Here is a 56,490-nt window from a genome sequence, read left to right as displayed (position 1 = left end):
AGGCCCAGCACACATTCCAGGGCCAGTGCCACCTGTTCGGCCCCACCCAGCTGGCGTTCCATCACGCGTGCATAACGCGTCTCGGCCCGCATACGCTCCTGCTCGGGCAGGCTGGGGTAATCGCACAAAGAAACAGTGTAGAAAGTTTCAACGGTGTCCATGGTGGTTCGATATGTGAAGTTGACTGTAAAAATGTACAGTAAATTTTGGTATTTAGCTGTTGTTTTTTACAGTCTTCTTCCGCGCCGTGCAGATTCAGGGCGTGGCCGGCGGCAGTTTGGTCGCCGGCAGCGGCCGCACCAGGCGCACCAGCAGCACATTGCCCCGGCCCATTTCGCCGCTGGCCTGGCCCGAGGCCCAATCCACGGCCCAGGCCTGCGGCGCGGGCAGGCTGTTGCGGGCCGGGGTGGTGGCTTCATAGCTGTAGCGGTTGATGGCGCGGGAATTGATGGCCGCCGTGCCTGTCCAGTGCCAATCGCCTGGCGTTTGCGCAAACAAGGCCGCGGCCTGTTCCGTCGGCGCCGCGGTCCGCTGCTGGAGGCGGCGCAGTTCGTTGGTGCGCGGCAGCCGCCAGCCCAGTCCGTCCTCCCGGTGCAGGGACTGGGCGAGCTTCTGGGCCTGGGAGTAGTTCAGCCGCTGGGGCGTGCCCTGGCAGCGCTCATTGCGCCAGACCATGCCATGCACGCAGCGCGGCCAGACCAGGCGGGCGCGCAGATCCTGCACTTCGCTGCCGTCGGCGGACAGTTGCAGCTCCGTGGAGGCCTCCTTGCTGGCATCGGACGTCTGGGCCAGCAGGACCGGACTGAAGGCCAGTGCCAGGGTCAGGAGAAAAGGACGAAAGGCGGGCAGGGCAGCAGGCAGCATGGCGTTGGGGTGGTAGCAGGTGCAGCCTGCATTGTGCCGCCGCGCACGCGGCCCGGCCTGGCGTGCACGCGTGGCGATGCCTTGGCTGCTCGATCAAGATGGCGGGGTCGCACGGCCGTGGCGGGGGTGAAAAAACCATGAAAAATGGGGAGTTTCAGAGGGCAGGCGACATGTATTTCGCCCCGGCAGCGGTGGCGCCAGAGCGTTCGCGCGAAGTGCATGCGGCATGCAAAGGCATTCGTTCCCCTTGAGAATAGGCCGCTGTCCCAGGCCGCCCGCGCGGCCGGGGCATATAAAAGCCAAGGAGTGCCATGCGAGAGTTTGCCGAAAAACCGGGTCAGATGATGGAGGGCGGCGTGTCCATGGGCGGGAGCGCTGTTGCGGACGGTCTGCCAGCCGGCAGGCGAGGGCGGGCCATGCTGGTGGTCCTGCTGGGTCTGCTGGTGGCGGTGCTCGACGGCAGCGTGCTCAATCTGGCCTTGCCGGCGATTGCGCGCAAGTTCGAGGCCGCGTCCTCGGATGCGATCTGGGTGGTCAATGCCTACCAGATCGCCACGCTGGTGATGCTTTTGCCGCTGGCGGCGGTGGGCGAGCGCATAGGTTACCGGCGTATCTACCTGGGGGGCATGGCCTTGTTTGCGCTGTCGTCGCTGGGCGCCATGCTGGCCTCGTCACTGGGCACGCTGATCGCGGCGCGCGCGCTCCAAGGCTTGGGCGCGGCGGGCATCATGAGCGTGAACGCGGCCATGGTGCGGCTGATTTTCCCCCGGGCCCTGCTGGGGCGGGGCCTGGCCATGAACTCCATGGTGGTGGCGATTGCTTCGGTGGCCGGGCCTACGCTGGCCGCGGGCATTCTGTCCGTGGCGAGCTGGCCCTGGCTGTTCGCCCTGAATGTGCCGCTGGGCCTGCTGACGCTGCTGCTGGGCAGCCGGGCCTTGCCGTACAACCCGCGGACTGCGGACGTCGCCGGGCCGGCGCAGTTCTCCGTATTGGACGTGGTTCTGAACATGGCGATGTTCGCGCTGGTGTTCCTGGGCGTCGATGCCCTGGGGGTGTCCCGCAACGGGCAAGGCGGGCATGCGGCTATGGGCTGGGTGCTGCTGGGCGCCGGCCTGCTGGTCGGTGCCTGGCATCTGCGGCGACAAAGCCGCAAGGCGCGGCCGCTGTTCCCCGTGGACTTGCTGCGCATTCCGGTGTTCGCACTGTCCATGGCGTCGTCGGTGACGGCTTTTTGCGCCCAGACCCTGGCGTTTCTGGCCCTGCCATTCCTGCTGCTGGAGACCCATGGCCGCTCGGCGCTCGAAGCCGGTCTGCTGATGACCGCCTGGCCGGCGGCTATCGTCACCGTGGCACCGCTCGCGGGCTGGCTGATAGGCCGCTACCCCGACGGGCTGCTGGGCGGCCTGGGCATGGCGGTCTTTGCCGCCGGCCTGTGGCTGCTGGCACTGCTGCCGGCCCAGCCTTCGGACCTCGACATCGTCTGGCGCATGGCTTTGTGCGGCGTGGGTTTTGCGCTGTTCCAGTCACCGAACAATCACACCATCGTCACGTCGACGCCGTTGGCACGCAGCGGGGCGGGCAGCGCCATGCTGGGCACGGCGCGCCTGACGGGGCAGACCCTGGGCGCCATTTTCCTGGCCACCCTGTTCGCGCTGTGGCCGGGCCATGGCGGGACGGCGGAAATGGTGGCCCTGATCGTGGCTGGGGGCTTTGCGGTGCTGGCTGGCACTTGCAGCAGCCTGCGCCTTAGACAGGCGCACGGCTGACATCCGCTGCGACACGCAGGTGACATGGCCCCGGCTGTGTGCACCGCACAATGCTGTGGAGCAGTGCCTCGGGGCCTGCATTTTTGACAAAAAATCCACAGGAGACAGCGAGATGACGCGTAACGTGCAACAACTGTTCGATCTCAGCGGCAAGACGGCCTTGGTGACCGGTGGCTCGCGCGGCCTGGGCCTGCAGATGGCGCATGCGCTGGGTGAAGCGGGGGCGAAGATCGTGCTGAGTTCGCGCAAGGCCGGCGATCTGGAGGAGGCCGTCGCCGAGTTGCAGGCTGTGGGCATCGACGCCCGCTGGATCGCCGCCGATTGCGCCGATGAAGCCGACATCCAGCGCCTGGCGGATGAAACCCTGCAGCGCGTGGGCGACGTGGATATTCTGGTCAACAACGCCGGCGCGAGCTGGGGTGCGCCGGCCGAGGACCACCCGACCGCCGCCTGGGACAAGGTGATGAACCTGAATGTGCGCGGCTACTTTCTCCTGAGCCGCGAGATCGCCAAGCGCAGCATGATCGCGCGTCGCAGCGGCCGCATCATCAATATCGCCTCGATTGCCGGCCTGGGCGGCAATCCGCTGGAGATGAAGACCATTGCCTACAACACCTCCAAAGGCGCGGTCATCAATTTCACGCGTGCCCTGGCCGCGGAATGGGGCGTGCACGGCATCAACGTGAACGCGATTTGCCCGGGCTTTTTCAAGACCAAGATGGCCACGGTGCTGATCGAGAGCATGGGCGAGGAAAAAATGGCGTCCCATGCGCCGCTGCGCCGCCTGGGTGACGACGAAGACCTCAAGGGCATCACGCTGTTGTATGCCTCCGACGCGGGCAAGCACATCACCGGCCAGTGGCTGGCTGTGGATGGCGGCGTCAGCGCGGTCACCGGCGGCTGAACACTGCGCGTGCGGGCCATGAATTGGCCCGACAATGGCGCTGCCGTGGCGTGGAGTGCGCCTGGCCCCTGGCGGGCGGGTGCAGCCCCCGAGACAAGAAAGGCCGATCCGGTGTTGAGTTTTGAAGCAGATATTCCTTTTGTGACGGAGTTGGGTTTTACGCTGCACAAGCGGTCCGGCGGCGAGTCCGAATTGCATTACACGCCCCGTCCCGAGCACATGAATTCGTTCGGCGTGACCCATGGTGGCGCCCTGATGGCCTTGCTGGACGTGACGCTGGCCCAGGCCGCCAGCAGCGTGGCACCGAACACCGGCGGCGTGACCATTGAAATGAAGACTTCCTTCATGCTGCCGGCGCGTGGCCCGCTGGTGGCCAAGGGACTGCTGCTGCACAAGACGCACGGCGGCATGGCCTATGTCGAAGGCGGGGTGTACGACGCCGAAGGTCTGTTGTGCTGCAAGGCATCGGGCACCTTCAAGCTCAAGCGCCGGGACCCGGCCCCTGTCGCCCAGGACAGCGCCGCAGCCTGATCGGGGCAGCTTCGCGGCGGCAGGTGAGAAGAGTTCCCAAGGCCTGCGGCGCAGGTCCTGGGGTGGTGGAATTGAAATCAATTGGAGACAGTTCATGACCCAGAATCAGCAAATCCTTCTCGACAACCGGCCGCTGGGCGAAGCCGTGGAAAGCAATTTCAAGCTGGTGCGCACCGAGGTGCCGGCGCTGCAGGACGGCCAGGTGCTGGTGCGCCACCATTACCTGAGCCTGGACCCCTACATGCGCGGCCGCATGAACGACAGCAAGAGCTACGCGGCCAGCCAGCCGCTGGGCGAAGTGATGCTGGGCGGCACGGTGGGTGAAGTCGTCGAAAGCCGGCACCCCCAATTTGCCAAGGGCGATCAGGTCGTGGGCATGGGCGGCTGGCAGGAATACAGCGTCGTCGACGGCAGCGCGCCCGGCATGCTGCGCAAGGTGGACACCACCCATGTGCCGCTGTCGTATTACCTGGGCGCCGTCGGCATGCCCGGCGTGACCGCCTGGTACGGGCTGGTGAAGATCATTGCGCCCAAGGCCGGCGAGACCGTGGTCGTCAGCGCGGCGACGGGCGCCGTGGGCAGTGCGTTCGCGGCCCTGGCCAAGGCGCGTGGCTGCCGCGTGGTGGGCATTGCCGGCGGACCGGACAAATGCCGCTACGCCACCGAGGAACTGGGCTTTGACGTCTGCATCGATTACCGCCTGCACACCGACGTCAAGGCCATGTCCCAGGCGCTCAAGCAGGCCTGTCCCGACGGCATCGACGGCTATTTCGAGAACGTCGGCGGCTACATCCTCGACGCCGTGCTGTTGCGCACGAATGCGTTTGCGCGCGTGGCCGTGTGCGGCATGATCGCCGGCTACGACGGCCAGCCGCTGCCGCTGCAGAACCCCGCGCTGATCCTGATCAACCGCATGAAGATCGAAGGCTTCATCGTCAGCGAACACATGGAAATCTGGCCCGAAGCGCTCAAGGAGCTGGGCACGCTGGTGGCCACGGGCAAGCTGCGCCCCCGCGAAACCGTGGCCCAGGGCCTGGCCGCGGCGCCGGCGGCTTTCCTGGGCTTGCTCAAGGGCAAGAATTTTGGCAAGCAGTTGGTGAAGCTGGTCACCCCCTGAGCCGCTTCGCGGCACCCCCCCTCTCATCCTTCGGTGGAGGGGGGCGACACCATCGCTGCGGGGCGGCCCTTGCTCGCTGCCCCCTTGCTGGGCCGCGCCAGTTGCGTGGGCTATTCCACAGTGTACAGAGGCCCTGCAAGGGCCCGCAGGAGACAAGCGAAATGATCCAAGATTTTCAAGGCAAGACAGCGGTACTGACCGGTGCGGGATCGGGCTTCGGCCTGGAGTGCGCACGCCTGGGTGCGCGGCTGGGCATGAACCTGGTGCTGGTGGATGTGCAAAAGGCGGCGCTCGATGCGGCGGCCGAGGAAATGCGCGCCGCCGGTGTCAAAGTGCTGGCCCAGCAGGTGGATGTGTCCAATCGGCAGCAGATGGAAGTACTGGCGCACAGCGTGCAAGAGCAATTCGGTGCGCCGCATCTGGTGTTCAACAACGCCGGCGTGGGTGCGGGCGGGTTGGTCTGGGAAAACTCGGTGGCCGACTGGGAATGGGTGCTGGGCGTGAACGTCTGGGGCGTGATCCACGGCCTGCGCCTGTTCATGCCCATGATGCTGGCGGCGGCCAAGGCCGACCCTTCCTACCGGGGCCATATGGTCAACACCGCCAGCATGGCCGGTCTGCTCACGCCTCCCAATATGGGCATCTACAACGTCAGCAAGCACGCCGTGGTGAGTCTGAGCGAAACCCTGTACCAGGATTTGTCGCTGGTGACCGACCAGATAGGCGCCAGCGTGCTGTGCCCTTATTTCGTGCCCACGGGCATCAACCAGAGCGAGCGCAACCGCCCCGACAACCTGGCTGGCGGCGAACTCACGGCCAGCCAGAAGATAGGCCAGGCCATGAGTGACAAGGCAGTGTCGTCGGGCAAGGTCACGGCCGTCGATGTCGCGCAAAAAGTGTTCGACGCCGTGAAGGCCAACCAGTTCTACATCTACAGCCATCCCCAGGCCCTGGGTGCGGTCCAGGTCCGCATGGAAGACATCGTGCAGGGGCGCAACCCCACCGATCCTTTCCTGCACAAACCCGAGCTCGGTGCCAGCCTGCGGGCAGCCTTGCGCGGAGGGAATTGAGCACCCCCTGAGCGACTTCGCGGCAGGGACGGCAGCCTTGCTGCGCGACGGCGCTTGATCGCTGCCCCTGCGCTGGGGTGCGCCAGTGTCATATGCCATTCAAGGGCTCGCTTCGGCGGGCCCTTTTTACTGTTGCCGGAAGGCCGGCAAAAAAAATGTCGCGCGATCGCCGCAATCTGTTTACTTCCTGTGTAACTAGACGCTACAAGATGGCATGATTCTGGTGCTTTTGCGCAGCCCTTGGCTTGGCGCGCAAAGGCCGGCAGCCGTGTTCGCGCGGCTGGCTTTACAGAAAAGAAATATTAGGCTTGCACAATGGTGCTCGCTTCTCCATCCCTTGAGTCCTCATCCCATGACGTCTGCCCTGTCCCGAACCCTGCGTGAGCGCCTGCAACCCCATTGGCCATCTCATCCTTTCGGGGGCAGTCTGCAGCAGGCCAAGGGCTGGCGCACGGCGGCACTGGCCGCTGCGGTGGTGGTGGTGATGGCCGGTTGCTCGCCCAAGGCAGCCGAAGTCGCCGCGCCCAAGGCACCGACCAAGGTGGGCGTGGTCACACTGCAGACCCAGAGCCAGCAGCTCGATGCCAGCCTGCCGGGGCGCACGCGCGCCTTTCTGACGGCCGAAGTGCGGCCCCAGGTGTCGGGCATCGTGCAAAAGCGCTTGTTCACCGAAGGCGCGGCCGTCAAGGCCGGCCAGTCGCTCTACCAGATCGATTCCTCCGCGCTGCGCGCGGCGCAGGACAGCGCCGAGGCAGCCCTGGCCAAGGCCCAGGCCAGCCAGCGCACGCAGCAGGCCACGGCGGCGCGCAATGCGGAACTGGTGAAGATCGACGCCATCAGCCAGCAGGCGAATGAAGAAAGCCAGGCCGCGGCTGCCCAGACCCGGGCCGACGTGGCTGCGGCCAAGGCGGCGCTGGAAACCGCGCGCATCAACCTGCGCTACAGCAGCATCCAGGCGCCGATCAGCGGTCGCACCAGCCTGTCCACGGTCACGCCCGGCGCGCTGGTCACGGCCAACCAGGTTGACGCCCTGACCACCATCGTCCAGCTGGACCCGATGTACGTGGACTTCACCCAGTCGAGCACCGAGCTGTTGCAACTCAAGCGCGATATCAAGGACGGGCGCTACGAGAAGCTCGACCACGAAGCGCTGTCCATTCAGCTCAAGCTGGAAGATGGGCGCCTGTATTCCCACACCGGCAAGCTGCAGTTCGCCGGCGTGATCGTCAATCCCAGCACGGGCGTGGTGACGCTGCGCGCCGTGGTACCCAACCCCGATGGCGTGCTGATGCCGGGCATGTATGTCCAGGCCCTGCTGCCCACGGGCGTGGCGCCTGACGCCTTGCTCGTGCCCCAGCAGGCCGTGACGCGCGACATCGCGGGCAAGGCCAGCGTGCTGGTGGTCGATGCCGCCAGCCAGAAGGTGCAGCGCCGTCCGATTGAAGTGGATCGCGCCGTGGGCAACCGCTGGATGGTCATCGGCGGTCTGACCGCGGGCGAGAAAATCGTCGTCGACGGCTTCCAGCGCATCAAGGTCGGCGATACCGTCGATCCGCTGGAAGTTGATCTGCGCGCCAAGCCAGCCGCCGCCAGCCCGGCTGCGGCCAGCCCGCCTGCCGCCGACAAGGCCCAGCCCGCTGCTTCCGGCCCTGCGGCCAAGTCCTGAGAAAGCCGCACGCCATGGCGCAGTTCTTCATCAACCGGCCCATCTTTGCCTGGGTCATTGCCATCGTCATCATGCTGGCGGGGGCCTTGTCGATCTTCACCCTGCCGCTGGAGCAGTATCCCGATATCGCGCCGCCGCGCGTGACCATCAGCGCGGTCTACACCGGCGCTTCGGCCGAGACCGTGGAAAACTCGGTCACCCAGCTCATCGAGCAGCAGCTCAAGGGCATCGACAACCTGCTGTACATGGGCTCGACCAGCGACCAGTCGGGCAGTTCGCGCACCACGCTGACCTTCAGCCCTGGCACCAACATCGACGTGGCCCAGGTGCAGGTGCAAAACAAGCTGCAGTCGGCGATGAACCGCATGCCCGAGGCCGTGAAAAGCCGCGGCGTGTTCGTCAACAAGGGCGGCAACGACTACCTGACTACCTATAGCTTCACTTCGCCCGACCCGAACGTGAGCCAGGTCGACATCGGCGACTACCTGACCAGCAACGTGGTGGATGTGATCGGTCGTGTGGACGGCGTGGGCGATGTGCAGGTCTTCGGCACGGGCTATGCCATGCGCATCTGGATGGATCCGGCCAAGCTGCAGCAGTACGCGCTGATGCCTTCGGACATCATCGCCGCGCTCAACAACCAGAATGCCCAGGTCTCGGCAGGCCAGCTCGGCGCGCTGCCGGCCGTCAAGGACCAGCAGCTCAACGCCACCATCACGGCGCGTACCAAGCTCAAGACCGTGCCCGAGTTCGAGGCCATCCTGCTCAAGACCACGCCCGACGGCGCGGCGGTGCTGCTCAAGGACGTGGCGCGCGTGGAGCTGGGCGCGGACAACCTGACCATCACTTCGCGGCTCAACGGCCGCCCCGGTGCCGGCCTGGGCATTGTGCTGGCCGACGGCGCCAACGCCACGGCGGTGTCCGATGCGGTCAACGCCAAGCTGGCGCAAATGCAGCCGTTTTTCCCCAACGACCTCAAGCCTTTCATCAGCTCGGACTCGACACCCTTTGTGCGCGCCTCCATCGAGGAAGTGGTCAAGGCCCTGTTCGAGGCCATGCTGCTGGTGGTGGTGGTGATGTTCCTGTTCCTGCAGAACCTGCGCGCCACGCTGATCCCGGCGATTGCCGTGCCGGTGGTGCTGCTGGGCACCTTCGGCGTGCTGTCGGTGGCGGGTTTTTCCATCAACACCCTGACCATGTTCGGCCTGGTGCTGGCCATCGGCCTGCTGGTCGACGATGCCATCGTGGTGGTCGAAAACGTCGAGCGCGTGATGACCGAAGAGGGCTTGTCGCCCAAGGAAGCCACGCGCAAGTCCATGGCCGAAATCACGCCGGCGCTGGTGGGCATCACGCTCACGCTGTCGGCCGTGTTCATTCCCATGGCCTTCTTCGGCGGCTCCACGGGCGTGATCTATCGCCAGTTCTCCATCACCATCGTCTCGGCCATGGTGTTGTCGGTGTTCGTGGCGCTGACGCTCACGCCCGCGCTGTGCGCCACCTTGCTCAAGCCCGTGGTCAAGGGCCAGGGCCACCATGGGGGTGCGCCACGCCGCGGCCTGATGGGGCTGGGCGACCGCTTCTTCAAGGGCTTCAACAACGGTTTCGATCGCAGTTCCCACATGGCGCAAACCACGGTCGGCCGCCTGCTGCAACGCAGCAAGCGCATGGCGCTGGTGTTCCTGCTGATCTGCGCCGCCACGGCTTTCCTGTTCACCAAGCTGCCCACGTCTTTCCTGCCGGTCGAAGACCAGGGCTATATGCAGGTGCAGATCACGCTGCCTTCGGGCGGCTCGAACGCGCGCCTGCAAGCGGTGATGGCCGAAGTCCAGCAGTATTTCGCCAAGCAGCCTGACGTGGTGAGTTTCAACTCCATCACCGGACTGAGCGGCGACCAGTCGTCGGCGCGCGGCTTTGTGCGGCTCAAGAGCTGGGCCGAGCGCCCGGGCCCGGACCAGACCGCCGATGCCATCGCCCGCAAGGCGACCAAGGACCTGAGCCGCCTGCGCGACGCACGCATCTTCGTGATGCTGCCGCCCGCCGTGCGCGGCCTGGGCTCGAACGCCGGCTTCAACTTCCAGCTCAAGGACTTGAACGGCCTGGGCCACAACGCCTTGATGGCGGCGCGCGACCAGTTGCTGGAACTGGCCAAGAAAGAGCCGTCCATCAACAACCTGCGCAGCAACAACCTGGACGACAGCTCGCAGCTGGGCGTGGCGATCGACGACCGCAAGGCCGCCGCTTTAGGCGTGAGCACGGCCAACATCAACAGCGTGCTGTCCACGGCCATGGGCGGCGTCTACGTCAACGACTTCCTGAGCAACGGCCGCGTCAAGCGCGTCTACGTGCAGGGCGACGCGCCGTTTCGCATGCTGCCCCAGGACATCAACCAGTGGACGGTGCGCAATGACAAGGGCGAGATGGTGCCGTTCTCGGCCTTCGCCCGGTCCGAATGGACTTACGGCTCGCCCCAGCTGCAGCGCTACAACGGCAGCCCCAGCTACGAGTTTGTCGGCGATGCCGCCTCGGGCGTGAGCTCGGGCACGGCCATGGACACCATAGAGCGCCTGATGAAGCAGATGCCCATGGGCATTGGCTACGAATGGACCGGGGCCTCGTTCCAGGAGCGGCTGTCGGGTGCGCAGGCGCCGCTGCTGTACGCCATCTCGGTGCTGTTCGTGTTCCTGTGCCTGGCCGCGCTCTACGAGAGCTGGACCGTGCCGCTGGCGGTGATTCTGGCCGTGCCGCTGGGCGTGGTGGGCGCGCTGCTGTTCACCGGCCTGCGCGGCATGCACAACGACGTCTACTTCCAGGTGGGGCTATTGACCACGGTGGGGCTGGCATCGAAGAACGCGATTCTGATCGTCGAGTTCGCGACCCAGCTGCAGGAGCAGGGGCGCAACTTGCGCGACGCCACGGTGGAAGCCGTGCGCCTGCGCCTGCGGCCCATCTTGATGACTTCGCTGGCCTTCGGCTTCGGCGTGTTGCCGCTGGCCATCGGCACGGGCGCGGGTGCCGGCGGACGCCAGGCGATCGGTACGGCCGTGCTCGGCGGTACGGTGTTTTCGACGGTGCTGGGGGTTTTCTTCGTGCCGGTGTTTTTCCTGCTGGTGCGCAGCTGGTTTGTGCAGCACTCCCGAGGTGAGGCGCCTGCCGCACCCGTGGCAAGCGATGCAAAGGGCGTGGCATGACAGCCTTGATGACTCAAACTTCCTCTCAGTGGCGGCTGCGTGCCGTGGCGTTGGCCGCCGTGAGCCTGTTGGCCGGCTGTGTGAATCTGGCTCCGGCCTGGCAGACGCCGGCGCCGGCGGTGCCGGCCGAAGTCGGCGCCAGCGTGGCGCCTGAGCAGACCCAGCCGGCGGTGCAGGCTTCGCAGGCCAGCCTGGACGCGGCCCAGGCCCTTTCCTGGGTGCAGTCTGACGGCCTGCGCCAGACGCTGGCCCTGGCCCTGTCCCACAACCGCGACCTGCGCGTGGCCGTGGCCAACATCGACAAGGCGCGGGCCCAGTACGGCATCGCCCAGGCCGACCTGCTGCCCGGCGTGAACGCCAACGGCCAGGGCAGCCGCAGCCGCACGCCGGCCGATCTGACCAGCAGCGGCCGCGCGACGGTGGGCAGCCAGTACACCGCGCAGCTGGGCATGACCAGCTACGAGCTCGACCTCTGGGGCCGGGTGCGTAATCTCAATGAAGCGGCGCTGCAGGCCTTTTTGCAGTCCGGCGAGAACCAGCGCAATGTGCAGCTCACCCTGGTGGCCGATGTGGCCAATGCCTGGCTGACCCTGGCCGCCGACCAGGCCCGGCTGCAGCTGGCGCAGCAGACGCTGGACGCGCGCCGCAAATCCTTTGCCTTGACCGAGCGCATGCATGAGTTGGGCGCGACTTCGGCCCTGGTGCTGGAGCAGAACCGCACCACGGTCGACGCGGCGCGCGCTGACGTGGCCGGCTTCACCAGCCAGGTGGTGCGCGATCGCAACCTGCTGCAACTGCTGGTCGGCGGCCCGCTGCCCGACGCCGCCTGGCCCCAGCCTTTGCAGCTGACAGCAGCGCAGCCGGCTGCCGCGCTGCAGGCCTTGCCCGTGCCCCTGCCGTCGAGCGTGCTGCTGGCGCGTCCCGACGTGCAGGCCGCCGAGCGCCAGTTGCGCGCCATGAATGCCAACATCGGAGCCGCGCGTGCGGCCCTGTTCCCGACCATCAGCCTCACGGCGTCGGTGGGTACGGGCAGCGATGAGCTGTCGGGGCTGTTCGGCAGCGGCAACAGCAGCTGGAGCTTCGTGCCCCTGGTGCGACTGCCGATCTTTGATGGCGGGCGCAACCGCGCCAATGTGGCCGTGGCGCAGGCCAATGAGCAGGTGGCGCTGGCGCAGTACGACAAGGCCGTGCAGACGGCGTTTCGCGAAACCGCCGATGCCCTGGCCGACCGCGCCCAGTGGACCGAGCGCCTGGCTGCCCAGGCATCGCTGGTGGCCTCGACGCAAAAGGCCTTCGATCTGTCGGATGCGCGCTTCAAGTCGGGCGTCGACAACTATCTGTCGGTGCTGGACGCGCAGCGCAGCCTGTACGCAGCGCAGCAGACGCTGATCACGCTGCAACTGCAGGAGCAGCTCAATCGCGTGACCCTGGTCAAGGTGCTGGGCGGCGCGCCAGCCGTAGCAGCGGGTTGATCAGGCGCTGCGCGCGGCCAGCACGGCTTCGGCCAGCAGGGCGATGGAGCGCGGCGCGCAGCCTTCGGCGTCGTTGCTCACCGTGACATAGGCCCGCTGGCCTGCGCCGGTGATGCCGGCGATGGTGCGCGCCAGCAAGGCGCGGGTGTGCGGGTCGGGCGAGCGGATCTCGCTGAACGGCGCATGGGCCTGCTGCGCGTCTTCATAGCCGTAGGGGCCGAAACTGCGGTTCAGGTTCCAGCGGCAGACCAGCGGGCCGGGCCACAGCGCGCGCAGCAGCGGCAGCTGCTCCTCCATGGGCGGCATCTTGCCGTGCAGCCCTAGGCAGAACGTGGCGCCCGCGGCACGCAGCAGGTCGGCGAAGGCCGGCACCAGCAGTTGCGGGTCGCGCACTTCCACGGCCACGATGACCTCGGGGTGTGACGCCAGTTGGGCGCGCACGGCCGTCAGCAGCGCCGCCAGCCGCGCGAACAGCGCCGCAGGACGGTTCAGCCAGTCCCAGGGCAGGGGGCTGAGCTGGAACACCAGCACGCCCAGTTTGTCGCCCAGGCCTTCGAGCGTGGGCTGCACAAACGCCGTCTGGGCCAGCAAGGGGTCCAGAAACGCGGGATTGGCTTCGCGCCCGCGACCGTCCTCGGCGCGCACCTGGGCGTCGGTCACCACGGACGGGCATTTGACGACGCAGCGGAAATCCGCGGGCAACTGGGCCGCATACAGCGCGTACTGGCTCACGGTGAGCGGACGCCAGAAACTGCGGTCGATGCAGACCGTGCGCAGCAGCGGGTGCTGGGCGTAGGCGCCGAGCCCATTCTTGGCCAGCACGCTGGCGTCATAGGCGCCATCCCAGACCAGATCTTCCCAGCCGGGGTAGGACCAGGTCGAGGCACCCATGCGCAGCAGCGGCGGCAGGGCCGCGGCCATCGCGGCCAGACGGGGTGGCACTGGGGCGGGCTGAACGCCGGTCTTGCGTGCTGCCTTGGGGCTTGCGCTGGCCGCGGGCTTGTCCGGCGGCGGCGTCGGGTCGTCAAAAAGCGTGTCTTGCACAGTGGTGTTGCAATCGTTTACCAGGAGTCGGGCGGTCGCCTGGCCCCCATTGTCGCTTCAGACCTGGAAGACCCACATGCCTATGGCACACTGACAGGCTTCCCTTGATCCATCGCCGTGGGGCGAGCACCGCATGCAAAAAATCATCGGGCAAATTGCCGCAGAAATCAAAGTCACCCAGCAGCAGGTCATCGCGGCCGTGGAGCTGCTGGACTCGGGCGCTACCGTGCCTTTCATTGCCCGCTACCGCAAGGAAGTCACGGGCGGCCTGGACGACGTGCAGTTGCGCGAACTCGAAGCCCGCCTGTCCTATCTGCGAGAACTCGAAGACCGGCGCGTGTCGGTGCTCAAGAACATCGACGAGCAGGGCAAGCTGACGGACGCGCTGCGCGCGCAGATCGCCGCCGCGCCGACCAAGCAGGAACTGGAAGACATCTATCTGCCGTTCAAGCAAAAGCGCCGCACCAAGGGCCAGATCGCCAAGGAGTTCGGCATCGAGCCGCTGGCCGACAAGTTGTTCGCCGACCCGACGCTGGATCCGCACACCGAGGCCCAGGCGTTCTGCCGCCCGGCCACCGTGCTCGACGACGGCAAGCCCGGCCCGGACTTCTCCCATACCCTGGCCGTGCTCGATGGCGTGCGCGACATCCTGTCCGAGCGCTGGGCCGAAGACGCGCCGCTGGTGCAGTCGCTGCGCGAATGGCTGTGGGAAGAAGGCCTGCTGCGCAGCAAGAAGGTCGAAGCCAAGAACGAGAACGACCCCGAAGTCGCGAAGTTCCGCGACTATTTCGAATACGACGAGCCCATAGGCCGCGTGCCTTCGCACCGTGCACTGGCGGTGTTCCGCGGCCGGGCGCTGGAAATCCTCGAAGCCAAGCTGGTACTGCCCGTGGAGCCCGAGCCGGGCCAGCCCAGCCTGGCCGAAGGCCGGATTGCGCTGCACCTGGGCTGGAGCCATGCCAAGCGTGCCAGCGACGACCTGCTGCGCAAATGCGTGGCCTGGACCTGGCGCGTCAAGCTGAGCCTGTCCACCGAGCGCGACCTGTTCTCGCGCCTGCGCGAAGACGCCGAGAAAGTCGCCATCAAGGTCTTCGGCGACAACCTGCGCGACCTGCTGCTGGCCGCGCCCGCGGGCCCGCGCACCGTCATGGGTCTGGATCCGGGCATTCGCACCGGCGTCAAGGTGGCCGTGGTCGATGCGAACGGCAAGCTGGTGGACACGGCCACGGTGTTCCCGCACGAGCCGCGCAAGGACTGGGACGGTGCCCTGCACACCCTGGCCAAGCTCAGCGAAAAGCATGGCGTGAACCTGATTGCCATCGGCAACGGCACGGCCAGCCGCGAAACCGACAAGCTCGCCGGCGAGCTGATCAAGCTGATGGGCAAAGCCGAGCGCGCCATCGACAAGGTGGTGGTCAGCGAAGCCGGCGCTTCGGTGTATTCGGCCAGCGAATTCGCTTCGCAGGAAATGCCCGATGTCGACGTGAGCCTGCGCGGCGCGGCCAGCATTGCGCGGCGCCTGCAGGACCCGCTGGCGGAGCTGGTGAAGATCGACCCCAAGAGCATTGGCGTGGGCCAGTACCAGCACGACGTGAACCAGAGCGAGCTGGCGCGCACGCTCGATACCGTGGTCGAGGATTGCGTGAACTCCGTGGGCGTGGACTTGAACACGGCCAGCGCTCCGCTGCTGTCGCGCGTCTCGGGCCTGTCGGGCAGCGTGGCCAAGTCGGTGGTGCGCTGGCGCGATGCCAACGGCAGCTTCAAGAGCCGCAAGCAGCTGATGGAAGTCAGCGGCCTGGGCGCCAAGACTTTCGAGCAGAGCGCGGGCTTTCTGCGCATTCGCGGCGGCGACAACCCGCTGGACATGACGGGCGTGCACCCCGAAACCTATCCCGTGGTCGAAAGCATCATCGCCACCACCGGCAAGCCCGTGGGCGAACTGATGGGCCGGGCCGACATGCTCAAGGCGCTCAAGCCCGAGCTGTTCGCCAATGCGCAGTTCGGCGTGATCACCGTGCGCGACATCCTGGGCGAGCTGGAAAAGCCCGGCCGCGATCCGCGTCCGGACTTCGTCGTCGCGCGTTTCAATGACGGCGTCGACGACATCAAGGACCTCAAGGAAGGCATGACGCTGGAGGGCACGGTGAGCAACGTGGCCCAGTTCGGCGCCTTTGTCGACCTGGGCGTGCACCAGGACGGCCTGGTCCATGTGAGCCAGATGAGCCACAAGTACATCACCGATGCGCGCGAAGTCGTCAAGACCGGCCAGATCGTCAAGGTCAAGGTGCTGGAAGTCGACGTGGCGCGCAAGCGCATCAGCCTGACGATGAAGCTCGACGCCGCGCCGGCGCGCCGCGACGGCCCGCGTGACAACCGCTTCGAAGGCGCGGGCCGGGGCTATACGGCCGCGCCGCGTCGCGCCAGCGAGCCCGCGCCGCAAAGCGCCATGGCTTCGGCGTTTGCCAAGCTGCAACCCGGGCGCAACAAGTAAGCGCCGCGGTTTTTCAGCCAGATGACAGGGCTGCAGCGCAAGTTGCAGCCCTTTTTGTTGGCGGGCCGTCGATAATGCCGCAACATTTGCTTGCAAGTACGCCTGCTTTCTGCCTCCCATGGATTTATCCGATCTGTTGGCCACGCCCGTGGCATTGCCCAGTCTGCCGCGCACGGTGGCTTTGCTGAGCACGGAGCTGTCTGCGTCCGAGCCGCTCCTGTCGCGGCTGGTTCCGCTGTTCGCGTCCGACCCGGTGCTGACGGCGCGCCTGCTGATGCTGGCCAATGCGCCGCTCTACCAGATGACAGGGCGCATAGGCGGCATCGCCGAAGCCCTGATGCTGCTGGCTCCCCAGCGTTTGCAGGCCCTGGTGCAGGCGGCGCAGCAGGGCGGGGCCGCGCGTTCCGTGCCGGGCGTGGACTTGCAGGCGTTCTGGCGCTACAGCCAGCAGACGGCCCGGCTGGCGCGGTCGCTGGCCAGCCTGGTTCGGTACAACCCCTCGCATGCCTATGCGGTGGGCTTGATCCACGGTCTGGGTGAGTGGGTGATCCACCTGCAGGCGCCGGACAGCGCGGCGACGCTGAACCTGCGCCTGGGGCCGCTGGACCCGCGTCGCGCAGGTCTGGAGCAGAAGATGTGGGGCTTTGCCTACTCCGAGGTGAGCGCCGGCCTGGCGCGTCGCTGGCAATTGCCGGCCCACTTGATCGCTGCTTTGCAGCACATGCAGGCGCCGCTGGCGCGTGAGGCCTGCGAGCCTTTGGCGGGCCTGCTGCACCTGGCTGCATGGCGGGTGCGTGCCCGGCATGCAGCACTCGGCGCGCCCGCGCTGGCCGTGTCCTTCCCCGGCGAAGTGGGAGAGGCCCTAGGCCTGGACATGGACATGGTCTTGCAGCAGGACCCTATCGACTGGTCCGTGCCAGAGCGCGACGCCTGAGAGGGCGGCGTCAGCGCCGACTACCGTTAAACATATGTTTAAAGGTAACTTGTGTAATTAATTTACAAAAACGAAAATGGATGTTGAGTTTCGTTTCATTATCTTTACATGGCGTGTGAATGCGGAAACTGAACACCCGATGTCAGCCGCAGTCGCGTGTTTCCGTAGAAGGAGTTCCCATCATGTCCATCGACAGCTCCATGGCACCGACGGCTGTAGGTGCGGTAGATGCTGCGGCGGCAGCGTCTTTACAGCCGTACTCTTTTCCCGCCGTGCCAGCGGTGCCAGCCGCACCTGCCTGTCATGGGCCCGGGCTCTGGCCGGACTTCCTGATCGGGCAGGCCGACAAACCGGTGCGCGTGCTGCTGATCGATGACGATCCGCACATCCGCAGAGTGATCTCCCAGGAGCTGATGAGCGACGAGCGCACGCTGCTGGTCGCGCAGGCCGACAGCCTCAAGGAAGGGCGCAAGGCGATCCGCCAGCACAGCTTCGATGTCATGCTGGTGGACATCCACCTGGGCGATGGCGAAGGGCTGGACCTGATCGACTTCATGAAAACCGTCCATCCGTCGGCCGAGGCCATCGTCGTGTCCATCATGGACAGCGATGATCTGGTGCTGCGCGCATTCGAGCTGGGTGCTACGGGTTATCTGGTCAAGAATTCCTGGTTTGGCAGTTACCCGCAGGCGGTGCTGCAGGTGGCCAACGGCGGAGCATCGATCACGCCCAATCTCGCGCGCCGCCTGCTGCAGCGCTTTGACAAACCCCTGGTCGCCGAAGAAGTGCCTCGACGCCAGCCGGACGCGACCGAACGGCTGTCGGTGCGCGAGCGCGAAGTGTTGCGCTTGGTAGCGAGCGGCCATACCAGTGTGGAGATCGGTCTGCGTCTGAGCATCAGCAGCATGACCGTGAACACCCACATCAAGAACATTTACCGCAAGCTCCAGGTCCGCACCCGTGCCCAGGCCGTGCGTTTTGCGTCGCTGCGGGGGATGTTCTGACAGCGGAACACTGGTCCCTGGCGCAAGTTCCCTGAACCGGCATTGCTCCCACCATGTCTGCCCACTTCATGCACCGAGCCGATCTGGCAGCCCTGCTGGCGTTGCTGGGCGTGTTGCTGTGGAGCCTGCCGTTTTGTATGCTGTGCTGGCTGTTGGGTAGCGGGCGGCTCGACGAGTTGCCGCAGCCGCCAGCGCATTGGCGGGAATGGGGCACCGCGGTTTTGGGGGCCGGGGCCGTGGTCGGGGCCTGGTTGGCCCTGCGCCTGCGGCGCTTCTGGCTCTGGCGGCGCCGCCGCAATCCCCGTCCTTCGCGCGAAATTCAGGTCGAGCGCCAGCGCATTGCGCGCACCTTGCACGATGCCGTGGGCTCGCAACTGGTCAACGCCTGCATGCTGCTGGACCCCCAGCAGCCGGAGCAAAAGCAGGTGCAGGAAGTGCTGGAGAGCTGCCTGCTGGACTTGCGGCTGCTGGTGGACAGCATGGACTGCGACCAGAGCGCGCTGACTGACCGCCTGGCGGGCTTGCGCCACCGTTTGCAGCCGGTGCTCGACCACCGGGGCATTGCCTTGCATTGGCAGGTTCCCGAGTGGGGTGCGGCGGGCCTTGAGGCCGGTGTGGCGGCGCAACAGATCGCCGCCATTGCACAGGAAGCGCTGAGCAATGCGCTGCAGCACGCCCATGCGCGGCAGATCGCGCTGACGCTCGAGCAGCAGCAGGATGAATGGCATTTGCGCATAGAGGACGATGGCCAGGGCATGAGCTCACCGTCGGCCGGACAGGGCCTGCGGAGCATGGCCCAGCGCGCCAGTGAGGTCGGCGCCAGCCTGCAATCGGGGCCGGGAATACAGGGTCGCGGGGTCTGCATCCATGTGCGCTGGCCGGTGTCGCCGTCGCCGCCTGGATGATTTGAACGCGCCGCGTCCCATGTTTCGCGGCGCTGGCTGACAGGCAGACGGCATGCTTTGGGATTCAATGGGCAGCCCGTCTGTCTTTCCTGCCCATGCCTCCTCCCATGCCCATCACCCCCAATGACTCAGACGCTGCCGTTGTCGATACGGCCGCCGTGGACACGGCCCGCAGGCCAGCGCCAGTGCCTTTCGCGGGAATACGGCAGCGCGACGCCTCGGACGGTGTGGGGGCGGCGGCTTCGGCCGCGGCGCAGCTGGCTTCCATGTTGCCGGCTCTGCGGCTGCTGGTAGGCCTGTTGATCGCGGCGCTGGTGATCGCGGCCCTGTACTTCGGGCGTGAGCTGCTGATTCCGCTGGCCTTGGCCTTGTTGCTGGGGTTCCTGCTCGATCCTGCCGTGAGCCGGCTCAAGCGTTGGGGCCTGCCGCGGCTCGCGGGTACGCTGGGGGTGGTGGCCATCACTTTGTGCGCGCTCGCGGGCATGGGCGCCTACCTGGGCAACCAGGTCAGCGATCTGAGCGCCGGCCTGCCCACCTACCAGAGCACCATCAGCGCCAAGCTGCGCAATCTGCGCCAGCTCACCACTGGCCCCAGCGTGTGGGACGGGGCGCGCAAGACCTATGACACGGTGGAAAAGGAAATTGACAGCCCGCCCGGCGCCAGAGCCGGCGCGCGGGTGCAAAAAGTCGAAGTCCAGCCGGTGGAACTCAAGCCCCTGGCCCAGTTCACGGCCTGGCTGGGCAAGATCAGCGAGCCGGTGATCATGGCGGGCATCGTGCTGCTGTTCCTGGTGCTGGTCCTGCTCGACCGTGACGATCTGCGTGACCGCCTGCTGCGGCTGATGGGGGGCAACCTGCACCTGGCCACGGATGCGCTCAATGAGGCGTCCGAGCGCATCGGCCGCTATCTGCGCATGCAGTTCATCGTCAACCTCAGCTATGGCGTGCCCATGGCGGCCGGGCTGTGGTTCATCGGCGTGCCCGGGGCCATTCTCTGGGGAGTGGTGGCGGCCATCATGCGCTTTGTGCCTTATGTGGGGCCCCTGGTCTCGGCGGTGTTTCCGCTGGCGCTGGCGTTCGCCGTCGATCCGGGTTGGAACATGTTTCTCGGCACCCTGGCGCTGATTCTGGTGCTGGAGTTGATCAGCAACAACGTCGTCGAGCCGTGGCTCTACGGTGCGAGCACCGGCCTGTCCACGCTGTCCATCATTCTGGCGGCCACGTTCTGGACCGCGCTGTGGGGGCCGGTGGGCCTGATTCTGTCGACGCCGCTGACCGTGTGCCTGCTGGTGCTGGGGCGTTATCTGCCGGCGCTGCGGTTCATGGAAGTGCTGCTGGGCAACTCGCCCGTGCTGGGTGCGCCGCAGCGGCTCTACCAGCGTCTGCTGGCCGGCGATGTGGAAGAGGCGATCGAGCTGTGCACGGATGGCGTGGACGCGGCGCTGCCGGCCAAGCCGACGCCGGGCCAGGTGGCCGAGGCCGTGGGCCGGCTGTACGACGAAATCCTGATACCAACGCTGCGCATGGCCAGCAGCCACCATACGGGCTCGGCCACGGCCGGCCACCGTCTGCGCCTGTCCCATGGCATGGGGGAACTGCTGGGTGAGATGGCGGAGCAGTACCCGCCGCCGTTGCCCGAGACCGCTGCGTCGCGGCGCGGGCGTGTGCACTGCATTGGCGCCCGCTGGGAGGTGGACGCGCTGGCCGCCCAGGCCATGGCCCATGCCCTGGGCCTGGACGGCCTGGCCGCGACGCATTCGCCGCACGCGCTGTCGGCGCGCATGGAGGCGCTCGAGGACAGCGATTGGGCCGGAGTCGACCTGCTGTGCCTGTCGGTCTTCACGCCCCAGCCCCAGACCCAGGTGCGCCAGATCTGCCGCCGCTTGCGCCGGCGCTGGCCGCAGCTGCGCATCGTGCTGGCGCTGTGGAATGCGCCGGCGGCGCTGCTGGCCGAAGACGGGTTTGCCCCGTTGGGCGTGCAGGCGGTCACCACCAGCATGCGTGAGTTACGGCTGCGCGTCGGTGCCTTGCTGGCACCCCAGCCCGCTGGCGGCCACCCGCTTGCGCCCATGGGCGAAGAGGATGAGGCGCGGGTGGCGGCGCTGCATGCCAGCGGCTGGCTGGACGCGACCCGCACGGATGCCTTGCACGATGCGGTCGTGCAGGCGGCGAATGCCTTCCATGTGCCTTTCGCCCAGGTGTCGCTGGTCGATGCCGACTGGGTTCACACGCCTGGCAGTCTGCTGGCGTCGGCCAGTGGCCCCAGCGTGGGCCGCCCAGGCCTGCCCAGGGAGTTGTCGGTCTGCGCCTATGTGGTGTCCGAGGCCGCGGACCTGCAGGTCGAAGACATCGCCCGCGATCCGCGCTTTGCCGACAACCCCTTGCTGCAGGCCGCGGCGCTGCGCTTTTATGCGGGTGTTCCGCTGCGCGACCGGCAGGGTCAGGTCCTGGGCAGCTTTTGCATCATGGACACGGCACCGCGCAGCCTGAGCGTGGAGGAGCTGGACCTGCTGCACGACATGGCGCGGCGTTTGCAGAACACCTTGTCCCACCGCACCGAGGTATCGCCCCCACCGGGTGCGGGACCGACGGCGCAGCCGCCAGCGCAAGAAACCGGCCCCTTGCTGGGCCCGGCCATGGCCTGAAGAGACGCTACAGGGATTCGCTCAGCAACTGCTCGTAATCCTCGGCCGTGGCCAGGCGCGGGTTGGTGGCGTGGCAATGGTCCTTGAGCGCGCCCGCGATCACCTGGGCGAACAGCGGCCGGTCCACGCCCAGCGCGGCCAGGCCGCTGGGCAGGCCCAGGCGGGCATTCATGTCGCGCAAGGCCAGGGGGATATCGCTGGCCGAAGCCAGGCCCATGGCATGGGCCATGCGCTCCAGGCGTTTCTCCGCGATTACGGCCGGCACCTGGCTGTTGAACTGCACCACGGCCGGCAGGAACATGGCATTGAGCGTGCCGTGGTGCAGGCGCGGGTTGACGCCGCCCAGACTGTGGCTGAGCGAATGCACGCAGCCCAGGCCTTTCTGGAACGCCATGGCGCCCTGCATGCTGGCGCTCATCAACTGGCGCCGGGCTTCGGCATCCCGGCCGTTGGCCGTGGCGCGTTCGATATGGCCCCAGCCGCGGGCCAGCCCGTCGAGCGCAATGCCGTCGGCGGGCGGATTGAAGGCGCTGGACATGAAGGTTTCCATGCAGTGGGCGATGGCATCCATGCCGGTGGCGGCCGTGAGCAGGGGCGGCAGGCCGAAGGTCAGTTCCGGGTCGCAGATCGCCGCGCGCGGCACCAGGTGCCAGGAATGAAAGCCCAGCTTGCGGTGGTCGTCGACGATGAGAATGGCGCCGCGTGCGACTTCGCTGCCCGTGCCGCTGGTGGTGGGCACGGCAATCAGCGGGGCCGTGCGCTCGCTGATGCGCGGTGACCCGCCTTCGATGGTGGCGTAGTGCGACAGCGGCCCGGGGTGGGTGGCGGCAATCGCCACGCCCTTGGCGCAGTCAATGGCCGAGCCGCCGCCGACCGCGATCAGGCCGTCGCAGCGCTGGTCCTGGTAGATCCGCGCGGCGGCGCGCACGGCCGCTTCGGTGGGGTTGGCGGGCGTCTGGTCGAACAGCGCGTAGGGCAGGTCGCCCAGGGCGTTCAGTGCCTTTTGCAGCACGCCCGCGGCGACGATGCCCGGGTCGGTCACGATCAGCGGCCGGGTGATGCCTGTGCGCTCGCATTCCTGGCGCAGCAGGGCGATGGCGCCGAAGTCGAATTGGATCTGGGTGATGTAGTGGATCAAGGCCATCGTGCGGTTCCGGGCTGAAGGTAAGAAGCTGCCCAAAACTTTAGCCCCGGACGGGTGCTGAGCCAACACGGCAAACCCTGGGCGCGCGCGTGAGGGCGGGCCTGCGAGTCGCGGATGGGACTCGGCGCCCGGCTGGACAAGCGTGCCCGGCGTGTTGCAAAAACAGGTCAGGGCGCTGGCGCCGGCTCCCGCGCTGGCGCGAACGGTTCTTGCATCCGGCGCCAGAGGGAGAGGAGGGCATTGCCGCTGCCCCAGGCGTGCTGACGGCCCTGGTGATGGCATCGTTGGCAATAGTTGTTCTTGCGGGTTCTATCCACCCCCTTGCCGATACTGAAAACGACGGTCCCCCCGGGAGCCGGAGGGCATCCGTCGCAGTCATGGACGCATTTTTTCTGCAAGGAGAGAACGGTATGAGCCAAAAAATCAGTTATCTGGCCGTGGCGTTGCTGGGGACTGTCACCACGCTGGTTTCCGTATCCAGCGCGGCCTGTTCACTTCAGCCCACGGACCCGGTCCGAATCAAGCAAATGATGGCCAAGGAGATCGCCTTCCGGCTCGGGACCAGCCCGCAGAGAATTCCGCTCGCTGCCATCTCCCAGCCCGAACTGCACACCCCGTACCCGTTGGGTGCGGATTGCAGCGGGCTGGCGACCTATCACCACAGTGCAGGCTTCCGCTTGGGCGAAGTCTCGCAGTCGGAGTCCCGCCCCAGGCCTTGGCCTCATCCCAGGCCCTGGCCGTATCCCTTCCCTTATCCGCCACCTTCCTCAGGGACGCAGTGCAGCTTCGAGGGGGTGGCCGTGGTGCTGGGCTATGGCTACTCCAGTCCGGTGGCCGTGCATTTCGAGCGTAAGTGCCGCGTGCCATGACCGGCCTTGCCATGAATCAGGTGGAGGCCCGGTTTCCTGGCCTGTGCCTGTTGTTCACAAGGAGCGTTGCATGTATTTCACCATTCGCCAATTCACCGCCATCCTGGTGGGCGCTGCCGCAGTCACGGTGTCGGTATCCGGCATGGCCTGCTCACTCGCGTCCACGGATCCAGGCCAGATCAAGCCCATCTCGGCCAGGGAGATCGTCCATCGGTTGGGAGTCCCACTCCAGCCGGTTCAGCGCCAGGCCGCTTTCCCGCCGGGCGCGCAACGCCGCGGACCCATGACCTTGCTTGCGGACATGCGCTGGAGCCAGGCAGGGCAATCGGTGGGCGGGCCTTGGCCTAGACCCGAACCTCAACCCAGGCCATGGCCAGTGCCTTCCCCCAGGCCCAAGCCCTGGCCCTGGCCTTGGCCCGACCCGGAAAAGCCTTGGCCCGGGCCTGGCCCGGTTCCCGAACCCATGGAGCCGCGGATGTGGGCCGCCAGACCCTGGCTCTGATGCAAGGCGGGGCCGCCGGTCCTGCCGGGCCATGGCGGCTCCTGTTCCGTGACCGAAGGAGGGCGTTTTCTCGTCCTTCCACGTTGCTTGCAAGGAGAGTTGCATGACTTTCAGAATTCGCCATTTCTCGGCCACGCTGGTGGGCGCTGCCGTCGTCACGCTGTCGGTCTCCAGCATGGCCTGCGTGTTGCCACCCACGGATCCGGTCCAGATCAAGCAAATCATGGCCAGGGAGATTGCCTACCGGCTGGGCATGCGGACCCATCAGGTTCCGCTGAATGCCATTTCCCAGCCCGAATTGCACAGCCCTCGGGGATTGGGTCGGGACTGCCGCGGCATCGAGGGTGTCCACCACAGTGCGGCCTTCAGGATAGGCAGCGCGCCGCTCACGGCCGAGCCCGCTGTCGAGCCCCTGCGCTGGCCGCAATATGCGCGCGAGCCCGTGGCGACTCCGTTGCGACGCAGACGGCAGTCGTTTCGACCGGGCCACGGTGTGTCCAACGGCGCGCAGGGCCGCTGGCCCGAGTACGCCACCTCCGCGCGCTGTGTCTATGAGGGCGTGGCGGTCTTGCTGGGCTATGCCTATTCCAGCCCCGTGGCCGTGAATTTTGAGCGCAGGTGCTGGTGAGGCTGTGCCTGGCAGGGCAGTTGGGGCCGTGATTTCCCCATGCAGAACACGGCTGCGTCTCCTGGGAGTCCTTGGCGGGGCAGCGCTTGCGGCATGATGGCGGGCGTACTGCCGGTCAGCGCCGGCAAATCCTCTGTTTTCAAGGTCTGCCGCGGCCGCCTGCACTGGGCTTGGCGGCAGACCGCTGCCGCCAAGCCGACCGTGAACCCTGTAGATCCCCAGACCCTGTTGACCGCGCAGATGCGCGATGTGATCCGCCGCATGGAGCGGGCTGCGCGCCCGCCGCTGCACAGTTTGAGCCCCGAGGCGGCACGCGCGGCCTACGCGGCCGGCGCGGGCGTGCTGGAGATCGCCAAGGCCCCGCTGGCGCGGGTCGAAGACCTGCAGATACCGGCGCGCGACGGCCATGCTCTGCCCGCGCGGCTGTATGCGCCAGCGCCCGCGGCGGCTGGCGCCTTGCCGGTGCTGCTCTACCTGCACGGTGGGGGCTTCACCATCGGCAGCGTGGAAACCCACGACGTGCTGTGCCGCGAACTCGCCCGGCAAGCGGGCTGCATGGTGGTCTCGCTCGACTACCGGCTCGCGCCCGAACAGCGCTTTCCCACGGCCAGCAATGACGCCTGGGATGCCTTGCAGTGGCTGGCGGCCCATAGCTTGACGCTGGGCGCGGATACCACGCGCCTGGCCGTGGGCGGCGACAGCGCCGGCGGCACGCTGGCCGCGGTGAACGCCATTTTCGCGCGCGATGCCGGCCTGGCGCTGGCCCTGCAATTGCTGATCTACCCGGGCACGACCGCCCACCAGGACACCGACTCGCACCGCCGCTTTGCGCATGGCATGGTGCTGGAAGAGGCCAGCATCACCTGGTTCTTCGACCAATACGTGCGCAGCCCCGCCGACCGCGACGACTGGCGCTTCGCGCCGCTGAACGCACACGATCTGGACGACGTGGCGCCGGCCTTTGTCTGCCTGGCCGAGTGCGATCCGCTGGTCGACGAAGGCCTGGCCTACGCGGACAAGCTGCGCGCCGCGGGCGTGGCGGTGGAGCTGGAAATCTACCGTGGGGTGACCCATGAATTCATCAAGATGGGCCGCGCCATTCCCGAAGCGCGCCAGGCCCATGCGGATTGCGCGCGCGCACTGCGCGTGGCTTTTGGACTGGAGAACTGAGCTATGCTGAACCGAGACATGTTTCATTGCTTCCACCGCCTGCGCGTGCGCTGGGCCGAAGTCGATGCCCAAAAAATTGTGTTCAATGCACATTACATGATGTATGCAGACACGGCCATCAGCGAGTACTGGCGTGCATTGGCCATGCCTTACGAGAGCGGCTTCGCGCGCCTGGGCGGCGAGCTGTATGTCAAGAAGGCGGGTCTGGAGTACCACGGCTCGGCGCGCTATGGCGATGTGCTGGACGTGGGCATGCGCTGTGCGGGCATAGGCAACTCGTCCATGCGCTTCGAGATGGGCATTTTCTGCGGCATGCAACTGCTCACCAGCGTGGAGCTGCTGTATGTGTTTGCCGATGCGACGACGCAAACCTCCAAGCCCGTGCCGGATGCACTGCGCACGCTGATCGACGATTTCGAGGCCGGCCGCAGCGTGACCGAGCTGCGCTCGGGCGACTGGAATCTGCTGGGCCGCGATGCCTTGCGCCTGCGCATGGAAGTGTTTGTGCGCGAGCAGCAGATCGACCCGGCCCTGGAAGTCGACGGCCGCGACGAAGCGGCGCGCCATGTGGTGGTCTACAACCGCCTGGACCAGGCCGTGGCCACGGGCCGCCTGATCACCGAGGCGCCGGGCGTGGGCCGCATCGGCCGCCTGGCCGTGGACCGGGACCTGCGCGGCAGTCGGCTGGGTCGCCAGGTGCTGGACGCGCTGGTCGAAGCTTCGCAGGCACGTGGCGACCACGAAGTGCAGCTGCATGCCCAGTGCGCGGCCGAAGGCTTTTACCGCCGTGCCGGCTTCACGCCGCAAGGCGAGCCATATGACGAAGCGGGGATTGCGCACATCACCATGGTGCGCAGTTTTTGAGATTTCACCGGGAGCATTCCATGCGCAATTCGCTGGCTTTGGGGGCTGCAGCCCTGGCGCTGGGCTTGCCGCAGGCACAGGGCGCAGCGCCGGCTGCCGCAGGGCCAGCGGCTGCTACTTCGGCGACGGCTGGGGCCGTTTCCACCCCGCTGCACCAGGCGGCCGAACGTGACGATGTGAGCGCCATCACGCAGCTGCTGGCCCAGGGCATGCCCATAGACGCGCGCGATGCACAGGGCCGCACGCCTTTGCTGGTGGCGACCCAGGGCAACCGTATCCGCGCCGCCCGCGCCCTGATCGGTGCCGGCGCCGACGTGAATGCCAAGGACGGCATCCAGGACAGCCCCTACCTTTTTGCGGGGGCGAGCGGCTATCTGGAGATACTGACCATGACGCTGGCCCAGGGTGCCAACTTGCGCAGCACCAACCGCTATGGCGGAACGGCCCTGATTCCGGCCTGCGAGCGTGGCCATGTGGAAACCGTGCGCCGCCTGATCGACGCTGGCGTGGCACTGGACCATGTCAATCGCCTGGGGTGGACGGCACTGCTCGAAGCCATCGTCTTGAGCGACGGCGGACCGCGCCACCAGCAGATTGTCCAGATGCTGGTGGATGCGGGGGCCGATGTGCAGTTGGCGGACGCCGACGGTGTGCGCCCCCTGCAGCACGCCATCCAGCGCGGCCAGACAGAGATCGAGCGCATCTTGCGGACCGCCGGCGCGCGCTGAAACGCGCAGTCGCTCAAATATCTTCGAGCAGGGCGTAGGGCAGTGGCTGCACGCTCAGCGCCGGACCGCTGGCGCTGCCTGCGTGCAGGGCTTCACCGGCCGAAGCAATCTGCATCGACACCAGTGCCAGCCAGCCGCCGTCCGGCGCCTGCGCGGCCTGCACGACGGTGCCCGTGGGTTGCTCGGCATCGTGGGCCGCAAACACTTCCATGCCGGGCGTGAGCGCGGCATCAGTGCGCACCAGATAGGCGCGGCGCTTGAGCGTGCCGCGGAACTGGCTGCGGGCGACGATTTCCTGGCCGGGGTAGCAGCCCTTCTTGAAGTTCACGCCACCGATCGATTCGTAGTTGAGCATCTGCGGTACGAACAGCTCGAACAGCGGCGCGCTCAGCGTGGCCACGCCGCTTTGCACTTCGCTCCACAGCCAGGCCTCGCTGGCCAGGGCGGGAGCCTGCGGTGCGGGCGTGCCCACGGGGGCGATCCACAGCGCGCGCGGCTGTCCGGCGGCGGGGTAGAGGTGGACCAACTGGGCCTCGCCCAGATCCTGCTTGTCCCAGGGCGCGGCCTGAGGCGGGCCGCCGGCGGTCGCGACGGCGTCGCCGATCAGGCCGTGCAGCGTGAATTCGGCCGTGGCGTCGCTGAGCTTGGCCTTGGAGCGCATCACGAACATCGACAGGCGCTTGAGCGTGGGCGCGAGCAGATCGTGGCTGCAGATCAGCAGAATTTCGCTGGCGCTGCGCTTGAAACCGATGAAACTGGCCTGCATTCTGCCCTTGGCCGACAGAAACGCGGCCAGGCGGGCATGCTGCATGTCGAGCAATGCAAAGTCCTGCGTGAGCTGGCCATGCAGGAAACTGGCGGCGTCTTCGCCTTGCACGCGGATCACGCCAAGATGGGAAATGGGGGCTATGCCATGGAGGGACTGGGTCATGGGTGAATTATGATGCCCGGTCATTTTCATAGGGTGGAAAAGGTTGTGTGTCGAATCATCAAATGGTTGCTGTGTCTGGGATTCATGGCTGTGCTGGCGGCAGGAGCTGCCGCATGGTGGCTGACCCAGCCGCTGGGCCAGAGCGCGCCGACGCTCGAACTCGAGATCGAGCCCGGCACCACGCCGCGCGGCGTGGCCCGCAATGTGGTGCAGGCCGGCGTGCACACCGATGCGCGCCTGCTGTACGCCTGGTTTCGCCTGTCGGGCAAGGACAGGCTGATCAAGGCCGGCAACTACGAGATTCCCGCAGGCACCTCGCCCTACCAATTGCTGCAAAAGCTCGCGCGCGGCGAGGAGTCGCTGCGCGCCCTGACCCTGGTCGAAGGCTGGAACTGGCGCCAGGTGCGCGCGGCGCTGGCCCGCGAGGAGTCCTTGCGCCAGGACAGCGCAGCGCTCAGCGATGAAGCGCTGATGGTCGCCCTGGGCAAGCCCGGCGTGGCCCCGGAAGGGCGCTTCTTCCCCGACACCTACACCTATGCCAAGGGCAGCAGCGACATGGCCGTGCTGCGCCGTGCGGTGCACGCCATGGACCGGCGCCTGGCGCAAATCTGGGCGATGCGGGCCTCCGACCTGCCGCTGCGCTCGCCCGAGGAAGCCCTGGTGCTGGCCAGCATCGTCGAAAAGGAAACCGGCCGCGGCAGCGACCGCGCGCAGATTTCCGGCGTCTTCATCAACCGCCTGCGCATAGGCATGCTGCTGCAAACCGACCCGACCGTGATCTACGGCCTGGGCGAAGCCTTCGACGGCAATCTGCGCCGCGGCCATCTGCGCGCCGACACGCCGTGGAACACTTACACCCGCCCGGGCCTGCCGCCCACACCGATTGCCATGCCCGGCAAGGCTTCCCTGATGGCGGCCGTGCAACCCGAAGCGACGAAAGCCCTGTACTTTGTTGCCAAGGGCGACGGCAGCAGCCATTTCAGCGCTTCGCTGGACGAGCACAATAGGGCGGTGAACCGTTACCAGCGCGGACGCTGAACCAGCGTCCGCCGCATTGAGGATTTGTCACCATGAGCCGTACTGGCCTGTTTATTTCTTTCGAAGGCATTGATGGCGCGGGCAAGTCCTCGCACATCAGCGAAGTGGCCGACGCGTTTCGCGCCCAAGGCCGTTGCGTGCTGCTCACGCGCGAGCCCGGCGGCACGCCGCTGGCCGAAAAGCTGCGCGCGCTGCTGCTGGCCGATGCCATGGACCCGCTGACCGAAGCCCTGCTGGCCTTCGCCGGCCGGCGCGACCACCTGGTGCAGGTGATTGAGCCGGCGCTGGCGCGCGGCGATGTGGTGCTGTGCGACCGCTTCACCGACGCCACATTCGCCTACCAGGGCGCGGGCCGTGGCTTTGATTGCGGGCCGCTGGCCGTGCTCGAGCGCATGGTGCAGACTGGCGTGGCGCCCGATCCCATGCGGCTGCGCGAGCCCGACCTGACGGTCTGGTTCGATCTGCCGCCCGAAGTCGCTGCCGAGCGCCTGTCGCATGCGCGCCTGCCCGACCGTTTCGAATCCCAGCCGCTGGAGTTTTTCAGGCGCGTGGCCCAGGGCTATGCCGATCGCGCCGCGGGCGCACCGCAGCGCTTTGCGCGCATCGATGCCAACCAGGAGCGCGGCGTTGTCTGGCAGCAGCTGCAGGCGGTGCTCGTGGCCCGGGGCTGGGGCCCGGGTGCCGCGGCCGCGCACGAAGGCGCGGCATGAGCACGGCGCCTGAGCGCCCGCCGGTCGCGCCCTGGATCGCCGCCCAGCGCCAGACCCTGCTGGCCCAGCGCGGCCACGCCTGGCTGCTGCAAGGGCCTTCGGGTCTGGGCCAGTACGCCCTGGGCCTGGAAATGGCCCGGGCCTGGCTGTGCGAGGCGGTCACCGACGGCCAGGCCTGCGGGCGCTGTGCCAGCTGCCACGCCATCGATGTGCGTGTCCACGCCGATCTGTGCGTGCTCATGCCCGAAACCCATATGCTGGCGCTGGGCTGGCCGCTGTCGGAAAAAGCCCAGTCCGACATCGACGACAAGAAGCGCAAGCCCAGCCGCGAAATCCGCGTCGATGCCATGCGCGACGCCGTCGAGTTCACGCAGCGTACCAGCGCCCGTGGGCGCGGCAAGGCCGTGCTGGTCTACCCGGCCGAGCAGATGAACGCCATCACGGCCAATGCCCTGCTCAAGACGCTGGAAGAGCCGCCTGGCGACGTGCGCTTCGTGCTGGCCAGCGAGTCGGCCCACCAGTTGCTGCCCACCATTCGCAGCCGTTGCCTGATCCACACCATGTCCTGGCCGCAGGAAGCGGTCATGCAGGACTGGCTGCAGGCCCAGGGCCTGGACGCGGCCGCGGCCCAGGCCTTTCTCAAGGCTTCGGGCGGCCGCCCCGACGACGCCTTGGCCCTGGCGCGCAGCGGCAAGCCGGCCCAGGCCTGGACGCAATTGCCCCGGGCCGTGACCCAGGGCGATGTCTCGGCGCTGGCCGACCTGTCGCCGGCCCAGGCGATAGGCGTGCTGCAGAAAATCTGCCATGACCAGTTGGCCCGGGCCACCGGTGCCCAGCCGCGCTATTTCGCGCCGGCCGATCTGCCCGTGCCCGCGCCGCTGCCGCAGCTCGCTGCCTGGAGCAAGTCCTTGTCCCAGGCCTTGCGCACGGCCGAACACCCCTTCAATGCGGGCCTGATGCTGGAAGCGCTTGTCGCGCAAGCCAGAAGCGTCCTAAACTCGCGGGCATGAGGGCCGGCGCTTTGCCTGCCCGTTGCCCACCTGCACCACATCCATGAGCCTGACACCTACCACGCCGCGTCCCAGCGTCATGCAACTGGCCATCAAGGAAAAGGCCGCCTTGTACGCGGCCTATATCCCCATCTTTGCCGAAGGGGGCATCTTTGTGCCGACCCCGCGCGACTACCGCCTGGGCGACGATGTGTATGTGCTGCTGACGCTGCCCGACGACCCGCAGCGTTACCCCATTGCCGGCAAGGTGGCCTGGGTCACGCCGGCGCGCGCCGCGGGCAACCGCACGCAAGGCATTGGCCTGAAATTTCCCAAGGATGAGAAATCCAGCCAGCTCAAGGACAAGATCGAGCGGATTCTGGGTGATGCGCTGGCCTGGGACAAGGCGACGCAGACCGTGTGAGTGCAGTGACGGCGCGCCCACCCGCGGCTGCATGCCGACCCGCTGCCGGTCGGCATTTTTGTTTTTGAGAGTTTTTCCATGTTTACCGATTCCCACTGCCATCTGAACTACCCAGCCCTGGCGGCCCGTCTGCCCGAAATCCGCGCCGCCATGGCCGAGGCGCAGGTGGACCGCGCGCTGTGCATTTGCACCACCATGGAAGAGTTTGCCGACGTGCACGCCCTGGCCACGCAGTACGACAACTTCTGGGCCACGGTGGGCGTGCACCCCGACACCGAGGACATGACCGAGCCCAGCGTGCAGGACCTGCTCGATCGCGCCGCGCTGCCGCGCGTGGTGGCGATTGGCGAAACCGGTCTCGACTACTACGGCATGGAAGACCGCAAGGGCGGGCGCACCATCGCCGACCTCGAATGGCAGCGCGAACGTTTTCGCGTGCACATCCGTGCGGCCCGGGCCTGCCAGAAGCCGCTGGTGATCCATACGCGCAGCGCTTCGGACGACACGCTTTCCATCCTGCGCGAAGAGGGCGAAGACGGCTCGCCCGGCCAGGCGGGCGGCGTGCTGCACTGCTTCACCGAAACCGCCGAAGTGGCCCGTGCCGCGCTGGACCTGGGCTACTACATCTCCTTTTCGGGTATCGTCACGTTCAAGAATGCGCAATACCTGCGCGATGTGGCGGCCTTCGTGCCGCTGGACCGGATGCTGATCGAAACCGACAGCCCCTACCTCGCACCCATGCCTTATCGCGGCAAGACCAACAGCCCGGCCTACGTGCCCTACGTCGCCAAGCAGATCGCCGCGGTGCGCGGCCTGCCGGTGGAAGAGATCGCGGCGCTGACCAGCGCCAACTTCGACGCCTTGTTCAAGGGCGTGGTGTCATGAGCGGGCTGCGCGCCCGCCGCCAATGGCTGCAAGGCGGCCTGGCCCTGGGTCTTGCCGGCCTGGTGGGGCAGGCGCGGGCCGACGCGCAAGAGGATTTCGAGCGGGCGGTGATTCGCGACGACGACCGGGCCATGGTCAACCTGATATTTCGCGGCGCCGACCCGAATACGCTGGACTCGCGTGGTCGTCCCGGCCTGGTCGCGGCGCTGAGTCGCGATTCGTTGCGCGTGTTCGACGTGCTGCTCAAGTCGCCGGGCATCCGCCTGGACGAAACCAGCCGCCAGGGCGAAAGCGCGCTGATGCTGGCGGCGATCAAAGGCCACCTGGCGATCGTGCGCGAACTCCTGGACCGCGGCGCTTCCGTAGAGAAGGACGGCTGGACGGCGCTGCACTACGCGGCGTCGGCCGCGCGGCCCGACAGCCTGGCCATCGTGCAACTGCTGGTGCGCAAGGGCGCGCCCGTGGATGACCCCTCGCCCAACGACACGACGCCGCTGATGATGGCCGCGCAGTACAGCTCGGAAGAGGTGGTGGCCCAGTTGCTGAAATACGGCGCCGATCCATTGGCCAAGAACCAGCGCGGCTGGACGGCCGTGGACTTCGCGCGCCAGGCCTCGCGCGACTATCTGGTCGAAAGCCTGACCAAGGCCCAGCAGCAGCAACGACGGACCACGCAGCCGGGGCGCAAGCCGGGCTGGTGAACTCGCGTCGTTGGCACGGCCTGGAAGCAGTCAGCCGCGGTGCAGAGACCTTGCCGATTCGGTCATTTCCGGAATCGGCAACAGAGGTCTTTTCTTACTCTGAGAATGTTTCTTGAAGAACGGCCAAGGTCGTGCCCAAGGTCTTGGCAGACACAGCGCCCAGCTTTTTTGCGAGTCGCACCTTGTCCACGGTTCTGAGCTGATCCAGCACGATCAAGCCCTTGGTGCCGGCATGCGTCACCGGTATCCGGAATGGTGCTGCGAAGCCTTTGGAGGTCATCGGTGCCACGATCACGGTGCGCAATGCATCGTTCATTTCCGCAGGTGACACCACCACGCAGGGGCGCGATTTTTGAATTTCGCTATCCATGGTGGGGTCGAGGTTGACCAGCCAGATGTCCCCGCGCTTCACCATGCCAGCTCCGGATCTGCGGCATTGGAAAACTCGCCCATCAACAGGGCATCGTCACCCGCTGCTGCAACGGCCTTGGCTGCCTCCGCCCACCCCGCACGCGCTGGCTTGGCAGGCTTGCTCAGAATGATTGCGCCGTTTTCCACGGTCACATTGGCCACGGCTTCTTCGTCCAATCCGGCCTGAGCCAGCAAGGCCTTGGGCAAAACGACACCTTTGCTGTTCCCGATGTTGCGAATCGCTATTTGCATTTGGCACCTCGTTCAAGTTGAAACGCTGTTGATCCAGTCTGGGATTTCTGCACTGGATGTGACAACATTATTATAACAATATGCCATCGCCAAGCTTTCCTGCGTCTGTCTATATTTGAATTAATATCAAAAGAGTTTGTGAGATACAGGGCTTAATTTGCAAATATGAAAAGGGCAAACTTCAGTCATCGGGAAAACAAAGACGGATGGCAGACACGCTGTTGCGGGCCTTGTTCCCACGTTCAACCTTACTGAGAAGTCCTTTCATGAGCAATATTCCTTCCTTTGGCGCCGGTACCTTTCGCCTGACCGGCCAAACCGCGGTCGACTCCGTGCGCGACGCCCTGGACGTGGGCTATCGCGCTGTCGACACGGCGCAGATCTATGGCAACGAGGCCGACGTAGGCCAGGGCATTGCCGAAAGCGGCGTGCCGCGCTCCGAGCTGTTCGTGACCACCAAGATCTGGACCGACAACTACGCCAAGACCAAGCTGGTGCCCAGCCTGCGCGACAGCCTGAAGAAGCTGCGCACCGACTATGTCGACCTGACGCTGATCCACTGGCCCGCCCCCGGCAACGGCGTGGAGTTGCCCGAGTTCATGGAGGCGCTCGCCGAGGCCAAGGCCCTGGGCCTGACGCGCCAGATCGGCATCTCCAACTTCAACATCGAACTGACCCGGCAGGCCATCGCCGCCGTGGGCAAGAACGAGATCGCCACCAACCAGATCGAGCTCAGCCCCTATCTGCAAGGCCGCAAGCTGACCGCCTTCCTCAAGGAGCAGGGCATTGCCGTGACTTCCTACATGACCCTGGCCTACGGCAAGGTGCTGAAGGACCCGGTGCTGGCCACGATCGCCCACAAGCACCAGGCCACGGTGGCGCAGGTCGCGCTGGCCTGGGCACTGCAACTGGGTTATGCCGTGATCCCGTCCTCGACCAAGCGCGAGAACCTGGCCAGCAACCTGCTGGCCCGGAACCTGAAGCTGGACGCCGAAGACATGGCCTTGATTGCCGCCCTGGAGCGCAACGGCCGCGAGGTCAACCCCGAGGGCCTGGCCCCGGTCTGGGACTGAGTTTCACACACCATCGGCCCCGTTGACGGGGTCGAGCAAGGGGTTTGGCAATGTCTGAGCGCGCACCTCTACTGCCAACCTGAGGCCTGCAGCCCAGCCCCCATTCCCCATCAGGTGGCGCGCGGCGTCAAGCGCATGGCGCGCCCATAGCTGGCCGGCGCGATGCGCCGGTACAGCAGCGTGACGACGGCCACACAGCCCAGGTGCAGCAGCCAGCCGGCCGTAAAGCTGCCAGTGGCGCCGCGCAGCACGGCCAGAATCCACGGCGGCAGCGCGGCGAGCAGGAAGCCGCCGCCCTGCATGAGCGCCGACAGCGCGCCGGCCTGGGCCGGATCGGACAGGTGATCGAGCGCAACGATCAACGACAGCGCGAAGCAGCCGCCCAGGCCCGCGCCCAACAGGATGCTCCAGGCGATGGGCGCGGTTTGCGGCCACAGCGCCAGCGCGGCAAAACCCAGGGCCTGCAAGGCCAGCGTGCACCACAGCCAGGGCCGGCGATCCGCGTGCCGGCGTGCCAGCACGGGCAGCAGCAAGGCCGCGATGGCCTGGCTGGTCGCGAGGACGGCCAGCAGGCTGCCGCTGGCGGCCGCGCTCCAGCCATGCTCCTGGTAAAACGGTGCCAGCCATGCGACCACGCTGGAATAACCGCCATTGACCAGGCCGAAACAGGCCATGAGCAGCCACACGCGGGGCCTGCGCAGGTAGTCTCCTGTGCGCAAATGGCCGGGCTGGCCGGAGCTGTCGCGGGGCAGGCTGCGCGCCGCCAGCACCAGGGCGAGCGTGGCGGGCAAGGCCATCCAGACCAGGCCGGCATGCCAGCTGCCACCGGCCGCCGCGACCCAGGGCGTGAGCTGCGCGCCGAGCGCGCCGCCGCCCATCAGCATGGCGGAATACAGGCCCATGACCGGACCCACATGGCGGGGGAACTGCTGCTTGATGACGCTGGGCAGCACGGCCTGCACCACCGCTGCGCCCAGCCCCAGCAGGGCCGCGGTCCCTACCAGTTGCCAGCCGTTCGTGGTGAACAGCCGCAACAGCGAGCCTGTTGCCAGCAGAAAGAGCGCGGCCAGGATGGCGCGCCGTGCGCCCATGCGGGCCTGCAGCAGGGGGCCCGCAAAGGCAAACGCGCCCATCAGCAGCATGGGCACCAAGGTCAGCAGCGCCATGCCCTGCAGGCCCAGACCGGTGTCCCGTCCGATATCGGCGGCCAGCGGCCCGATGCCGGCGATGAAGGGCCTGAGGTTGAGCGCGACGAGGGCCACGGCCGTGAGCAACAGGGCGGGGGCGCTGGAATCCTTGGGGTGCACCGGTCTAGGCCTGCTTGCTGCGTGCCTGCGCCCATTCGGCGTACAGGTCGGGATGGTCCGGCATGCGCACGGGCAGATGGCATATCGCCATGGACTGCTCGGCGAAGGGCTTGGCCAGATCCTCGTAGACGGCGGCCGTGGACAGGCCGAATGGGGCGCCGTCCTCGTTGCCATAGGCGTAGGCGACCTTGCGCACGCCGGCCATGTGCATCGCGGCCATGCACATGGGGCATGGATGGCCGCTGGCATAGACGCTGCAACCGCTCAGGTCGGGCGAGCCGAGATGGCGGCTGGCGGCGCGCAGGGCCGTCAATTCGGCATGGGCGGTGGGGTCGTTGGTGGCGTGGATTTCGTTGACGCCGGTGGCGATGACCGCGTCATCGCGCACCACGACCGCGCCGAAAGGGCGGCCGCCCTGCTCGATATTGGCGCGCGCCAGCGCGATGGCTTGCCGCAGGTAACGGTCTTCGTTGGTCATGGGGGGCTTTCAGGGTGGTTGCACGCGTTCTCGGGCGGTGCGGGCAGGGCGCGGAGTGCACCAATATAGGGACATCGCATGGCATTGAAAAATTAAATATTAAGATGAAAGTTATTCATTTTCTGAATGCCATCCCGCCGCACCGCGGACTCCACGCCAGAACCCATGCTCGACCCTCGCCTGCTGCGCTCCTTCATCGCCATCGTCGACACGCACAGCTTCTCGCTCGCGGCGCAACGTCTGCACATGACGCAATCCACCATCAGCCAGCAGCTCGCCCGGCTGGAGGAGGCGGTGGGCCAGACCTTGGTCGATCGCGCGGCCAGACCGATCCAACCCACGGTGGCAGGAGAGCGGCTGCTGGGCTACGCCCGAAGAATCCTGGCCCTGCAAGAGGAAGCGGCATCGGCGCTGGCCGATCCGGCCGGTACGGTGTCCATCCGCATGGGCATTCCCGAGGATCTGGTCAGCCGTGCCATGGCCGAAGTCTTTGGCAGCTTCACTCAGCGCCACCGCGAAATCCACCTGGACGTCACCGCCGGCTTGAGCCGTGATCTCACCGCGCGCTACCGGGCCGGCGAATTCGACATCGTCATCGCCAAGGAGCCTGTGGCCAGCCCGGATTGCCGTGCCAGCTTTCCGGAAGCCCTGGCCTGGTTCGAAAGCGTGGATGCCCCGCAGGCATGGTCCCAGCCCCTGGCCTTGGTCGCCTTCCCGCAGGGCGGCCTGTACCGCGAGGCGATGTTCGAGCGCATGGAGCAGGAGCAGCTGCGCAGCTACATCGCATTCACGGGCAACAGCCTGCACAACGTGCTGGTCGCGGTGGAGGCCGGACTGGGCCTGTCGCTGCTGCCCCTGAGCGCGACCGCCGGCTACCGCGTCCGGCGATGCATGCGGTTGCCGGCGGAGCCGGCGATATCGGTCGCCATCTATGCCTGGGAAAACACCGGGCCTGTCGCCGAGTTGATGGAGCGTATGGGCGAAGTGCTGGCCGCCCGGTGCGCCCAGCATGCGACGAGGGCCGGTGGATCGCAATGACTGGGCGGCGGCCTTGCAGCTCTCGCAGGCCCCCCTGCGGTGATCGCCGGCATGCGAAAAACATTAGCCCCACAGCGCAATACCCGGATGCAAAACGGGAGGTTGGCTCGTATACTGTGATTAAATACAGTACTTGCCATGGCCGCCGCACTCCAACCTCAACCCCCCACGCCCACCGGCTTTGACTGCGGGCGGCTGCCTGCCCATATGGCGCAAGCCCTGTGGCGCGGCACGGAAGTCGCCAGCTCGGCAGGGCGCACGCTGTCCACGGGCTTCGCCGTGCTGGACGCGGCGCTGCCGGGCGGCGGCTGGTCCACCCAGGGCCTGAGCGAGCTGCTGCTGGCCCAGGCCGCGTTGTGCGAATGGCGGCTGCTGGGGCCTGCGCTGCCGGCCTTTCTGGCCGACAAGAACTGCCGCATCTATCTGGTCGCGCCACCCAAGTCGCCCCACGCCATGGGGCTGGCCCAGCTGGGGCTGGCACCGGAGCAACTGGTCTGGATCGACGCCAAGGGGCCGGCGGACCGCCTGTGGGTCACGGAGCAGCTGATCAAATCCGACGCCGCCGGCGCGGTGCTGGCCTGGCTGCCCCAGGCCCGGCCCGAGCAGATCCGGCGGCTGCAAGTGCATGCGCTGCACTGCGATGCACCGGTTTTCCTGATCCGCCCGGAAACGGCTTTGCGCGACGCATCGCCGGCGCCGCTGCGCGTGTCGGTCGCTCTGGGTGCGGGCTGGGACATTGACCTGCGTATCCGCAAGCGCCGTGGCGCGATCGCCGAGGAGGTGCTGCACCTCAAGGCGATTCCCGGCAATCTGAACGCCTACATTCCCCCCCGGCTGCACGACTTGCCAGCGCCAGGGCTGCAGCCAGAGGAGGTGCGCCATGCATTGGGCCGCGCTCTTACCCCCACAGTGCCCCGACTCCGCATCGCCCATTGATCTCCAGTCCCTCGCCGCCTGGGCCCTGCAGTTCACGCCGCGCGTGGCGGTGGTCGAGGAGGCGGTGCTGCTGGAGCTTGAAGCGAGCCTGAGGCTGTTCGGTGGCGCCGAAGACCTGCACGCGCTCGTCGAAGCCGGGGCCCGGGAGCTGGGCGTGCACCTGGCCTGGGCTGCGACCGGGCTGGCGGCGCTGGCCATCGCGCGCCAGGGGCTGGCCGATGGTTTGGCCCATCCGCTGCAGCAGCTGCTCGACAGCTTGCCGCTGGAACGCCTCAGCGCCGTCGCGCGCCACCAGGCGACGCTGGCCCGCGTGGGCTGCCGCACGCTGGGCCAGGTGCGGGCGCTGCCACGCGGCGGCATCGCGCGCCGCTTTGACAAAGCCTTGCTGGAAGCCATGGACCAGGCCTATGGCCTGCGCCCGGAGACCTATGCCTGGGAGATGCTGCCCGAGACTTTTCATGCGCGCCTGGAACTGATGTCGCGGGTGGAGATGGCGCCGGCGCTGCTGTTCGGCGCCCGGCGCCTGTTGCTGATGATGGCCGGCTGGCTCCGGGCGCGCCAGCTCGGTGCCACGGCGTTCACGCTGCGCTGGTGCCACGACAGCATGCGTTCGCGGGATGCGGGCAAGGGCGGCGAACTGACGATTCGCACGGCCGAGCCGACCCAGAACGTGGAGCACCTTGCGCGCCTGCTGACGGAGCACCTGGCCAAGGTGGAATTGCTCGCACCCGCCGGCGACCTGGAACTGCTCGCCGCCGAAGTCGAGCCCATGGGGCAGGAAAGCCGCTCGCTGATTCCCGACCCGGCCCACAAGGGCGCGTCCACCCGACTGGCCCTGGAACGCATCCAGGCGCGGCTGGGCGAAGCCTGCATACGCCGCCCGCAACTGTCTGCCGACCACCGCCTGGAATGGATGCAGCAGTGGTCCGCGGCCGAGCCGCGTCGCCCATCCCGGCCGCAGGGGCTGCATGAACTGCCGCTGCCGACCTGGGTGCTCGAAACCCCCTTGCGATTGGTCGAGCGCGCGCACCGGCCGGTCTACCAAGGCCCGCTGCAGCTGCTGCTGGGCCCGGACCGGGTGGAGGGCGGCTGGTGGCACCGCGAAGAGGTCGGCGATGGCGAACTCCCGCTCAATGTCCAGCGCGATTACTGGCTGGCGCGCAGCGAGCATGCAGGCCTTTTGTGGGTGTTCCAGACACGGCTGGCCGGTGAGGAGACCGCCTGGTTTCTGCACGGCCATTACGGCTGAGCTGCGCGTATGAACCATGTCCTGCCCGCCTATGCGGAGCTGCGCTGCATCTCCAACTTCACTTTCCTGCGCGGCGCCAGCCGGCCGGAAGAGCTGGTGGCGCGCGCCCAGGAGCTGGGCTACAGCGCCATGGCCATCACCGACGAGTGCTCGCTGGCGGGCATTGTGCGCGCCCATGTCGCGGCCAAGCAGGCCGGCATGGCCCTGCTGCTGGGCGCGCAGTTCTGCATCCAGCCCCGGGACGACAGCGAAGCGGCTTTCACCCTGGTGGTCCTGGCCCAGAACCTCAACGGCTACGGCAACCTGTGCCAGTTCATCACCAAGCTGCGCCGGGCATCCGAAAAAGGCAGCTACTTTCTCAGCCTGGACGGCATCAGCGGCCAGGAGCTGCAGGACTGCCTGGTGCTGCTGTGCCCCGAGCGCCAGGCCAGCGACGCGCAGCTGGCCGCCATGGGGCGCTGGACCCTGACCCAGTTCACGGGCCGCTGCTGGATAGGCGTGGACCTGGTGCGCCGGCTCGATGACGAGCTGTGGCTGCACCGCATGCGTGCGCTGTCCGCATTGACCGCATTGCCGCTGGTCGCCGTGGGCGATGTGCACATGCATGTGCGCTCGCGCAAGCCGCTGCAGGACGTGCTGACAGCCACGCGCATAGCCAAGCCGTTGACGGAGTGCGGCTACGCGCTGCAGCGCAGCGCCGAGCGCCATTTGCGCAGCCGGCTGCGGCTGGCCCAGACCTTTCCCGCCGACCTGCTCGCGCAGACGCTGCATGTCGTGTCCCGCTGCCACTTCAGCCTGGACGAGCTGCGCTACCAGTACCCGGACGAAGTGGTGCCCGCCGGGCACACGGCCGCCAGCTACCTGCGCCAGGCGACCTACGAAGGGGCAGGGCGGCGCTGGCCGGCCGGCATACCCGCCAAGGTGCAAGCCCAGATCGAGCACGAGCTGGACCTGATTTGCGAGCTCAAATACGAGCCCTACTTCCTCACGGTCTACGACATCGTCGCGTTTGCCCGCTCGCGCAGCATCCTGTGCCAGGGACGGGGCTCGGCCGCCAACTCGGCCGTCTGCTATTGCCTGGGCGTGACCGAAGTCGACCCGGCGCGCACGTCCGTGCTGTTCGAGCGCTTCATCTCCAGAGAGCGCAACGAGCCCCCGGACATCGATATCGACTTCGAGCATCAGCGCCGCGAAGAGGTCATTCAATACCTCTACGCCAAATACGGCCGCGACCGTGCGGCCCTGACGGCGACCGTGATCTCCTACCGCCCACGCTCGGCCATCCGCGATGTGGGCAAGGCCCTGGGCTTCACGCTGGAAACGGTGGAGGCCATCGCCAAGGGCCAGCAGTGGTTCGATGGCCGCAGCATCCGCGAAGAACGTTTCGATGAACTGGGCCTGTCCATGGATTCGCTGGCCGTGCAGCAGCTCATCACGCTGACCGAGCAGTTGATCGGCTTTCCGCGCCACCTGTCCCAGCACACGGGCGGCTTTGTGCTGACGCGCGGCCTGCTGTGCCGCATGGTGCCCGTGGAGAACGCTTCCATGCCCGATCGCACGGTCATCGAATGGGACAAGGACGACCTCGACGCCGCCGGGCTGCTGAAGGTCGACGTGCTGGCCCTGGGCATGCTCTCGGCCATACGGCGTTCCCTGGACTTCATCAGTGCGCGCCGGGGCTTCGACTTCAGCATGCAGGACATCCCGGCCGAAGACCCCGCGACCTACGACATGATTTGCCGCGCCGACACCATAGGCGTGTTCCAGATCGAAAGCCGCGCGCAGATGAGCATGCTGCCGCGCCTGCGGCCGCAGTGCTTTTACGACCTGGTGGTGGAGGTGGCCATCGTGCGGCCCGGGCCCATCCAGGGCGGCATGGTCCATCCCTATCTGCGCCGGCGCCAGGGCCTGGAGCCCGTGACCTACCCCAGCGAAGCCTTGAAAGAAGCCTTGGGTCGCACCCTGGGCGTGCCGGTGTTCCAGGAACAGGTGATGCAGGTGGCCATGCTCGCGGCAGGTTTCACCGCGGGCGAAGCCGACGGCCTGCGCCGCGCCATGGCGGCCTGGAAGCGCAAGGGCGGGCTGGAGAAATACCACGACAAGCTCGTCGGCGGCATGACGGAGCGCGGCTACGATCCAGCGTTTGCCGAACGGATTTTCGAGCAGATCAAGGGCTTCTCGGAATACGGCTTCCCCGAGAGCCACGCGGCCAGCTTTGCGCTGCTGGTCTACGCTTCCAGCTGGATCAAGCGCCACGAGCCCGCGGCCTTCCTCGCGGCCCTGCTCAACAGCCAGCCCATGGGCTTTTACTCGGCCAGCCAGCTGACGCAGGATGCGCGCCGCCACGGGGTGGAAGTGCGTCCCGTGGACGTGATGCTCAGCGCCGTGGACTGCACCCTGGAAGACATAGCCAGCAAACCGGCCGTGCGCCTGGGCCTGCGCCTGATTGCCAGCCTGCGCGGCAGCAGTGCAGCGCGCATCGAACAGGAGCGGCGCGAAGCGCCCTTCGACAGCGCGCAGGAATTGGCGCAGCGCTGCGGCCTGGAGCAGCACGAAATGAAGGCCCTGGCCGCTGCCGGCGCCCTGGCCTCGCTGTCAGGCCACCGCCGCCAGCAGGTCTGGGACGCGGCGGCCTTGCACGCGGCCCCCAAGCTCCTCGAAGACGCGCCGGTGGACGAGGATTTGCTGGCGCTGCCCGAGGCCCCCGAAGGCGAGGAAGTGCTGTGGGACTTCGCGTCCACGGGCCTGACGCTGCGCAGCCATCCCATGGCGCTGCTGCGGCCCCAACTCGCCAAGTACAAGCTCAAGACTTCCAAGGAACTGCGCCGCATCCCCGACGGCCGGGTGGTGCGCACCGCGGGCATCGTCACCCTGCGCCAACAGCCGGGCACGGCCAACGGCACCATTTTCGTGTCGCTGGAAGACGAACACGGCGCCACCCAGGTCATCGTCTGGCGCGCGGTGCGCGACGCGCAGCGCCAGGTGCTGCTGGGCGCACGCCTGCTGGCCGTGGAAGGCCGTTGGCAACGCCAGGGGCCGGTCTGCAACCTGATCGCCGAGCGCCTGGCGGATCTGTCGCATCTGCTGGGGCGCCTGACGACCGAAAGCCGGGAATTCAAATGAAGGAGAACCCATGAACCAATGCAGCCTGTTCGGCAACGAGGAGGTGCAGGCCTCCATTCCCGGCCTGGTCTACCAGCCCGAGTTCCTCAGCCGGGACGAGGAGCAGGAGCTCATAGACATCATCCGCAGCCTGCCGCTGCACGCGGCCAAGTACAAGGAGTACCTGGCCAGGCGCCGGGTGGTGAGCTTTGGCGGCTCCTACGACTTCGACACCCACGAACTCAAGCCCGCCCGCGCGCTCGATGCGCGCCTGCTGCCCTTGCGCCAGCGTGTCGCCGCCTGGCGCGGTGTTCCCGCCGAAACCTTGGCGCACGCGCTGGTGGCGGAGTACGCGCCCGGCACGCCGCTGGGCTGGCACAGGGACGTGCCGAATTTCGAGCGGATTTTCGGGGTGTCGCTGGGCAGCGAGGCCACCTTGAAGTTCCGACCGTTTCCCTATGTGCCGGACATGCAGCGCCAGGTGGTCGACCTGAAGGTCCAGCTCCGGTCCGTCTACATGCTGGCCGACAAGGCGCGCTGGCGATGGCAGCACTGCGTCGAGCCGACGCGGGAGCTGCGGTGGTCGATTACTTTTAGGGATTTGCAGGCGTTTGCATAAGCAGATTGCTGGCGCGCGGGCCAATCAGCTTTTTTTCCCAAAGAATGCAAGTAGCTCGGTGGAGTGCTTTGCATCGCGGACAAACGGCGGCACCGAGAGTGCCAGCAACAAGGCTGCCAGCGGCACGACACAGATAAAGCCGATGTACTTGAAGCCCAGTGCGCCGGCGATGCTGCCCAGCACGAACATGCCTATCAGCCCCGCGCAAGAGCGCATGCGCGTCCAGTCGTGCAGCACCTGCTCGCCAGGCGCGGTGCCGACCTGGGCGTGACGTCTCCAGAAAAACATCTTGCCAAGCTCCATGCCCAGGTCGGTGAAGTTGCCCGTCATATGCGTGGTTCGGGTATTCCCGCCAGAAGTCTTGGAGCCGACCGCATTCTGCAGCCCCATCATGAAAGAGAGCAGCAGCACCGTCAGCGGCACGGCAAACGGTGTATTCCAGGTCAGCGTGGCCGCTCCCATCAGGCCGAAGGGGAAGAGCATCAATGCTTCGAGCATCAAGGGCAGGGCATAAACACTGTACAAGTGCCGCTGGCGGCCCCAGTTGACCAGCACGGCACACACGGCGGCACCGGTCATGAAGGCCAGAATGGCGCCCAGCGCATTCAGCAGCATCTTGCTGCTTCCCAGCACCAAACCGTCGGCGAGCTGCGAGGCAAAGCCCGTCATGTGCGAGGTGTACATGTGCAGCACCAGAAAGCCGCCCGCATTGACCGCCCCGGCATTGAACGCAAGAAGCCACCCCAGTGCAATGTTGGTGGAGCGTGCGCGATGGCGGCTGGTGAGATGGCGCAGTCTGCGCATCAAAAGTTCCACTGACCTGTATGCATAGGCGTGATTGTCGGCCAAATCCTGTTGTGGGCGGGGTCAGTGGGAATCGAGGGGCTACCTGGCTAGGGGCAGTCCAGGATCAGTCTGGCTGACCGCAGACCGCTATCTGTTGTCCGAGTGCGGTGCGTACGGTGGAACCGATGCCGTTTTCAAAACGGGAGCTCGTTTGCGGAAGAATGGCCTATATGTGCGCCGCACCCTCGTGGCCACGCCATTCCAGCAAGCGGCGCAGCTCTTCAGGCTCCGGCGCCTCGGCGCGGATCATGCTTTCACCAGCATCACTATCTTTTGGTGCTCAAACAAGAATCCGAAAGCAACCGGAGCCAAGGCCAAGCTGCGGCGTACAACCGTCCCGCTGTTCCTGAGCACTGTGGATCTTGTTCTTTCCGAATCGCACGTGAGGCGAAAGCAAGGGCCTTGCTCCGAGGTTTAGTCCTCGCGATCACGCGGGTAGCCGGCGTCTGCCCAGCGCTGCGCAGACGCACGGGTGAGGCTATGGTCCGGTCGGGCTCGTACCTTGGCCAACTGGCTGCCGTCCGCTGCGGTGGCGGTGAGCGTCGCGGAGGGGTTCTCCTCATCGGGCTCGATATCGAGAGCCACCGTCACGCGCAAGCCGCGAACTTCGATCTCGATAGCTTTGTGCAACAGCGCTGCCTGGTGCTGTTCATGCCTACGTATTACTTCGCTGGCAGTCTTCACCAGCGTGTTGAAGGCCGACACGTCCAGTGGCTTAGGACTTTTCTTGTCACGCCCCATGGTCCATGGGCCGACCAGAGCGGGTTCCGCCTGGCCGTCTTGCGTCATGGACACTGCCCAGCCATCGTCGTCTTCATTCTTGATGACGCGGGCTTCCCAGCCCTTGTGAAGCCAAAGGCGGTCTTCGAAGATGGAGACGTCTTCTTGCTCGAGTTCTACGGACATGTTTAGATTTTTTTGGAGCTATCAAGTCTAAAGTCTACTGTTTTTTTATACAGATTTTTGGGGTTGGGTCTATCCCAAGTTCGGGCGTCTTGGGTTAAGCATGCCCTGATGAGGTCGACGCAGGGGCTTTCATCCGTGAGCACTTGGCAGGCGCTCTCCGGGCTGACCGCAGCGGCTGCACTCGACTGCGGATTCTGCCGCACCCAGCGCGGCCGGGTGGGGCCCGGAGCGGTCAAGGCATGTGCTCATTCAATATGAGCGAAGCGATATACCCCATGCGTCGTTTTTCTTGAGCACGATCCAGAGATTGGTGTGACGACTCAGTTCTTCGCCCGTGTTTGAACGCCGCGTATATGTGACCAGAAAATGCACTTTGTTCTTGCTGGTCAGGACAGGAACTTTCGATTCGTAGCGAGTAGATGCCCAACCCGTGCTTTGCAGTCGTTGGAAAAAATCAGAAGGGTGCTGATTCGGCGCATCCCAGAGCAGAGCCTCTGACTCCGAAATCATCACATGCGGGAAATGAAGTTGCGCATCCATCCTCGCCAAATCCAGTGCGTTGAACGCTTCGGTAAATCTATCAAGGCAGCCTGACGCATCCTCAACGGCGTCTTGGTCAATTGCAGTGCCGCTGGTCTGGCTGACAAAGGAAAGAAAGCTGCTCATAGGCTGTTGCGGGCCATGGTTAGGTAGCACTCGATGGTAAGCGCAAGGCCTGACCCATCATCTTGCGCGCGCGTTTGGCAAGCCTTTGGAGTTGTCAGGCATGCATCAAACCCGAAACTGTCACCAGACTGGCACCGGCGCGAGAATGAAAAAAGCCCGCTATCTAAAAGATAGCGGGCTTTCCTTATGGGGGTTGGTGGGTCGTGCGTGATTCGAACACGCGACCTACGGATTAAAAGTCCGCTGCTCTACCGACTGAGCTAACGACCCAACCTGCTTCACAAAACTGTTGTCTTGCTTAGCGAAGAACTCGATTCTAGCATGGAATTTAGAGCACTTTTTCTTCGCGGGTCGCAATTTGATCCAGCACCCAACCGGCCGCGCATTGGCCGAATGTCGCGGTCACGGCGACGACCGAGCCGTAGCCGTGGCAGTTGAGCGTGCCGTCGGCGCTGTCCAGCGCGCAGGAGGCGTCGGGTGGGGCCACGGCTTCGCGGCTGAAGACGCAGGCTACGCCGATCTTCTTGCCTTCGCGCGGCGCGCCGTGCTCACGGCGCAGGCGGTAGCGCAACTGGGCCAGCAGCGGGTCATGGGTGGTCAGGCTCAGGTCGTCGATGTCGACCTTGTGCGCCTGGCGCTTGCCGCCGGCTGCGCCGACGGTGATGAACAGGAGCTTGTTGCGGCGGGCGTGCGCGGCCATGGCCGTCTTGGCCTTGACCTGGTCGCAGGCGTCGATCACCGCCGTCACGTCGGCGGGCAGCAGGGCCGGCCAGTTGTCGGGCTCGACGAATTCCTCGATGCAGTGCACCTGGCAATCCGGATGGATTTGCGCAATGCGGTCGCGCATGGCGTCCACCTTGGCCTGGCCCACGGTGCTGGTGAGCGCGTGGATCTGGCGGTTGATGTTGGATTCGGACACCTGGTCCAGATCGATCAGCGTGATGCGGCCCACGCCGCTGCGCGCCAGGGCTTCAGCGGCCCAGGAGCCGACGCCGCCGATGCCGACCACGGCCACATGCGCGCCGCGAATGCGCGCCGCGCCTTCCATGCCATACAGCCGCTCCAGACCGCCAAAGCGGCGCTGGTTGTCGGCGGGCAGAAAGTCGGAGTCGGGCAGGGGGCCTGCAGGTGCGGTACTCGGTGAGAGATTCATTTCAGTGATCCAGGATGCAAGGCATCATTTTCAGCCCATGCCGCTGGCATGCCCCAGCCAAGGGACTCTGAGCAAGGGGGATGCTGCCATCCCTAGGTGTGGGGCCCCCTCCATCAAAGGATGAGAGGGGGGAAGCGGGAGCCCGCCCAGGGCGTCACCGCTCAGGGGGTGCGTTATTTCAAGCGCACTAGCTGTTCTTTGGCGGCGCTGGCGGCTTCGCTGCGGGGATAGGCCTTGATCAGGTCTTCCAGCGTCTTGCGGGCCGAGCGGGTGTCCTTGAGCTCGGTCTGGCAGTTGGCAATCGACAGCGCGGCTTCCGGTGCGCGTGCATGCTCGGGAGACGAGCTCAGCACGGCCTTGAAGTTGGCAATGGCTTCCTTGTAGTCGCGCTCGGCGTACAAGGCATTGCCCAGCCAGAAGCGCGCCGACGGCAGGTAGCCGCTGCGCGGATATTGCCGGATGAAGGCACTGAACGACTTGCCCGCTTCGCCGAACTTGCCGCTGCGGAAAGTTTCCAGCGCGGCATCGAAGTCGCGCTTTTCCGCGGGGTCGGCAGCGAACTGCTGGCCGTCGACAGTGACCGTCACCGGTTCGAACTGCTTGAGTCGCTCTTCCACGCCTTGGGCCATGTCCTTTTGCTTGCGTTGCAACTCGGCCGACTGCTGTAGCAGTTGCTCGTTTTGCCCGCGCAGCTTGGCCTGGTCCTGGCGCAGTGTCTCGATCTGCGACTGCAGCTCGAGCAGGCTGCGCCGCAGCTGGGCCGTGTCTTCGCTGGCGCGCTGACTCGACTGCTGCATGGCGTCCATGCGTTGGCGCAATTCGATAATGGCACGACGCGCCTCGTCGTCACCGAACAGCGCGGCATGGCTGCTGAAAGACGCGGCGCAGGCCAGGGCCAGCAGCGTTGTACGGAAAAACGGGGCGGCCATCATTAACGGTAGGACAGTTCAGCGCGGCGGTTCTGGGCGAAAGCTTCTTCGGTGAAGCCTTGCACTGCGGGCTTTTCCTTGCCAAAGCTCACGGCTTCGACCTGTGCGTCGGACACGCCCAGCAGACGCAGGGCGCTGCGCACGGCTTCGGCACGCTTTTGGCCCAGGGCCAGGTTGTATTCGCGGCCGCCGCGCTCGTCGGTGTGGCCTTCGATCACAACCTTGCGGCTGGGCGAAGCCTTGATGAAGCGGGCGTGGGCTTCGACTTGGGCTTGCGCGTCGGTCTTGATGACGTAGGAGTCGTAGTCGAAGTAGACGATGCGGCTCACACCCTGGAGGCCGGCCTGGCCGTTGGCGGACTGGGTCAGGTCAACGCCCGACACGCCGCTTTGGCCTGCGCCGCCGCCGTTGGCACCGGCACCAGAGCCGCTGCTCAGGGCCGAGCTGTCGCCGACCGGGGTTTCATCAAGCTTGACGCCAGAGCTGCAACCGGCCACCAAGGCGGCGACGGTGAGGGCGATGGAAAGGCGTTTGAATGTGATCATGGAATTTTCAAAGCGTCGACGGGGACGCTAGGCAAAGTGTTGTTACAGGTAAAAATACAAAAATCAGTGTTTCAGGAACGGACCCCAGTCCGGTTCGCGAATATCGCCGCCCTGGCCGGCCAGACGGGCCTTGATTTTGCCATCGAGCGTCGTGGTCATCAGAGCCTCGCGGCCTTGCTGCAAGGTCGCGTAGACGATCAATCGGCTATTCGGGGCAAAACTGGGGTTCTCGTCTGCCGTGGTGTCGGTGATCGCCGTCACGGTGCCTGATCCCAGGTCCATGACGTGCAGCTTGAAGCCGCCGCCCACGCGCGAAATATACGCCAGCCAGCGGCCGTCGGGACTGACACTGGGCGAGATGTTGTAGTTGCCGGTGAACGTCACGCGCTCGGCACCGCCGCCGGAGACGGGGACCTTGTAGATCTGCGGCGCACCGCCGCGGTCGCTGACAAAGAAGATCGTGCGACCGTCGCTGGAGAACGTGGGTTCCGTGTCGATACCGCTGCTTTGCATCAGGCGGCGCGGCTCGCCGCCTTGCGCACTGATCATGTACAGCTGGGAGCCGCCGTCGCGCGTCAGCGTCACGGCCAGGTTCTCGCCGTCGGGCGCCCAGGCCGGAGCGCTGTTGGAGCCGCGGAAATTGGCCAGCAGGCGCCGGCGACCGCTGGCCACGTCATGCACGTAGACCACGGGCTTGCGCGACTCGAACGACACATAGGCCACCTGGCGGCCGTTGGGCGACCAGGCAGGCGAAATGATGGGCTCGGGGCTGGACAGCGCCGACTGCGCGTTTTCGCCATCGGAGTCCGCGATCCACAGGGTATAGCGCTTGCCCGCCTTGGTGACGTAGGCAATGCGCGTCGAGAAAATGCCGCGCTCGCCAGTGAGCTTTTCGTAGACATAGTCGGCGATGCGGTGGGCCACCAGCCGCAGGTCGCCGTTGGTCACGGCAAAGCCCTGGCCGCCCAGGTCCTGGCCGCGCACTACGTCCCAGAGGCGAAAGCGCACATCGAAGCGGCCGTCCGCCAGCCGGGTCACGCTACCGGTGACCAGGGAGTCGGCCTGTCTTTGCTTCCACAAGGCCACATCGGGGCGCGAAGTCTCGTCGAGCTGCGTACCGCTGGCATCGACGCCGCGGAACTGGCCGCTGCGTTCGAGGTCGGCCTGCACGATGGCGGCGAGCTTCTGTGGGGATTGGGCCTCGCCACGGAACGGGGCGATCGCAATCGGCAACTGGGTCAAGCCCACACCGGTGACTTCGACGCGAAACTGCGCGAGCGCCGGCAAGGCGGACGAAGTGGCCAGCGTGGCAAGAAAGCTGCGACGCATTAAAAGCGGCACCGCCGCTGAAAAGGAGGTGGATGGAATTCGGTCAATAGTCATTGGCAACCATCTTGAGCCGGGTAAATCCCGGAGCATACGCCACGCATGTTACACACTCTGGCGGGCATCGAATGTAAGTGGATGCACAGCAAGGGCTGACGGGGGCCGTAAAATCCGCGTCACATGCAAGCCACCACTCCCACCAAAGAAGCCGCCGGCCCTGCGTCTGCACCGCCCTTGAGCCTGCGTCAGCGCTTGCAGCGTCTGGCCCCGTATTTTGGCGGACGTCGCTGGACCTGGGTGCTGGCGGTGGTCGCCATGCTGGCCGGCGCCGCCACCGAGCCCATGATTCCGGCCCTGCTCAAACCCCTGCTGGACAACGGTTTTACCGACGGCAGCCTGCAGCTGTGGCTGGTGCCCGTGGCCATCATGGGCGTTTTCCTGTTCCGGGGCATCGCCCAGTTCGTCGGCCAGTATGCGCTGGCCCGCATCGCCAACGAAGGCATGCTGAGCTTGCGCCACGCGCTGTTCGACCGCCTGCTGGCGGCGGAGATGGCGCTGTTTTCGCGCCATTCGGCCAGCAGCCTGTCCAACACCGTGGTCTATGAAGTGCAGACCGGCTCGACCCTGCTGGTCCAGGCCTTGATGGGCTTGTCGCGCGACGGTTTCACCCTGATCGCCTTGCTGGGCTATCTGCTGTATCTCAACTGGCAGCTGACGCTGGTCGTCGGCCTGGTCGTGCCCGGCGTGGCCTGGATCATGAAAACGCTGTCGCGCCGCCTGTACCGCATCACCAAGGCCAGCCAGGAAGCCACCGATTCCCTGGCCTATGTGGTCGAGGAAAACGTGCTGGCCCACCGCATGGTGCGCCTGCATGGCGCACAGGCTGCGCAGAAGCAGCGTTTTGGCGGCCTGAGCCAGCGCCTGCGGCATCTGGCCGTGAAGTCCACCATCGCTTCGGCGGCGATGACGCCCCTGACCCAACTGCTGGCGGCCGCCGCGCTGTCGACCGTGATCTGTATTGCGCTGTGGCAAAGCCGCCAGGTGGTGGGCGTCAAAGACGTGACCGTGGGCGGCTTTGTGTCGTTCATCACCGCCATGCTGATGCTGGTTGCTCCCATTCGGCGCCTGGCCGATGTGGCCAACCCGATTACGCGCGGCGTGGCGGCACTCGAACGCGGCCTGGCCTTGCTGGACAGCACGCATGCGGAGCAGGGCGGCCAATACCGCCAGGACACGGTGCGGGGCGCGCTGGAGCTGCGCGATGTGACGGTGGTGTTTGGAGAAGACCATGCGCCGGCCTTGTCGCAGGTCAGCCTGCAGGTGCAGCCTGGCGAAGTCGTGGCCCTGGTCGGACCTTCGGGCGCGGGCAAGACCACGCTGGTCAATCTGCTGCCGCGCTTTTTGTCGCCGACCAGCGGCCAGGTGCTGCTCGACGGCCATCCGCTGGCCGACTGGGACCTGGCCTGCCTGCGCCAGCAGTTCGCCATGGTCAGCCAGGACGTGGTGATGTTCAACGACAGCATTGCGGTGAACGTGGCGCTGGGTGCGCCCATCGACGACGCCAAGGTCTGGGCCAGCCTGGAAGCGGCCAACCTGGGCGAGCATGTGCGCCGCATGCCCCAGGGCATAGAGACCCAGGTCGGGCACAACGCGGCCCAGCTGTCGGGCGGCCAGCGCCAGCGCCTGGCGATTGCCCGGGCGGTCTACAAGAATGCGCCCATTCTGATTCTGGACGAAGCGACTTCGGCGCTGGACACCGAATCCGAGCGGCTGGTGCAGGACGCGCTGCAGCGCCTGATGCTGGGCCGCACAACGCTGGTGATTGCCCACCGCCTGTCGACCATCGAGCATGCCGACCGCGTGGTGGTGATGGAGCGCGGCCGCATCGTGGAGCAGGGCCCGCACGCGCAGCTGCTGGCCCAGGGTGGCCTGTACGCGCGCTTGCAGGCGCGGCCCACGGGGCAGTGAGGCCCCGCGCCCGGCGCTTTCGGCCCGCTGTCGGCGGGCCGTTTTCTTGTCTTGTTGTGACCGGCCTTGATGGCCAGGAGTGCTTGCCCCATGCCCATGACTTTTCCTCGCCTGATTCCCCAGGACTTGCAACAGTGGCTGCAAAGCCAGGCCGAGCACCTGGACCAGGAGGCCGGCGGTGCGCCTGCGCTGCTGCCGGCCCTGGCCCAATCGGGGCTGCTGGGTCTGGGAGTGCCGCAGCAGCAGGGCGGCGCGGGCGGCAGTGCGCACGACGCCTTGGAAGCCATCGCCCAGGTGGCCGAAGTGTCGTTGACGGCGGCCTTCGTTTTCTGGGGGCAGCGGGCCTTGATCGACTACCTGCTGCGCAGCGACAACCCGCTGCCACGCGAGCGCTGGCTGGCGGACCTGCTCAGCGGGCGGCTGGCCGGGGCGGTGGGCTTGTCGAATGTGATGAAATTCCTGGCGCAGATCGAGCCGCTGCAGGTGCATGCCGCGCCCGCCGCGGATGGCTGGCGCCTGCAAGGCGTGCTGCCCTGGGTGAGCAATCTGCGGCCCGAAGGTTTTGTGGTCGTGGCCGCGGTGCAGCGGCCGGACCAGCCCGCGCCCATGGTGGTGGCGATCGAAAGCCGCCTGGACGGTGTGCAGCGCAGCGCCGATCTGGCCTTGCTGGGCATGCGCGCGAGCAATACCGCGGCCATTGCGCTGGAAGACGTGGCCATTGATGCGGCGGCCGTGCTGGCCCCGCAGGCACCGCCCTATCTGCGCATGGCCCGGCCACCGTTTCTGGCCATGCAATGCGCGCTGTCCCTAGGGCTGGTGCGCGCCAGCCTGCGCGCCGCGCGCGGCACGCCCAGCGGGCGTGTGGTGTTGCAGGCCCGGATGGAGGCTGTCGAACAAGGCCTGGCACAGGCCACGGCGGAACTGCATGCGGGCCTGGCCGATCAGCGGTTTGTGGCGGATGTGACGGCCTTGTTCGTGCTGCGCATGCGCCTAGCACAGCTGGTGCAGGAAGCCGTGCAGCTGGAATTGCAGGCCTGGGGCGGGCGCGCCTATCTGGACGGCTGCGCGCCCGGCTTCGCGCGCCGCTGGCGCGAAGCGGCTTTCATTCCGGTGATCACGCCCAGTCTGACCCAGCTGCAAGCGGAAATCGACCGACAGCCGACCTGAACGCCGGCGGTCAGCGCGTCACTCGACGACGACCTGCGCCGTGCCCGCTTCCATGCGGCCGACGATGGCGGCGTCGCCAAAGCCCTGGGCCGCGAACAGGTCCAGCACCTGCTGCACGGTCTCGGGCGTGCACGACACCAGCAGGCCGCCCGAAGTCTGGGGGTCGGTCAGCAAGGCGCGCGTGGCCTCGGACACGCTGCTCGCAATGGCCATGTGCTCGCCATAGGCGGCCCAGTTGCGCGCCGATGCGCCGGTGATCACGCCTTGCTCGGCAAACGCCTGTACCGTGGGCAGCAGCGGCAGGGCGCGGCTGTCGAGGCGGGCCGTGAGGCCGGCGCCGCGCGCGAGTTCCAGCGTATGGCCCAGCAGGCCAAAGCCGGTCACATCGGTCAGCGCATGCACGCCGGCAATCTGCGACAGCGCCGCGCCCGGGCGGTTGAGCTGCGTGGTGGTGGCCACCATGGCGCGATAGCCGTTGTCGTCCAGCAGGTTCTTCTTCAGCGCGGCCGACAGAATGCCCACGCCCAGGGGCTTGCCCAGCACCAGCAGGTCGCCCGCCTGGGCGTCGGCATTGCGCTTCATGTGTTTGGGATTGACGATGCCGATGCCGACCAGGCCGTAGATGGGCTCGACCGAATCGATGGAATGGCCGCCGGCCAGGGGAATGCCGGCTTCGCGGCAAATCGACTCGCCGCCTTCGAGCACGCGGGCAATGGTGGCGTGCGGCAGCACATTGATGGGCATGCCCACGATGGCCAGCGCCATCAGCGGCGTGCCGCCCATGGCGTAGATGTCGGACAGCGCGTTGGCGGCGGCAATGCGGCCGAAGTCATACGGGTCGTCGACGATGGGCATGAAGAAATCGGTGGTCGCCACGATGGCCTGCTCGTCGTTGATGCGGTACACGGCGGCATCGTCGGCGGTCTCGTTGCCCACCAGCAGATCCGGGAAGAACTGCTTGGGCAGGGCGCTTTGGCTGATCAGCTGGGCCAGCAGGCCGGGGGCAATCTTGCAGCCACAGCCGCCGCCATGGGAGAGGGAGGTCAGGCGCGGGGCGCTGGGTTGCTGGCTAGTGGTGTCGTTCATGGTGTCCTTCTTGCTCGTCTTCGCTCACAAAGTCAGTAGCGCCTGCAGGCGCGTTCCTTCCCATTATGGACAGGCTGCGTAGGCGACTGGTGATGGCTCCTGCTGCCCGAGCCAGATTTTCCTCACACAGGTGGACATTCCGGCGCACGGAGGTGTGTCTGCTTTCCGGCAGAGGCTTTGTTTCCTTTTTTCAATAGCTGGAACCTATCGTTTTTTATTGTCGCATAGGTGTTAGTGATCTTCTGAAGCCAGCTTCAGCGCCTGTTGGATTGCTTTGCCTGAGCAGTCCAAAGCGATTTGCTCATATTTGAAAACTACCAAAAGATGATATGTCCATTGTTTCTTTTTCCCATCAATTTAGAAAACGCGCGATCCACTTGGCTTTGCTCGGTAGCGGTCTGGTGTTGACCGGTACGTCGAGTGCACAGAGCGTTTGGGACAGCCTGGGCCTGCGGGGCCCGGAAGGTCACCCGGGTGTGGCGGGTGTTGTCGGTCCAAAGGGCGAAACGGGTCCCAAGGGCGATACGGGCGCCAAGGGCGAAACGGGTCCAAAGGGCGAAACGGGCGCCAAGGGCGAAACGGGCGCCAAGGGTGACACGGGTGCCAAAGGTGACACGGGCGCTACGGGCGCTACGGGTGCTGCGGGTGCTACGGGCGCTACGGGCGCTACGGGCGCCAAGGGTGAGCAAGGTCCGATGGGAGCCCCAGGCCTGGTGGATATTTCTGGTTTGAAAGGTGAGCCCGGCCCCCAGGGTGATCAGGGCCTGAGGGGCGAACAAGGTCCGAAGGGAGACTCCGGTGCTATGGGGCCGAAGGGGGATCAGGGTGTGCCGGGCGTGAAGGGCGACCAGGGCCTCCAGGGAGCGAAAGGTGAGCAAGGCCTGAAAGGTGACCAGGGCGGTAAAGGCGATCAGGGCGTGCCAGGTCCTCTGGGGCCTAAGGGTGACCAGGGGATGCAAGGCATCCCGGGATTGAAAGGTGAGCAGGGCGTGCCTGGTGTCCAGGGGGTAAAGGGCGACCAGGGTTTGACGGGTGCCCAGGGCCCGAAGGGCGATCAAGGTCAGGAGGGCGCTGAAGGCAAGAAAGGCATTCAGGGGCTGCAGGGTTTGACGGGTGCCACGGGGCCGCAAGGCTTGACGGGGGCCCATGGCCAAAAGGGCGACCAGGGCTTGACGGGTGCCCAGGGCCCGAAAGGGGATCAGGGCCTGACCGGTGCCCAGGGGCCGAAGGGCGATCCAGGCCAGCAGGGCGCTGAAGGCAAGAAAGGCATCCAGGGGCTGCAGGGTTTGACGGGCGCCACGGGGCCGCAAGGCTTGACGGGGGCCCACGGCCAAAAGGGCGACCAGGGCTTGACGGGTGCCCAGGGCCCGAAAGGGGATCAGGGCCAGACCGGTGCCCAGGGGCCGAAGGGCGATCCAGGCCAGCAGGGCGTTGAAGGCAAGAAAGGCATTCAGGGGCTGCCGGGTCTGACGGGTGCCACGGGGCCGCAAGGCTTGACGGGAGCCCATGGCCAGAAGGGCGACCAGGGTTTGACGGGTGCCCAGGGGCCGAAAGGGGATCAGGGTCTGACCGGTGCCCAGGGGCCGAAGGGTGATCAAGGCCAGCAAGGCGCTGAAGGCAAGAAAGGCATCCAGGGGCCGCAAGGCTTGACGGGTGCCCACGGCCAGAAGGGTGACCAGGGCTTGACGGGTGTCCAAGGCCCAAAGGGTGACCAGGGCTCGATGGGTGCCACGGGGCCGCAGGGCTTGACCGGTGCCCAGGGCCCGAAGGGTGACCAGGGCTTGACGGGTGCCACGGGGCCGCAAGGCTTGACGGGTGCCCAGGGTCCGAAGGGTGATCAGGGCTTGACGGGTGCCATGGGACCGCAAGGCTTGACGGGTACCTCTGGCCAGAAAGGTGATCAGGGTTTGACCGGCGCCCAGGGCCAGAAAGGGGGTCAAGGCTTGACCGGTGCGCGGGGCCCCCAGGGTTTGACCGGAGCCCAAGGTCAGAAAGGCGACCAGGGTTTGACGGGAGCCCGGGGCTCGCAAGGTTTGACGGGGGCCATGGGTCCCCAGGGCCTGACCGGTCCCCAAGGCCAGAAGGGCGACCAAGGCCTGACCGGCGCCCAAGGCCCAAAGGGTGACCAGGGCTTGGTGGGAGCACGGGGCCCGCAAGGCCTGACGGGTGCTGTGGGTCCCCAGGGCCTGACCGGCGCCCAAGGTCAGAAAGGTGACCAGGGTTTGACGGGAGCGCAGGGCCCGCAAGGC

Annotated in this window: 49 protein-coding genes, 1 tRNA gene and 1 pseudogene (1 of these 51 only partly in view); 33 read left to right on the top strand and 18 right to left on the bottom strand. The window is 66.5% G+C overall.

Features of this window, described 5'->3' with window-relative positions; all coding sequences use genetic code 11:
- Both N0K08_RS18860 and N0K08_RS18855 read right to left on the bottom strand, forming a co-directional pair.
- A protein-coding gene (locus tag N0K08_RS18860) for a hypothetical protein (RefSeq protein ID WP_261501939.1) crosses the window boundary here: on the bottom strand, positions 1-161 show its 5' portion. Its footprint begins 145 nt before the window's first position; only the first 161 of its 306 coding nucleotides appear in the window; its start codon is at positions 159-161; the stop codon falls past the left edge of the window.
- 94 nt (positions 162-255) lie between these two features.
- Positions 256-864, bottom strand: coding sequence for an Lcl C-terminal domain-containing protein (locus N0K08_RS18855; RefSeq protein WP_261501938.1), 609 nt, complete (start codon positions 862-864; stop codon positions 256-258).
- A gap of 344 nt (positions 865-1,208) precedes the next feature.
- On the opposite strand from N0K08_RS18855, the gene N0K08_RS18850 reads away from it, so the two are divergent.
- From N0K08_RS18850 to N0K08_RS18815, 8 genes are all read left to right on the top strand, one after another.
- Positions 1,209-2,630 carry an MFS transporter gene (locus N0K08_RS18850; RefSeq protein ID WP_408642979.1) on the top strand — a complete coding sequence of 474 codons (1,422 nt, stop codon included), beginning with the start codon at positions 1,209-1,211 and terminating at the stop codon, positions 2,628-2,630.
- Positions 2,631-2,742: 112 nt separating this feature from the next.
- The gene (locus N0K08_RS18845; RefSeq protein ID WP_261501937.1) at positions 2,743-3,534 is read left to right on the top strand and encodes an SDR family oxidoreductase; all 792 of its coding nucleotides are present in this window, start codon (positions 2,743-2,745) and stop codon (positions 3,532-3,534) included.
- Positions 3,535-3,645: 111 nt separating this feature from the next.
- A complete protein-coding gene (locus N0K08_RS18840; protein ID WP_261501936.1) occupies positions 3,646-4,065 on the top strand; it encodes a PaaI family thioesterase in 420 nt (139 codons plus the stop codon).
- A 94-nt stretch (positions 4,066-4,159) separates the two neighbouring features.
- Positions 4,160-5,182: an NADP-dependent oxidoreductase gene (locus N0K08_RS18835; RefSeq protein ID WP_261501935.1), complete on the top strand. Its 1,023-nt coding sequence runs from the start codon at positions 4,160-4,162 to the stop codon at positions 5,180-5,182.
- Positions 5,183-5,343: 161 nt separating this feature from the next.
- Positions 5,344-6,252 (top strand): SDR family oxidoreductase, encoded by a 909-nt coding sequence (locus tag N0K08_RS18830; protein ID WP_261501934.1) that lies wholly within the window; start codon positions 5,344-5,346, stop codon positions 6,250-6,252.
- 352 nt (positions 6,253-6,604) lie between these two features.
- On the top strand, positions 6,605-7,918 hold the full coding sequence (locus N0K08_RS18825; RefSeq protein WP_261501933.1) for an efflux RND transporter periplasmic adaptor subunit: 1,314 nt from the start codon (positions 6,605-6,607) through the stop codon (positions 7,916-7,918).
- Between the two features lie 14 nt (positions 7,919-7,932).
- Positions 7,933-11,106, top strand: a complete 3,174-nt coding sequence (locus N0K08_RS18820) for an efflux RND transporter permease subunit (RefSeq protein WP_261501932.1) — start codon at positions 7,933-7,935, stop codon at positions 11,104-11,106.
- A gap of 8 nt (positions 11,107-11,114) precedes the next feature.
- The gene (locus N0K08_RS18815; protein ID WP_261501931.1) at positions 11,115-12,578 is read left to right on the top strand and encodes an efflux transporter outer membrane subunit; all 1,464 of its coding nucleotides are present in this window, start codon (positions 11,115-11,117) and stop codon (positions 12,576-12,578) included.
- Here N0K08_RS18815 and N0K08_RS18810 read toward each other — a convergent pair whose 3' ends face one another.
- A complete protein-coding gene (locus N0K08_RS18810; RefSeq protein ID WP_261501930.1) occupies positions 12,579-13,622 on the bottom strand; it encodes a DUF72 domain-containing protein in 1,044 nt (347 codons plus the stop codon).
- A 133-nt stretch (positions 13,623-13,755) separates the two neighbouring features.
- Between N0K08_RS18810 and N0K08_RS18805 the strand changes: the two genes are divergently transcribed.
- The 5 genes from N0K08_RS18805 to N0K08_RS18785 all read left to right on the top strand — a co-directional run bounded on the left by N0K08_RS18805 (position 13,756) and on the right by N0K08_RS18785 (position 21,601).
- Positions 13,756-16,113 (top strand): Tex family protein, encoded by a 2,358-nt coding sequence (locus N0K08_RS18805; protein WP_261501929.1) that lies wholly within the window; start codon positions 13,756-13,758, stop codon positions 16,111-16,113.
- Positions 16,114-16,231: 118 nt separating this feature from the next.
- On the top strand, positions 16,232-17,047 hold the full coding sequence (locus N0K08_RS18800; protein WP_261501928.1) for an HDOD domain-containing protein: 816 nt from the start codon (positions 16,232-16,234) through the stop codon (positions 17,045-17,047).
- Between the two features lie 182 nt (positions 17,048-17,229).
- A complete protein-coding gene (locus N0K08_RS18795; RefSeq protein ID WP_261501927.1) occupies positions 17,230-18,051 on the top strand; it encodes a response regulator in 822 nt (273 codons plus the stop codon).
- Between the two features lie 68 nt (positions 18,052-18,119).
- A complete protein-coding gene (locus tag N0K08_RS18790) occupies positions 18,120-18,956 on the top strand; it encodes a sensor histidine kinase (protein ID WP_261501926.1) in 837 nt (278 codons plus the stop codon).
- 107 nt (positions 18,957-19,063) lie between these two features.
- Complete coding sequence (locus tag N0K08_RS18785; RefSeq protein ID WP_408642978.1) at positions 19,064-21,601, top strand: AI-2E family transporter; 2,538 nt, start codon at positions 19,064-19,066, stop codon at positions 21,599-21,601.
- A gap of 7 nt (positions 21,602-21,608) precedes the next feature.
- Here the strand turns inward: N0K08_RS18785 and N0K08_RS18780 are convergent, their stop codons facing one another.
- Positions 21,609-22,745, bottom strand: coding sequence for an iron-containing alcohol dehydrogenase (locus N0K08_RS18780; protein WP_261501925.1), 1,137 nt, complete (start codon positions 22,743-22,745; stop codon positions 21,609-21,611).
- A gap of 410 nt (positions 22,746-23,155) precedes the next feature.
- Between N0K08_RS18780 and N0K08_RS18775 the strand changes: the two genes are divergently transcribed.
- From N0K08_RS18775 to N0K08_RS18755, 5 genes are all read left to right on the top strand, one after another.
- Entirely contained in the window at positions 23,156-23,614 is a 459-nt protein-coding gene (locus tag N0K08_RS18775; RefSeq protein ID WP_261501924.1) for a hypothetical protein, read from the top strand.
- A 605-nt stretch (positions 23,615-24,219) separates the two neighbouring features.
- On the top strand, positions 24,220-24,744 hold the full coding sequence (locus tag N0K08_RS18770) for a hypothetical protein (RefSeq protein ID WP_261501923.1): 525 nt from the start codon (positions 24,220-24,222) through the stop codon (positions 24,742-24,744).
- Between the two features lie 240 nt (positions 24,745-24,984).
- Complete coding sequence (locus tag N0K08_RS18765) at positions 24,985-25,914, top strand: alpha/beta hydrolase (protein ID WP_261501988.1); 930 nt, start codon at positions 24,985-24,987, stop codon at positions 25,912-25,914.
- A gap of 3 nt (positions 25,915-25,917) precedes the next feature.
- Positions 25,918-26,778, top strand: coding sequence for a YbgC/FadM family acyl-CoA thioesterase (locus tag N0K08_RS18760; protein ID WP_261501922.1), 861 nt, complete (start codon positions 25,918-25,920; stop codon positions 26,776-26,778).
- Between the two features lie 20 nt (positions 26,779-26,798).
- Positions 26,799-27,506, top strand: a complete 708-nt coding sequence (locus N0K08_RS18755; RefSeq protein ID WP_261501921.1) for an ankyrin repeat domain-containing protein — start codon at positions 26,799-26,801, stop codon at positions 27,504-27,506.
- 13 nt (positions 27,507-27,519) lie between these two features.
- On the opposite strand, the gene ygfZ is transcribed toward N0K08_RS18755, so the two are convergent.
- Positions 27,520-28,437 carry a CAF17-like 4Fe-4S cluster assembly/insertion protein YgfZ gene (gene ygfZ / locus N0K08_RS18750; RefSeq protein WP_261501920.1) on the bottom strand — a complete coding sequence of 306 codons (918 nt, stop codon included), beginning with the start codon at positions 28,435-28,437 and terminating at the stop codon, positions 27,520-27,522.
- Positions 28,438-28,482: 45 nt separating this feature from the next.
- Between ygfZ and mltG the strand changes: the two genes are divergently transcribed.
- The 6 genes from mltG (at position 28,483) to N0K08_RS18720 (ending at position 33,184) form a co-directional block, all read left to right on the top strand.
- Positions 28,483-29,475 carry an endolytic transglycosylase MltG gene (gene mltG, locus N0K08_RS18745; RefSeq protein ID WP_261501919.1) on the top strand — a complete coding sequence of 331 codons (993 nt, stop codon included), beginning with the start codon at positions 28,483-28,485 and terminating at the stop codon, positions 29,473-29,475.
- A gap of 32 nt (positions 29,476-29,507) precedes the next feature.
- Positions 29,508-30,185 carry a dTMP kinase gene (gene tmk / locus N0K08_RS18740; protein ID WP_261501918.1) on the top strand — a complete coding sequence of 226 codons (678 nt, stop codon included), beginning with the start codon at positions 29,508-29,510 and terminating at the stop codon, positions 30,183-30,185.
- A complete protein-coding gene (locus tag N0K08_RS18735; RefSeq protein WP_261501917.1) occupies positions 30,182-31,195 on the top strand; it encodes a DNA polymerase III subunit delta' in 1,014 nt (337 codons plus the stop codon). Before tmk ends, N0K08_RS18735 begins: the two co-directional genes overlap by 4 nt.
- 43 nt (positions 31,196-31,238) lie before the next feature.
- On the top strand, positions 31,239-31,598 hold the full coding sequence (locus tag N0K08_RS18730; RefSeq protein WP_261501916.1) for a PilZ domain-containing protein: 360 nt from the start codon (positions 31,239-31,241) through the stop codon (positions 31,596-31,598).
- A gap of 78 nt (positions 31,599-31,676) precedes the next feature.
- Positions 31,677-32,483, top strand: a complete 807-nt coding sequence (locus N0K08_RS18725) for a TatD family hydrolase (RefSeq protein ID WP_261501915.1) — start codon at positions 31,677-31,679, stop codon at positions 32,481-32,483.
- The gene (locus N0K08_RS18720; protein ID WP_261501914.1) at positions 32,480-33,184 is read left to right on the top strand and encodes an ankyrin repeat domain-containing protein; all 705 of its coding nucleotides are present in this window, start codon (positions 32,480-32,482) and stop codon (positions 33,182-33,184) included. Before N0K08_RS18725 ends, N0K08_RS18720 begins: the two co-directional genes overlap by 4 nt.
- Before the next feature lie 94 nt (positions 33,185-33,278).
- Here the strand turns inward: N0K08_RS18720 and N0K08_RS18715 are convergent, their stop codons facing one another.
- On the bottom strand, positions 33,279-33,599 hold the full coding sequence (locus N0K08_RS18715) for a type II toxin-antitoxin system PemK/MazF family toxin (RefSeq protein ID WP_261501913.1): 321 nt from the start codon (positions 33,597-33,599) through the stop codon (positions 33,279-33,281).
- Complete coding sequence (locus N0K08_RS18710) at positions 33,593-33,847, bottom strand: AbrB/MazE/SpoVT family DNA-binding domain-containing protein (protein ID WP_261501912.1); 255 nt, start codon at positions 33,845-33,847, stop codon at positions 33,593-33,595. The genes N0K08_RS18715 and N0K08_RS18710 overlap by 7 nt, the downstream gene beginning before the upstream one ends.
- A gap of 266 nt (positions 33,848-34,113) precedes the next feature.
- On the opposite strand from N0K08_RS18710, the gene dkgB reads away from it, so the two are divergent.
- Positions 34,114-34,920 (top strand): 2,5-didehydrogluconate reductase DkgB, encoded by an 807-nt coding sequence (gene dkgB, locus N0K08_RS18705; RefSeq protein ID WP_261501911.1) that lies wholly within the window; start codon positions 34,114-34,116, stop codon positions 34,918-34,920.
- 110 nt (positions 34,921-35,030) lie between these two features.
- Here the strand turns inward: dkgB and N0K08_RS18700 are convergent, their stop codons facing one another.
- Both N0K08_RS18700 and N0K08_RS18695 read right to left on the bottom strand, forming a co-directional pair.
- Positions 35,031-36,227 carry a cyanate transporter gene (locus tag N0K08_RS18700; RefSeq protein WP_261501910.1) on the bottom strand — a complete coding sequence of 399 codons (1,197 nt, stop codon included), beginning with the start codon at positions 36,225-36,227 and terminating at the stop codon, positions 35,031-35,033.
- A 4-nt stretch (positions 36,228-36,231) separates the two neighbouring features.
- Entirely contained in the window at positions 36,232-36,705 is a 474-nt protein-coding gene (locus N0K08_RS18695; protein ID WP_261501909.1) for a nucleoside deaminase, read from the bottom strand.
- Positions 36,706-36,831: 126 nt separating this feature from the next.
- Between N0K08_RS18695 and N0K08_RS18690 the strand changes: the two genes are divergently transcribed.
- The 5 genes from N0K08_RS18690 (at position 36,832) to N0K08_RS18670 (ending at position 43,649) form a co-directional block, all read left to right on the top strand.
- A complete protein-coding gene (locus N0K08_RS18690; RefSeq protein ID WP_261501908.1) occupies positions 36,832-37,743 on the top strand; it encodes a LysR family transcriptional regulator in 912 nt (303 codons plus the stop codon).
- Positions 37,744-37,881: 138 nt separating this feature from the next.
- A complete protein-coding gene (gene imuA, locus N0K08_RS18685; RefSeq protein WP_261501907.1) occupies positions 37,882-38,679 on the top strand; it encodes a translesion DNA synthesis-associated protein ImuA in 798 nt (265 codons plus the stop codon).
- Positions 38,624-39,928 carry a Y-family DNA polymerase gene (locus N0K08_RS18680; RefSeq protein WP_261501906.1) on the top strand — a complete coding sequence of 435 codons (1,305 nt, stop codon included), beginning with the start codon at positions 38,624-38,626 and terminating at the stop codon, positions 39,926-39,928. The genes imuA and N0K08_RS18680 overlap by 56 nt, the downstream gene beginning before the upstream one ends.
- Before the next feature lie 9 nt (positions 39,929-39,937).
- Positions 39,938-43,051: an error-prone DNA polymerase gene (locus tag N0K08_RS18675; protein WP_261501905.1), complete on the top strand. Its 3,114-nt coding sequence runs from the start codon at positions 39,938-39,940 to the stop codon at positions 43,049-43,051.
- 10 nt (positions 43,052-43,061) lie between these two features.
- On the top strand, positions 43,062-43,649 hold the full coding sequence (locus N0K08_RS18670; protein WP_261501904.1) for an alpha-ketoglutarate-dependent dioxygenase AlkB: 588 nt from the start codon (positions 43,062-43,064) through the stop codon (positions 43,647-43,649).
- A 24-nt stretch (positions 43,650-43,673) separates the two neighbouring features.
- Here the strand turns inward: N0K08_RS18670 and N0K08_RS18665 are convergent, their stop codons facing one another.
- The 8 genes from N0K08_RS18665 to tolB all read right to left on the bottom strand — a co-directional run bounded on the left by N0K08_RS18665 (position 43,674) and on the right by tolB (position 50,077).
- Positions 43,674-44,453: a YoaK family protein gene (locus tag N0K08_RS18665; RefSeq protein ID WP_261501903.1), complete on the bottom strand. Its 780-nt coding sequence runs from the start codon at positions 44,451-44,453 to the stop codon at positions 43,674-43,676.
- Positions 44,454-44,909: 456 nt separating this feature from the next.
- On the bottom strand, positions 44,910-45,401 hold the full coding sequence (locus N0K08_RS18660) for a hypothetical protein (RefSeq protein WP_261501902.1): 492 nt from the start codon (positions 45,399-45,401) through the stop codon (positions 44,910-44,912).
- A gap of 249 nt (positions 45,402-45,650) precedes the next feature.
- The gene (locus tag N0K08_RS18655; RefSeq protein WP_261501901.1) at positions 45,651-46,067 is read right to left on the bottom strand and encodes a hypothetical protein; all 417 of its coding nucleotides are present in this window, start codon (positions 46,065-46,067) and stop codon (positions 45,651-45,653) included.
- Between the two features lie 194 nt (positions 46,068-46,261).
- Positions 46,262-46,337 (bottom strand) — tRNA-Lys (locus tag N0K08_RS18650).
- Between the two features lie 58 nt (positions 46,338-46,395).
- A complete protein-coding gene (locus N0K08_RS18645) occupies positions 46,396-47,220 on the bottom strand; it encodes a tRNA threonylcarbamoyladenosine dehydratase (protein ID WP_261501900.1) in 825 nt (274 codons plus the stop codon).
- 173 nt (positions 47,221-47,393) lie between these two features.
- Positions 47,394-48,149 (bottom strand): tol-pal system protein YbgF, encoded by a 756-nt coding sequence (gene ybgF / locus N0K08_RS18640; RefSeq protein WP_261501899.1) that lies wholly within the window; start codon positions 48,147-48,149, stop codon positions 47,394-47,396.
- 2 nt (positions 48,150-48,151) lie between these two features.
- Entirely contained in the window at positions 48,152-48,694 is a 543-nt protein-coding gene (gene pal, locus N0K08_RS18635) for a peptidoglycan-associated lipoprotein Pal (RefSeq protein WP_261501898.1), read from the bottom strand.
- Positions 48,695-48,757: 63 nt separating this feature from the next.
- Positions 48,758-50,077 carry a Tol-Pal system beta propeller repeat protein TolB gene (gene tolB / locus N0K08_RS18630; RefSeq protein WP_261501897.1) on the bottom strand — a complete coding sequence of 440 codons (1,320 nt, stop codon included), beginning with the start codon at positions 50,075-50,077 and terminating at the stop codon, positions 48,758-48,760.
- A gap of 123 nt (positions 50,078-50,200) precedes the next feature.
- Here tolB and msbA point away from each other — a divergent pair, with 123 nt between their 5' ends.
- Together msbA and N0K08_RS18620 are read left to right on the top strand one after the other, a co-directional pair.
- Positions 50,201-51,988: a lipid A export permease/ATP-binding protein MsbA gene (gene msbA, locus N0K08_RS18625; RefSeq protein ID WP_261501896.1), complete on the top strand. Its 1,788-nt coding sequence runs from the start codon at positions 50,201-50,203 to the stop codon at positions 51,986-51,988.
- Positions 51,989-52,078: 90 nt separating this feature from the next.
- Entirely contained in the window at positions 52,079-53,155 is a 1,077-nt protein-coding gene (locus N0K08_RS18620; RefSeq protein WP_315968016.1) for an acyl-CoA dehydrogenase family protein, read from the top strand.
- An 18-nt stretch (positions 53,156-53,173) separates the two neighbouring features.
- Here the strand turns inward: N0K08_RS18620 and selD are convergent, their stop codons facing one another.
- A complete protein-coding gene (selD, locus tag N0K08_RS18615; RefSeq protein ID WP_261501895.1) occupies positions 53,174-54,241 on the bottom strand; it encodes a selenide, water dikinase SelD in 1,068 nt (355 codons plus the stop codon).
- Positions 54,242-54,570: 329 nt separating this feature from the next.
- On the opposite strand from selD, the pseudogene N0K08_RS18610 reads away from it, so the two are divergent.
- A pseudogene (locus tag N0K08_RS18610) lies at positions 54,571-56,490 on the top strand (collagen-like protein); the annotation flags it as partial.

The organism is Acidovorax bellezanensis, assembly GCF_025421555.1.
GTDB classification, from domain to species: domain Bacteria; phylum Pseudomonadota; class Gammaproteobacteria; order Burkholderiales; family Burkholderiaceae_C; genus Comamonas; species Comamonas bellezanensis.
Note: the sequence above shows the minus strand (reverse complement) of the source record. Positions and strands in the feature narration are given on the sequence as shown.

Excerpts from the sequence above, each read along its gene's own strand:
- N0K08_RS18855 (WP_261501938.1), bottom strand. The coding sequence starts at position 864 with ATGCTGCCTGCTGCCCTGCCCGCCTTTCGTCCTTTTCTCCTGACCCTG.
- N0K08_RS18850 (WP_408642979.1), top strand. The coding sequence starts at position 1,209 with ATGGAGGGCGGCGTGTCCATGGGCGGGAGCGCTGTTGCGGACGGTCTG.
- N0K08_RS18845 (WP_261501937.1), top strand. The coding sequence starts at position 2,743 with ATGACGCGTAACGTGCAACAACTGTTCGATCTCAGCGGCAAGACGGCC.
- N0K08_RS18835 (WP_261501935.1), top strand. The coding sequence starts at position 4,160 with ATGACCCAGAATCAGCAAATCCTTCTCGACAACCGGCCGCTGGGCGAA.
- N0K08_RS18830 (WP_261501934.1), top strand. The coding sequence starts at position 5,344 with ATGATCCAAGATTTTCAAGGCAAGACAGCGGTACTGACCGGTGCGGGA.
- N0K08_RS18825 (WP_261501933.1), top strand. The coding sequence starts at position 6,605 with ATGACGTCTGCCCTGTCCCGAACCCTGCGTGAGCGCCTGCAACCCCAT.
- N0K08_RS18820 (WP_261501932.1), top strand. The coding sequence starts at position 7,933 with ATGGCGCAGTTCTTCATCAACCGGCCCATCTTTGCCTGGGTCATTGCC.
- N0K08_RS18815 (WP_261501931.1), top strand. The coding sequence starts at position 11,115 with ATGACTCAAACTTCCTCTCAGTGGCGGCTGCGTGCCGTGGCGTTGGCC.
- N0K08_RS18805 (WP_261501929.1), top strand. The coding sequence starts at position 13,756 with ATGCAAAAAATCATCGGGCAAATTGCCGCAGAAATCAAAGTCACCCAG.
- N0K08_RS18800 (WP_261501928.1), top strand. The coding sequence starts at position 16,232 with ATGGATTTATCCGATCTGTTGGCCACGCCCGTGGCATTGCCCAGTCTG.
- N0K08_RS18795 (WP_261501927.1), top strand. The coding sequence starts at position 17,230 with ATGTCCATCGACAGCTCCATGGCACCGACGGCTGTAGGTGCGGTAGAT.
- N0K08_RS18790 (WP_261501926.1), top strand. The coding sequence starts at position 18,120 with ATGCACCGAGCCGATCTGGCAGCCCTGCTGGCGTTGCTGGGCGTGTTG.
- N0K08_RS18785 (WP_408642978.1), top strand. The coding sequence starts at position 19,064 with ATGCCCATCACCCCCAATGACTCAGACGCTGCCGTTGTCGATACGGCC.
- N0K08_RS18780 (WP_261501925.1), bottom strand. The coding sequence starts at position 22,745 with ATGGCCTTGATCCACTACATCACCCAGATCCAATTCGACTTCGGCGCC.
- N0K08_RS18775 (WP_261501924.1), top strand. The coding sequence starts at position 23,156 with ATGAGCCAAAAAATCAGTTATCTGGCCGTGGCGTTGCTGGGGACTGTC.
- N0K08_RS18770 (WP_261501923.1), top strand. The coding sequence starts at position 24,220 with ATGACTTTCAGAATTCGCCATTTCTCGGCCACGCTGGTGGGCGCTGCC.
- N0K08_RS18765 (WP_261501988.1), top strand. The coding sequence starts at position 24,985 with ATGCGCGATGTGATCCGCCGCATGGAGCGGGCTGCGCGCCCGCCGCTG.
- N0K08_RS18760 (WP_261501922.1), top strand. The coding sequence starts at position 25,918 with ATGCTGAACCGAGACATGTTTCATTGCTTCCACCGCCTGCGCGTGCGC.
- N0K08_RS18755 (WP_261501921.1), top strand. The coding sequence starts at position 26,799 with ATGCGCAATTCGCTGGCTTTGGGGGCTGCAGCCCTGGCGCTGGGCTTG.
- ygfZ (WP_261501920.1), bottom strand. The coding sequence starts at position 28,437 with ATGACCCAGTCCCTCCATGGCATAGCCCCCATTTCCCATCTTGGCGTG.
- tmk (WP_261501918.1), top strand. The coding sequence starts at position 29,508 with ATGAGCCGTACTGGCCTGTTTATTTCTTTCGAAGGCATTGATGGCGCG.
- N0K08_RS18735 (WP_261501917.1), top strand. The coding sequence starts at position 30,182 with ATGAGCACGGCGCCTGAGCGCCCGCCGGTCGCGCCCTGGATCGCCGCC.
- N0K08_RS18730 (WP_261501916.1), top strand. The coding sequence starts at position 31,239 with ATGAGCCTGACACCTACCACGCCGCGTCCCAGCGTCATGCAACTGGCC.
- N0K08_RS18725 (WP_261501915.1), top strand. The coding sequence starts at position 31,677 with ATGTTTACCGATTCCCACTGCCATCTGAACTACCCAGCCCTGGCGGCC.
- N0K08_RS18720 (WP_261501914.1), top strand. The coding sequence starts at position 32,480 with ATGAGCGGGCTGCGCGCCCGCCGCCAATGGCTGCAAGGCGGCCTGGCC.
- N0K08_RS18715 (WP_261501913.1), bottom strand. The coding sequence starts at position 33,599 with ATGGTGAAGCGCGGGGACATCTGGCTGGTCAACCTCGACCCCACCATG.
- N0K08_RS18710 (WP_261501912.1), bottom strand. The coding sequence starts at position 33,847 with ATGCAAATAGCGATTCGCAACATCGGGAACAGCAAAGGTGTCGTTTTG.
- dkgB (WP_261501911.1), top strand. The coding sequence starts at position 34,114 with ATGAGCAATATTCCTTCCTTTGGCGCCGGTACCTTTCGCCTGACCGGC.
- N0K08_RS18695 (WP_261501909.1), bottom strand. The coding sequence starts at position 36,705 with ATGACCAACGAAGACCGTTACCTGCGGCAAGCCATCGCGCTGGCGCGC.
- N0K08_RS18690 (WP_261501908.1), top strand. The coding sequence starts at position 36,832 with ATGCCATCCCGCCGCACCGCGGACTCCACGCCAGAACCCATGCTCGAC.
- imuA (WP_261501907.1), top strand. The coding sequence starts at position 37,882 with ATGGCCGCCGCACTCCAACCTCAACCCCCCACGCCCACCGGCTTTGAC.
- N0K08_RS18680 (WP_261501906.1), top strand. The coding sequence starts at position 38,624 with ATGCATTGGGCCGCGCTCTTACCCCCACAGTGCCCCGACTCCGCATCG.
- N0K08_RS18675 (WP_261501905.1), top strand. The coding sequence starts at position 39,938 with ATGAACCATGTCCTGCCCGCCTATGCGGAGCTGCGCTGCATCTCCAAC.
- N0K08_RS18670 (WP_261501904.1), top strand. The coding sequence starts at position 43,062 with ATGAACCAATGCAGCCTGTTCGGCAACGAGGAGGTGCAGGCCTCCATT.
- N0K08_RS18665 (WP_261501903.1), bottom strand. The coding sequence starts at position 44,453 with ATGCGCAGACTGCGCCATCTCACCAGCCGCCATCGCGCACGCTCCACC.
- N0K08_RS18660 (WP_261501902.1), bottom strand. The coding sequence starts at position 45,401 with ATGTCCGTAGAACTCGAGCAAGAAGACGTCTCCATCTTCGAAGACCGC.
- N0K08_RS18655 (WP_261501901.1), bottom strand. The coding sequence starts at position 46,067 with ATGAGCAGCTTTCTTTCCTTTGTCAGCCAGACCAGCGGCACTGCAATT.
- N0K08_RS18645 (WP_261501900.1), bottom strand. The coding sequence starts at position 47,220 with ATGAATCTCTCACCGAGTACCGCACCTGCAGGCCCCCTGCCCGACTCC.
- ybgF (WP_261501899.1), bottom strand. The coding sequence starts at position 48,149 with ATGGCCGCCCCGTTTTTCCGTACAACGCTGCTGGCCCTGGCCTGCGCC.
- pal (WP_261501898.1), bottom strand. The coding sequence starts at position 48,694 with ATGATCACATTCAAACGCCTTTCCATCGCCCTCACCGTCGCCGCCTTG.
- tolB (WP_261501897.1), bottom strand. The coding sequence starts at position 50,077 with ATGACTATTGACCGAATTCCATCCACCTCCTTTTCAGCGGCGGTGCCG.
- msbA (WP_261501896.1), top strand. The coding sequence starts at position 50,201 with ATGCAAGCCACCACTCCCACCAAAGAAGCCGCCGGCCCTGCGTCTGCA.
- N0K08_RS18620 (WP_315968016.1), top strand. The coding sequence starts at position 52,079 with ATGCCCATGACTTTTCCTCGCCTGATTCCCCAGGACTTGCAACAGTGG.
- selD (WP_261501895.1), bottom strand. The coding sequence starts at position 54,241 with ATGAACGACACCACTAGCCAGCAACCCAGCGCCCCGCGCCTGACCTCC.